We start from the raw sequence: 41,003 nt of genomic DNA on the forward strand, positions 1-41,003 counted from the left end.
GAGGGTGGGTTCCCCTTTGGTCCGGGACCGCATCGGCCACCCGAAGGGGGAGGTTGGGAACCAGAGGGTCAGGGCCCTGGCCAGGAACGCCGTGCGTGCTTTCCACCCCGAAGGCCAGTCCGGGTAAAGGCATCACCCAGGAGACAGGCGGTTTGGGCGGTAAGGGGGTACGCAGGCTTGGGAAAAGGCGGGGGAGGGTGCGCATGGCTAGGTTTCGGGGTCCGGGAAGCCCAGGCCCTGGGGCTTGACGGGGGCGAAGGTCTGAATAGGAAGGTGTAGGTCAACCATCTGGGTGCCCTGCCGGTGGGGGCCACCGCCCCGGCTTCCTGAGGAACGGCTCGGCGCCTGGAGACGATGTATTGAGGAAGCGGGAAGCCCTGGGCTAAGCGGCCCCCCTGGCTTCGCTTCTTTGCGCCGGGTAAATGACCTGGATGCTTTGCCAGGGCCGAGAGAGGGGATGTAGGGGCTTTGGCCCTAGACGGGAGGTAAGGAGGGCGTATAGCCTGGAGAACATGTACGAGGGGAAGATCCTCTACGAAGGCCTGACCTTTGATGACGTCCTCCTCCTGCCCGGGTACTCCGAGGTGTTGCCCCGGGAAGTTTCCGTAAGGACCAGGCTTACCCGGAAGCTCCACCTCAACATCCCCATCCTCTCCGCCGCCATGGACACGGTGACCGAGGCGGAGATGGCCATCGCCATGGCCCGGGAAGGGGGGCTTGGGGTGATCCACAAGAACCTGAGCATTGAGGCCCAAGCGGGAATGGTGCGCAAGGTAAAGCGCTCCGAGGCGGGGATGATCCAGGATCCCGTCACCCTGCCCCCCACCGCCACCCTCGAGGACGCCGAGCGCCTCATGCGGGAGTACCGGATTGGCGGGCTTCCCGTGGTGGACCTCTACGGGAAGCTCCTGGGCCTGGTGACCAACCGCGACCTGCGCTTTGAGAGGAACCTAAAACGCCCCGTCACCGAGGTCATGACCCCCTTGGAGCGCCTCATCACCGCCCCTCCGGGCACCACCCTGGAGGAGGCGGAGGAGATCCTGCGCAAGCACAAGGTGGAAAAGCTTCCCCTGGTGGACGAGGCGGGGAGGCTCAAGGGGCTTCTTACCCTAAAGGACATCGTGAAGCGCAAGCAGTACCCCAACGCCGCTAAGGATGCCTTGGGAAGGCTTCTGGTGGGGGCGGCGGTGGGGGCGAGCCGGGACCTTCCGGAAAGGGCGGCGGCCTTGGTGGAGGCGGGGGTGGACGTCCTGGTCCTGGACTCGGCCCATGGCCATTCCAAGGGGATCCTCGAGGCCCTCATCTACCTGAAGGAGACCTTCGGGGACAAGGTGGAGGTGATTGCGGGCAACGTGGCCACCCGGGAAGGGGCCCGGGCCCTGGCGGAGCGGGGAGCGGATGCGGTGAAGGTGGGCATCGGCCCCGGCTCCATCTGCACCACCCGGGTGGTGACCGGGGTGGGGGTGCCGCAGATCTCCGCCATCCTCGAGGCGGTGGCGGGAGTGGAGGACCTGGATGTGCCCATCATCGCCGATGGGGGGATCAAGTACACGGGGGATGTGGCCAAGGCCTTGGCCGCCGGGGCCCATTCGGTGATGCTGGGCAGCATGCTGGCGGGCACCGACGAGGCCCCGGGGGAGGAGGTGTTGAAGGATGGGCGCCGCTACAAGCTCTACCGGGGCATGGGTTCCTTGGGAGCCATGAAACAAGGCTCCGCTGACCGCTACTTCCAGGAGCCGGGCAGGGGAGGGGAGACCGAGGCCAAGAAGCTGGTGCCGGAAGGTATAGAGGGCATGGTGCCCTACAAAGGCCCCGTGGCCGACGTCCTCTACCAGATCGTGGGGGGCTTGAGGAGCGCCATGGGCTATGTGGGGGCCCCGGACATAGAAACCTTCCGGCAAAAAGCCCGCTTCGTGCGCATGACCATGGCGGGCCTCATAGAGAGCCACCCCCACGACGTGGTGGTCATCAAGGAGGCCCCCAACTATTCCCGCTAAGGCCATTCTGCCCTGGCAGGGGGCTCGGCAAAGCCCTCCTCCCAGGCGCGTGGGAGCCTCCGAGGGGCGGGGCACGGCGAACGGGCCCCCGCCAGGCTTAACCTGCGCGCTTGGGCCCGCTTTGGACTAGTCTCCGAAGAGTTTCGCAAAGGCCTCCCCGCCTCCCTTCTTGCGGGCCAGGCGGTAGGTGCCTTCTTTCTCCTCCAGCTTTCCTTCGGCCACCAGGGCCTTGAGGGTGTCCTCCAGCTCCTTTTTGGAGAAGGCTTCCCCCTCTTCGTCCAGGTAGCGCTGGATCTCCTTGAAGGTGGCAAAGCGCAAAGCCTCCACTGCCCGCATGACCCAAGCCTTGCGATCCATGCCACCATCCTATTCCCTTGGCCCGTGGCATCCTGAACGCGTGGACCCTTACCGGGAATACCAGGATTACGTGGTGGCCTCGAGGCTCCTTTTGGCCTTGGGCCACTCCCGGGAGGTTCTTTCCCTGGGCCAGTATGCCCGCCTAAGGCTTCGCCGGATGGAGCTGGCCCGGCAAGGCCGCTTGTCCCCGCTGGAAAGCCTGGACGAGCGCCTCCGCTACGGCTTCTGGAGCAACCCTTTGCGGCTTAGGGAGTTTCTTAGGCGCACCGCCCACGCTCCTTACTGGGCCTCCCCTCTGGCCTTTGAGGCCCTGCTGTTCCCCGAGGAACAGGCCCGCCTTGCCTACCCCGGGCAGGCGGGGGAGTACTACCTGGGCTGGCTTCGGCTACCCCACCTCCTCCTGGATCCCCTGGCCTTTGAGGAGGCGCTACGGGAACAAGAGGCCCGGGCCGAGGCCCTTCCCCTCTTCCTCAACGCCTTCCACCGGGTGCCTGGTCCCTGAGGCGGCAGGTTTAGGCCTCTTCCTCCAAAAGGGGCAGGCGTACCCGGAAGAGGGTGCGGCCGGGCTGGCTTTCCACGGTGATCTCCCCCCCGTGGGCCTTGGCGATGGCCTGGGCGATGGCCAGGCCCAGGCCCGTTCCACCCCCCGGCCCCCGGGCAAAGCGCTCAAAGAGGCGGGGAAGGAGTTCCTCGGGGATCCCGGGGCCATGGTCCTCCACCTCCAAAAGGGCGTCTTCCCCTTCCCGCCTAAGGCGCACCCGGACGCCTTCCCTTCCCGCGGCCCGGACCCCGTTGGCGATAAGGTTCCTCAGCATCTGCAAGAGCCGGTCCGGGTCCCCAAGGACCTCCAGGGCCTCCCCTTGGAAGGCCACCCCGTATTCCCGGGCGGCCTCCTCGGCTAGGGCTTGCAGGTCCACGATATGGGGGTTCAAGGCCCGTTCCGCTTCCCCCCGGGCCAGGGAGAGGAGGTCCTCCACCAGGCGGCGCATCCTCTCCGCGGTGGCCCGGGCGGTGCGGAGGGCTTCGGGGTCTTGGGGGTTTCGCCCTAGCCGGTCCAGGTGGCCCAGAAGCACGGTGAGGGGGGTTCTGAGCTCGTGGCTGGCCTCGGCCAGAAAGGCCCGTTCCTTTTCCTTGGCCTCCTTAAGGGCGAAGAGGAGGCCATTCACCGCCTCCACCATGCGGCCAAACTCGTCTTTAGGAAGGTTCAGGGGTACGGGGTCCAGGCGCTCGGGGTTACGCCGGGCGATCTCCCTGGCGGCCTCCTCCAGGGGCTTGGCGGTGAGCCGGGCGGTGAGGTAGACCAGGGCCATGCCCAAGGGGAAGAGGAGGAAGAAGGCCTCGAGGAGGGCCTGCCTCAGGGCCTTTTGCGCCAAGTCTATGGGGGCGGTGTCCTGGGTCAGGGCGAGAAGGCCCAAGGGGGTGCGCACCAAGGCGGCGGCAAAGCCCCTTTGCCAGGTGACCTTCGGGGCCTCGCCTACCCCCTTTAGGGCCTCCGGGGGGAGGCGGTGGGCCTCCTGGGTGAGGACCAGGGCCTCCCCGTCTTCCGCATACAGGTGAAGGTAGACTCCCCCGGTGGTGAGGAGGGCCCCCGTCTGGCCCTTGCGGTAGGCCTCCGCCGCCCGCTTGGCATCCTCCAGGAGGGTGGCCTCGAGGTGGCCTCTAAGGGCCCGCTCCACCCCCTGCCCCGCCAGGTACAGGGCCCCCACCAGGAAGAGGAGCCAGAGGAGGCTGAAGGAGAGGAAAAGCCGAAGCCGGAAGGACATGGGGCCGGGCTAGGCTTCCTCCTCGCCCTTTCCCGGGCGGACCGCATACCCCAGGCCCCGCACCGTGCGCAGGTAGCCGTAGGCCCCGGCTTCCCTTAGCTTGGCCCGGAGGTTGGCCACGTGCACATCCAGCACGTTGGAATCCCGGCCCAGGGGCTTACCCCAGATCTTTTCCTCGATCTCCTCCCGGGGGAAGACCCTCCCCGGGCGGCCCATGAGCAGGTGGAGAAGCTCAAACTCCTTGGGGGAAAGCCGCACCTCCCTTTCCCCAAAAAAGACCTGCCGCCTCTTGGGGTAAAGTTCTAACCGTCCCACGCTCAGGACCTCGCTTCCTTCCTTGTGCCTCAGCTGCACCTGGATGCGGGCCAGAAGCTCGGCGGGGTGGAAGGGCTTCACCAGGTAGTCGTCGGCCCCATCGGAAAGGAGGCCCACCTTGCGCTCCACGGCATCCTGGGCGGTGAGGACCAGGATGGGGGTGTCGTCGGTGGCCCGGATCCTCCGGGCCACCTCGGCCCCGTCCAGGTCGGGAAGCCCCAGGTCCAGGACCACCAGGTCGGGCTTCCTCTCCCGGTGCTTCACCAGGCCCTCCATGCCGCTTTTGGCCCACTCCACGGCAAAGCCCGCCTCCTTTAGCTCCAGCTCCACCAGGCGGGCCACCTCCGCATCGTCCTCAATGAGCAGGATGCGCTTCATGGCCACAGCCTTTCCGGAGGGGCGAGGCCATAGACCTCCTTGAGGAGCCTAAGCAGGCTCACCCGCTCCTTGTCTTGCAGGAGGACCACATCCCCGCGCTCGGCCACCCCGGGAAAGGTGCGGGGCTTCTCCCCTGGGAGCACCAAAAGGAGTTGCACCTCCTGGCCCAGCCGAGGGGGCACCGGGGCGGAGAGGGGGATCAGCCTCTTGCCCTCCACCCGCCAAGCCCCGTGCAGGATGCGCAGGTCCTGGGAGAAAAGCCTCAGCTCCGTGCCCGGGGGGAGGCCAGGCCCCAGGAGGGGAGGAAGGGCAGCCGAAACCGTCCCCAGGAAAAGGAGAAAGAGGATCAGGGGACGCATCGTCTCCCATTCTACGCCGGGGGCCCAGCCCTTTGTGGGAGAGAGCTTAAGGAGCCTGAAGGTTTTTCGGGGAGGAGGAAGCCGGCGGAAACCACGTACTTAAGGGCGTCCTCCACGCTGATCTCCAGGGGTATCACCTCTTCTGAGGGCACCAGGATCACCATGCCGCTGGCGGGCACGGGACTGGTGGGCACCAAGACGGCGGTGTACCCTTCCGGCAAGGGAGGAAGGCGGCCGTTCACGGCCTGCACCACAAAGCAAAGGGTGTATAGCCCTCGCCGGGGATACTCTATGACCGCCGCCCGGCTGAACTTCACCTCCTGGTGGCCGAAGAGGGTGTGGGTGATCTGCTGCACCGCCTTGTAAATGTCCCGCACGATGGGGAAGAGGAGAAGGGAGCGCTCTAGGGAAACGATGAGCCTTCGGCCCAGATAGTTTTCCGCCACGGTGCCCACCAGGTAGATGAGCACTCCAGCGAGAAGAAGGCCCACGAAGGGCAGGAAGGGCTGGTAGGCCCGGGGCACCTCCAGGTCCAAAAGGTGCAGGAAGCTTTGGATGTAGCCCCCGGAGTAGGTGTAGACCCAGGCCAGAAAGTACAGGGTGACCAGAAGGGGGAGGAGGGTGACCAGCCCGGTGAGGAACCTCTGGCGCAGGCGCATGCCCCTTAGTTTACGGGAAAGGGGGGAGGGGCCGGGCAGGGCCCCAGCCAGGCTTGGTGGCGGGGCTAGCGCCCGTCCCCGCGGCTTTGGGCCAGTTCCTTAAGGCCCTTTAGGTCCTTCAGGACAATCTTGCCATAGCCCGAGCGGATGTAGCCTTCCCGGGTGAGCTCCCCGATCACCTTGGTCACGGTTTCCCGCACGCTACCCACCGCGGCCGCCAGCTCGTCGTGGGTGGCGCGGAGGACCAGGCCTTCCGCTTCCTGGTGGGCCAAGGGGGTTTCCGCCAGCTCCAGAATAGCCGCGGCCATGCGGTTTTTCAGGCGCTGGGTGGCCAGGCGCTCTATGCGCCGGTAGGACTCAGAAAGGGCCTGGGCTAGGCTCAGGAGCACCTGGCGGACCTCCTCGAGGTGGGGCTCCTTGGGAAGGGGTTCGGCCACCACCTCCGTCACCGCCTCGGCGAAGTAGGTGCGTTCAAGGCCTGCCAAGGCCTCCTCCCCGAAATACCCCCCGGGGCGGACCAGGCGCAGGGTGAGGGCGTTGCCCTCCTCGTCCACCGCCTCGAGGCGCACAAGGCCCTCCAGGACCCTATACACCCGGTCCCGAGGCCCGGGAACCCCGGGGTACAGGATGACCTCGCCGGGCTTGAAGCTTACGGTTTCGCGGGCCTGGGTCATGGTTACCTCCTTGCCTCCAGGGTACCACCCGCGGAGGGTTTTGTAAACCCATAGGTTACAAAAATCCTTCCCGCCCTACCCCTTGTCCAGGGGCCTTTTGTGGGCTATGGGCAGAAGCCGGTCCGTGGAAATCCTGGGCTCCCTTCCCTCCTTCCTGGCCCTTTCCCTTTCCAGCTCGGCCCAGAAGAGGGCCATTTCCCAAAGGGCCTCAAGCCGCTCCTCCAGGGACAGACCTTGCCACTCCCCCCGGTCGTCCGGGGGGGTGTGCAGGGGAAACCTGCGGGCGAGGGGCCGGATTTTCATAGCTCCTCGAGGTCGCGTAGGTCTATGGGGCGGCCAAAGGCCCTCTTTAAGGCCTTAAAGTCCTCGGGATGGACCACGTACACCGCCACATCCCTAATCTGATGCACCGTGGCCCTGGCAAAGGCCTCGTCAAAGGAGGGGCTTTCCAGGATCACCAGGTCAATGCGGTTGGGGGCGTACCCCAGTTGGACCACCCCGGGAGTGGCCAGATCGGAGGGGGTTAGGCCCAGATCATCCCCGCCAAAGAAGGTCCGGATGGCGGCAAGGACCTTGTCCGCCTCCTGGGCGTCCACCCATAGGTCCAGGCCCTTGGTGAACCTGGGACGGCCGAAAAAGGCCAGGGCATACCCCCCGATGACCAAAAACCTGGCCCCGCTGGCGTGCAGGGTCCGGAGAAAATCCAGCATCTCCGGGGTCACCGCACGTTCTCCCGAAGCCACTCCAGGTAGGGCCCGTGCCCCTCGGCGATGGGCAGGGCCACCACCTCGGGCACGCTGTAGGGGTGGAGGGAAAGGACCCGCTCCTTAAGCCGGGGGAAGGCGAAGGTGGTGGTCTTCACCAGGAGTAGGACCTCCTTATCCTCCACCACCTCCCCCTGCCAGCGGTAGACCGAGGTGAGGCCGGGCACCAGGTTCACGCAGGCGGCCAGGCCCTCCTCCACCAGGGTGCGGGCCAGGGTGCGGCCCACCTCCTCGTTGGGGGCGGTGATCAGGACCACTTCCTCCATCACGGCTCCTCCTCCACGGCAAAGGCGCTGGCTACCTCGTCGTCCTCGGGAAGGTTCATGATCTTGACCCCGGCGGTGGCCCGGGAGTACTGGCGGATCTCGGCCACCGGGGTGCGGATGGCCAGGCCCTTCTTGGAAAGGACCAAGAGATCCTCCGTGCCCCGCACCTTGAGGAGGGCGGCCAGGCGCCCCACCTTAAGGGAGGTGGCGTAGGTGATGACCCCCATTCCCCCACGCCCCTGCAAGGGGTACTCGGCCAGGGGGGTGCGCTTGCCGTAGCCCCGGGTGCTCACCGCCAGGAGGTCCACCATCTCCCCGGGCTTCACCGTCACCAGGGAGACCACCCGGTCCCCGGGCTTTTTGAAGCGGATCCCCGTCACCCCCTGGCTGTCCCGGCCCGTGGCCCGGACCTCCTCCAGGGGGAAGCGGATGGCCTGCCCCTCCTCCGTGGCCAGGATGGCCTCGTCCTCGGGGTCGGAAAGGGCCACCCCAATAAGCCGGTCCCCCTCCAGGAGCCGGATGGCGATGAGCCCTGCCGCGCCCAGGTTCTGGTACTCCTTTAGGGCGGTGCGCTTCACCAGGCCCCTCTCCGTGGCGAAGACCAGGTGGCCCTCCCCGTCCAAGCCTCTTGCGGAAAGCAAGGCGGCCACCTCCTCCTCCTCGGCCAGGGGGAGGAGGGTCTTCACGTGCACCCCCCGGGCCTGGCGGCCCATCTCCGGAAGGTCGTAGACCTTCAGGCGGTAGACCCGGCCCCGGTTGGTGAAGAGGAGGAGGTCCTCATGGGCCTGGGCCACGAAGACCTGGATGGCCTCGTCCTCCTCCTTGGTTTTGCCAGCGATAAGCCCTTTCCCGCCCCGTCCCTGGGCCCGGTAGCTCTCCAGGGGAAGGCGCTTTAAGAAGCCCTGGGCGGTGAGGGTGATGACCATGGGCTCGTCCTCTATGAGGTCCTCGGGGTTGAAGCTTTCCTCAAACTCGGTGATCACCGTGCGCCGGGCATCCCCGTACTTCTCCTTGACCCTTAGGAGGTCCTTCTTGACCTCGGCCCAAAGCCGCCCCTCCTCCTCGAGGATGGCCCTAAGCCGGGCGATCTCCTCCATGAGCTCCCGGTACTCCTCCAAGAGCTTTTCCCGCTCCAGGGCCACCAGGCGTTGCAGGCGCATGTCCAGGATGGCCTGGGCCTGGACCTCGCTGAGGCCAAAGCGCTCCATAAGCCCTTTTCGGGCCTCGCCTGCGTCCTGGGAAGCCCGGATCAAGGCGATGACCTCGTCAATGTGGTCCAGGGCGATGAGGAGGCCCTCCAACACGTGGGCCCTTTCCTCGGCCTTCTTGAGCTCAAATAGGCTTTTGCGCCGGATCACCTCCTTGCGGTGGTCCAGGTAGTGGCGCATGAGATCCAGGAGGGAGAGGACCTTGGGCTCCCCGTCCACGATGGCCAGGAGGTTCACCGTGAAGGAGGCTTGCAAGGCGGTGTGCTTGTAGAGCTGGTTCAGCACCACCTGGGGGCTTGCTCCCCGCTTGAGCTCTATGGCGATGCGCAGGCCCTGGCGGTCGGACTCGTCCCGGAGGGCCACGATGTCCTCCAGCTTCTTGGCCTTCACCAAGGCGGCGATCTGGGCGATGAGGCTGGCTTTGTTGACCTGGTAGGGAATCTCGGTGACCACCAGCATGGGCTTCTGGCCCTTCTCCTCAATGCGCACCTTGGCCCGTATTTTGAGGCTCCCCCGGCCCGTGGCGTAAGCCTCCTGGATGCCCTTGCGGGAGAGCTTGCCTCCGGTGGGGAAGTCGGGGCCGGGGAGGTGGCGCATGACCTCCTCGAGGGTGATCCCCGGGTTCTCGATCATGGCCACCAGGGCGTCCACCACCTCGCTGAGGTTGTGGGGGGGGAGGCTGGTGGCCATGCCCACGGCGATGCCGCTGGCCCCGTTCACCAGGAGGTTGGGGATGGCGGCGGGGAGGACCTCGGGCTCCTTGAGGGAGCCGTCGTAGTTGGGGCGGAAATCCACGGTTTCCTTGTCAATGTCCAAAAGCATCTCCGCCCCTAAGGGGGAAAGCCGGGCTTCCGTGTAGCGCTGGGCCGCAGGCGGGTCCCCGTCTATGGAGCCGAAGTTTCCTTGGCCGTCCACCAGGGGGTAGCGCAGGTTCCAGGGCTGGGCCAGGCGGGCCAGGGCATCGTAGATGGCGGCGTCCCCGTGGGGATGGTACTTACCCATGACCTCGCCCACGATCTTGGCGCTTTTCACGTGCTTGCGGCCCGGAAGCACCCCCTCCTGGTAGGCGCCGAAAAGGATTCGTCTCTGGACCGGCTTAAGCCCGTCCCGCACGTCGGGCAGGGCCCGGTCCACGATGACGGACATGGCGTAGTTGATGAAGCTCTGCTTGAGTTCTTCTGTGATTTCTACAGGAATGACCGTCTCGGGCATAGTCTTCCTCTCGGGCCAAAGCCTTTTTTCATTATATCAGATGGGCCGGTCCATAGGGCCGGCCCTCCGGAGAAGGGCTTCTAGGCCTGGCCCACCTCGGTCAGCCTGGCGGGGCTACCTCCAGGACCTCCGCCAAGTACACCAGGGCCAGTTTGTAGGAGAGGGGCCCGAACCCCGAGATGATGCCCCGGCAGGCAGGGGCGGTCACGGAGTGCTGGCGGTAGGGCTCGCGGGCATGGAGGTTGGAAAGGTGGACCTCCACCACGGGGAGGGGCTGGGCCCGGATGGCGTCCAGGAGGGCGTAGGAGTAGTGGGTGAGGGCCCCAGGGTTCAGGACGATGGCCAAAAACCCTTCCCGGTGGGCCTGCTGCACCCACTCTATCAGCTGTCCCTCGTAGTTGCTTTGGCGGAAGGCCACCCCCAGGCCCAGCTCCGCCCCCCAGGCCTCGCAGAGGGTTTCCAGTTCCTCCAGGGTGGTGCGCCCGTAGACCTCGGGCTCCCGCTGGCCCAGAAGGTTCAGGTTGGGTCCGTTTAGGATCAGCACCATAGGGGCTCCTTTTGCCCTAGGATACCCCTTGTGCGCCGCCTTTGGCCTATTGGAGTAGCGCTCTTGGTGTCCCTTGGAGGCTTAGCCCAAAGCCCCCGGGGTCTGGTCCATACCGTGGCTCCCGGGGAAACCCTCTTTCAGATCGCCCGGCGTTATGGCACCACGGTGGAGGAGCTGGCCCGGCTCAACGGGCTAAGGGACCCCAACCGCATCCAGGTGGGCCAGGCGCTCCTGGTGCGGTCCAGGGGGGAGGTGGCCTTGCCCAAGGGAAGGCTGGTCTACTTCCCCCCGGTCCAGGGGCGGGCCTTTGGCCTTCGGGTGGAGGGGTACGCCCAGGGGTGGGTGGGGTTTTTGGGGGAGCGGTACCCCTTGGTGCCCGGGGAGACGGGCCTATGGACCCTTTTGCCGGTGGGGGCTTTGGTGGAGGCCAAGGCGCATCCTTTGCGCCTGGGCCTCGAGGGGGAGGAAATCCCCCTTGCCCTTCAGGTGGCTCCGGGAGGCTACGGCCAGGAAACCCTGGTTCTGAGCCCTTCCCTGGAGGGCCTGCTCCGGGACCCCAGCCTGAGGGCGGAGCGGGAAAAGGTGGTGGGGGTCTGCCCCAAAGAGGGAGTCCTGACCTTTTCCCGGTTCCTAAGGCCCCTGGAGGGGCGGATCACCAGTCCCTTCGGTACCAGAAGGCGCTACGGCAACCTTTTCACCTCCTACCACGAGGGCCTGGACTTCGCTGCCCCCCCAGGGACCCCCGTGCGGGCGGTGGCCGAGGGGGTGGTGGTCCTTTCCGAGAGGCTGAAGGTGCGGGGGGAGGCGGTGATCCTTAGCCACGGCATGGGCCTTTGCACCGGGTACTGGCACCTTGCGCAAAGGCGGGTGAGGGTGGGGGAGAGGGTCAAAGGGGGCCAGGTGCTGGGGCTTTTGGGGAATACGGGGCTTTCCACAGGGCCCCACCTGCACCTGGAGGTGCGCCTTTGGGGGATTCCCGTGGACCCCCTGCCCTTTTTCCAGGGCCTCCCCCTACCCTAGCTGCAGGAGGGAAAGGACCTCCACGTGGTGGGTGAAGGGGAAGAAGTCGTAGGGGCGGGCAAAGGCTAGGGCGTATCCTCCCTTCTGAAGCGCCCCCACGTCCCGGGCCCAGGTGGCGGGGTCGCAGGCCACGTAGAGGATCTCCTTGGGCCGGCTTTCCAGCAGGTAGGCCCGCACCTCAGGGGAAAGCCCCGCCCTGGGAGGGTCCAGCACCACCAGGTCAAAACGGCCCAGCCGGCGGGCTTCCTTGGCATCCCCGCGGTGGAAGCGCACGTTTTCCAGGCCAAGCCGCCTCCTGTCCGCCTCTCCCCGGCGCACCGCCTCCTTGCTGATCTCCACCGCCACCACCTCCCCGTAGCGGGGGGCCAGGAGGAAGGAGATGAGGCCGCTTCCCGCATAGAGCTCCAGGGCTCGTTCCCCTCCCGAAACCAGGCCCTGGGCCTCCTCTAAAAGCTCCCCCATGGCCAAGGGGTTCACCTGGCTGAAGCTTTCCACGCTCACCGTGGCCGTGAGGGGGCCAAACTTTTCCAGGAGGGTTCTTTCCCCATGTAGGGGCTGGACCCTCCCCCGGAAACGCCCTTTGGGGGAGGGTTCGGCCCAGACCACCCCGGCAAAGCCTTCCGCCACCAGGGCCTTGGCGGGGCGCCTTAGGCTTTCCGGGCTTCCCCCGATGAGGCCAAGGAGCACCCGGCCCTCCAGCAGGCTTCCCCTTAGGGCCACCTCCTCCACGGGCAAGGGCCAGGTCTTCAGGAGGGAGAAGGCCCAGGCCAGGGGTTCGGAAAGCAGGGGATCCTCCTCCAGCCGGAAGAGCTCCTGGCCCTCCGGCAAGCGGTAGGCCAGGCCCCCTAGGGGATGGCGGGCGTACTGGGCGGCGGTGCGGTAGCCCAGGGGCCTGGGGGAGGGGCGGATGGGGGCCAGGGGAAAGGAGAGCTTGGCGATGCGCATGAGGGCGTCCTGCACCAGGCCTTCCTTCAGGGGGAGCTGGCTTTCGTAGGCCAGGGGGAGGTCGGCGGAAGGGGGGAGGGGGTGGGGGTAGCGGTCGGGGCGGGGGGTGAGCACCTCCACCTCTTCCAGGAATAGGGTTCCCTTGCGGCGCACGGGCCTTCCTCGCACCACCTCCCCCGGTAAACCTCCCTTGATGAGGATGGCTCCCTCCTCGGTGCGGGCCAGGCCGTAGCCTCCCGGTACCAGCTTCTCCACGGTGAGAACCTTCACCTTTCCACCCTACACCAAGCCCCTTGGCGCTAAGATGAAGGGGTGATTCGGGTACTGTTAGCGGACGACCATGCCCTCTTTCGCCAAGGGCTTAAAAGCCTTCTGGAGGCGGAAGGGGATTTCCGGGTAGTGGGGGAGGCCAAGGACGGCTGGGAAGCCTTACGGCATGCCCTCGAGGCCAAGCCGGACGTGATCCTCATGGACATCCAGATGCCCAACCTGGACGGGGTGCAGGCCACCCAGGCCATCCTCAAGGAGTGGCCTGAGGCCAAGGTGATCATCCTCACCATGTACCGCCAGGACGCCTACGTGTTTGAGGCGGTGAAGGCGGGGGCCAGGGGCTACCTCCTAAAGGACACCGACGCCAGCGAGCTCATTGAGGCCATCCGCCGGGTGCACGCCGGGGAGGTGCTCTTGGATGCCGAGCTGGCTGGGCGCATCATCCAGGACTTCCGGGCCAAGAAGGAGTCCAGCCTTCCCCTGCACGCGGAGCTTTCCGAGCGGGAGATCCAGATCCTCAAGCTGGTGGCCCAGGGGTACACCAACCTGGAGATCGCCGCCGAGCTACAGCTTTCCGAGAAGACGGTGCGGAACCGGCTTTCCGAGATCTTCCAGAAGCTTCACCTGAACAACCGCACCCAGGCGGCCCTGTACGCCATACGCGAAGGCCTGGCCGGGCCTGAGCCCCAGGAGTAGTGGACCCGGTGCCGCTTCTTATGGAGCTTGCTCCCTTGGTGGGGGAGGGGGTGAGGGGCGATTTTGTGGCCGCCCATCTTCCCCGGGCCCGGCGGGACGGCCTGGGGAATGTGTGGACCGGGGAAGGCCGGGTGCTTCTCCTCGCCCACCTGGACACGGTTTTGCCCCCAGAGCCCCCCAGGCGGGTAGGGGAGAGGCTCTACGGCCCCGGGGTAGGGGATAACTCCAGCGGGGTGGCCGTCCTCCTTTCCCTTCCCGAGATCCCGGGGGTGGTCCGGGGCTTCACCGTGGGGGAGGAGGGTTTAGGGAACCTTAGGGGGGCCCGGGCCCTGGTGGAGACCCTGGCGCCCGAGATGGTGGTGGCGGTGGATGGGTATCTGCCGGGGGTGGTGGACCGGGGCCTAGGCTCGGTGCGCTTCCGGGCTACCTTCCGGGGCCGGGGTGGCCACGCCTGGGGGGACAGGGGGATGCCCAATCCCGTGTTTGCCCTGGCGGAGGGGCTTTCCCGGCTGCACGCCCTTTTCAAGGAGGTGGGGAGCGAGGCCAGCCTTAACGCCAGCCGCCTCCAGGGGGGCCTGGCGGTGAACGCCATCCCCCAGGAGGCCTCCGTGCTCCTAGAGATCCGGGCCCTGGAAGGGGAGCATCTCCACCGGCTTTATGGGGAGGCCCAGCGGGTTCTCTGGGAGGTGGCGGGCCGCCATCGGGTGGAGTTAGGCTTGGAGGTTTTGGGGGAAAGGCCAGCGGGAAGCACGGCCACCCCAGAGCTCCTGCGGGCGGCGGAAGCCGCCTTGGCCCGCATTGGGGAAAAGCCCCAGTTCCAGCCGGGTTCCACCGACGCCAGCGCCGCCATCGAGCGGGGCATCCCCGCCTTGGCCCTGGGGGTGTACCGGGGGGGCGGGGCCCATACCCCGGAGGAATGGGTGCTCCCCCAAAGCCTCCGGGAGGGGCGGGAGGTGCTCCTCGCCTTTCTCAGGGCCCTTGGCGTAGGATAGGGCGTATGCGTGTGGGCATCCTGAAGGGCTTCCTCTCCCGGCGGTACCTGGGCTTTTGGGAGGCGTATCTAGAGGCCTTGGGGGTGGAGGTGGTACGGGCGGAAGCTCCCCCTGCCCGCCACCAGCCCTACTGCCTTCCCGTGCAGGAGCTTTTGGCCCAGGTGGAGGCCCTGAAGGCCCAAGGGGTGGACTACCTGCTCCTCCCCGACCTGCAAGGGGGGGTGGAGTCGGAGAAGGGCGGGGGGCAGTGCCCCTGGCTTTTGGACCTGGAGGCCACCCTCCTCCGCTACTTCCCGGGGCTTCCCCCGGTGCTCAAGGTCCCCGCAGAGCTCTCCCAACGGGTCTTGGGCCGGGCGGGGGAGGTGGGCCACCTCCTCACCCAGAACCCCATGCTGGTGGGCCGGGCCCTGGACCGGGTGCGGGGGTTTTTGAAGCCCCCTCCTCCCCTCAAGACCCCTCTGGGGAGCGTGGGGGTGGTGGCCCAGCCCTACCTTTTGGAAGACGAGGGCTTCCGCAAGGCAGTGGAGGAGGCCTTGGCTCGGGAGGGGCTCATCCCCTACTTCCCCGATCTCCCCCCGGAGAAGCTGAGGGAGGAGGGGGAGAGGCTTCTTCCCGTGGACCTTCCCACGGACCGGGAACTTTTGGGCATGGTCCACTACCTTCACCGCCTGGGCCGGGTGAAGGCCCTTTTGCTGGTGGTTTCCTATGCCTGCCCTCCCATCCCTGGGCTTTTGCGCAAGGCCGCCCGCAGGCTTCTCAAGCCCCACCGCCTCCTCACCTTGGGGGAGGATTGGACAGAGGCCTTGCGCTCCTTGCGGAGGGAGATCCAGGAGGGCTAGGGTGTGGTCTACATCTCCTTCGCCCACCGGATCTAGGGTAAACTCAGGCGTATGACCAGTTGGTCAGTCGCTCCCTTGCGCCGCCTGGGGGCCTACCTGGCCCCCTATCGCGGGCGGTATGCCCTGGGGGTCTTGTTGGGCCTCCTCTCCATTTTCTTTTTCGTGCTAAGCCCTTACTTCCTGCGCCTGGCGGTGGACGCCGTGGGGGAGGGGGGACCCTATGGGCGGTATGCCCTCCTACTGGTCCTCTCGGCGGGGGTTAGCGCCCTGCTTGCCTACTTCATGCGCCGGCTGGCGGTGGTGGCGAGCCGGTTGGTGGAGTACGACTTGAGGAAGGACCTATTCCATCACCTTCTCCGCCTGGACCGGGACTTCTACCAGAGGACCCGGGTGGGGGACCTGATGAACCGCCTGAACACCGACCTGTCCGCGGTGCGGGAGATGGTGGGCCCGGGCATCATGATGGGGAGCCGCCTTTCCTTTCTGGTCCTCCTGGCCTTCGTCTCCATGTACTGGGTGAACCTCAGGCTGGCCCTTTACCTCACCCTGATCCTTCCCGCCATCGCTTTGGTCATGGCCTTCCTCCTCCGTTTGGTGGACCGCCGCTACCGGGAGGCCCAGGAGGCCTTTGACCGGATCAGCACCCTGGCCCAGGAGGCCTTCAGCGGCATCCGGGTGGTGAAGGGGTACGCCTTGGAAGGGCGCATGCTTAGCCGATTCCAGGAGCTAAACCGCGTCTATATGGGCAAAAGCCTGGCCCTGGCCAAGGTGGAGGGGCCCATGCACGCCCTCTTGGGCTTCTTGATGGGGTTTGCTTTCCTCACCGTGCTCTGGGTGGGCGGGGGGATGGTGGTCCGGGGCGAGCTCACCGTGGGCCAACTGGTGCAGTTCAACGCCTATCTGGCCCAGCTCACCTGGCCTATTCTGGGCCTGGGCTGGGTGATGGCCATGTACCAGCGGGGTTTTACCAGCCTGAGGAGGCTTTTGGAGCTTTTGGACCAGGAGCCCGCTGTCCGCGACCAGGACCCCCTACCCCTTGCCGTGGCCGATCTTTCCGGGGAGGTGCGCCTCGAGGGTGTGGGGCTTTTCCGGGAGGGGCGCTGGCTTCTTAAGGACCTTACCCTCACCGTACCCGAGGGCATGACCCTGGGGATCACCGGGCGCACGGGGTCGGGGAAAAGCCTCTTGGCGGCCCTCATACCCCGGCTCCTGGATCCCACGGAGGGGCGGGTGTACGTGGGGGGGTATGACGTGCGGAGGATTCCCCTGGCCACCCTGCGCCAGGCGGTGGGGGTGGTGCCCCAGGAGCCCTTCCTCTTCAGCGAAACCCTTTTGGAGAACATCGCCTTCGGCCGGGAAACCCCGGATCGGGAGCGGGTGGAGTGGGCGGCCAGGCTCGCCGGCATCCACGAGGAGATCCTCTCCTTCCCCAAGGGCTACGAGACGGTTCTGGGGGAGCGGGGGGTGACGCTTTCGGGAGGCCAGAGGCAGCGGGTGGCCCTGGCCAGGGCCTTGGCCAAAAGGCCCAAAATCCTGGTATTGGACGATGCCTTAAGCGCCGTGGACACGGAGACCGAGGCCCGGATCCTTCAGGGCCTGAAGGGCGTCTTGGGCCGCCAGACCACCTTCCTCATCTCCCACCGCACCGCCACCTTGCGCCATGCGGACTGGATCATCGTAATGGACGAGGGGAGGATCGTGGAGGAGGGGACCCATGAGAGCCTCCTCGAGGCCGGGGGCCTCTACGCCGAGCTGGACCGCATCCAGCGCATGGAAGGGGAGGTGGAAGGGTGACCCACGAAGACGCCTACACCAAGGCCTTTGATCGGGTTCTCTTCGCCCGCATCCTCCGCTACGTCCACCCCTATAGGGGGCAGGTGGCCCTGGCCCTGCTCTTCCTCCTCCTCACCACCCTCACCGCGGCCCTCACGCCCCTTTTCTTCAAGTGGGCCATAGATGGGGCCCTGGTGCCCAAGGAGGCCAAACCCCTGGAGGAACGCCTGGCCCTGCTCCTTTGGGTGAGCCTGGGCTTTCTCCTGGTGCGGGGGGTGAACTTCGCCGCCACCTACGGGCAGACCTACCTGATCCAGTGGGTGGGGCAGAGGGTGCTCTTGGATTTGCGAAGCGCCCTTTTCGCCAAGCTCATGCGGCTCCACCCGGGCTTTTACGACAAAAATCCCGTGGGCCGCCTCATGACCCGCATCACCTCCGATGTGGACGCCATCAACCAGTTCATCACCGGGGGGCTCGTGGGGGTCATCGCCGACTTCTTCACCATCCTGGGCCTCTTGGCCTTCATGATGGTCCTAAGCCCCAAGCTCACCCTGGTGGTCCTCCTGGTGGTGCCCGTGCTCCTTTGGGTCACCGCCTGGGTGCGGAACGGCATGCGCACCGCCTACCGGGAGATGCGCCTGCGCCTGGCCCGCCTCAATGCGGCCTTGCAGGAAAACCTTTCCGGGGTGGAGACGGTCCAACTTTTCGTGAAGGAGAGGGAGCGGGAGGGCAAGTTTGACCGCCTAGGCCGGGACCTCCTCGAGGCCTGGGTGGAGATCGTGCGTTGGTTTGCCCTCTTCTTTCCCGTGGTGGGCTTTTTGGGGGATCTGGCGGTGGCGGGCCTCCTCTTCTATGGGGGGGGACAGGTGGTCCAGGGCATGGCTTCCTTGGGGCTTCTGGTGGCCTTTGTGGACTACACCCGCCAGCTTTTCCAGCCCCTACAGGACCTTTCCGACAAGTTCAACCTCTTCCAGGGGGCCATGGCCAGCGCCGAGCGCATCTTCGGGGTTTTGGATACGGAGGAGGAGTTAAAGGATCCCCCAAACCCCAAGCCCATGGGGCGTTTCCGGGGCGAGGTGGCCTTCCGGGACGTCTGGCTGGCCTACGTCCCTAAGGGCGTAGAGCCCTCGGAAAGGGACTGGGTCCTAAAAGGGGTTTCCTTCCGCATCGCTCCGGGGGAGAAGGTGGCCCTGGTGGGGGCCACGGGGGCGGGTAAGACCAGCGTGGTGAGCCTCATCGCCCGCTTCTACGATCCCCAAAGGGGCCAGGTGCTCATAGACGGGGAGGATGTGCGCCACTACCGTCAGGAAGACCTAAGGCGGCATGTGGGCATCGTCCTTCAGGACCCCTTTCTTTTCTCGGGCACCATTCTGGATAACCTGCGCCTTTTTGATGAGGCCATCCCCGAGGAAAAGGTGGTGCAGGTGGCCCGCTTTTTGGGGGTGCACGAGGCCATTTTGCGCCTGCCCCAGGGGTACCACACCCGGGTGGGGGAGAGGGGAGCGGGGCTATCCACGGGGGAGAAGCAGCTTCTGGCCCTGGTGCGGGCCCTTCTGGCCAGCCCCGACATCCTCCTTATCCTGGATGAGGCCACGGCCAACGTGGACTCGGAGACGGAAAGGCGCCTCCAGGAGGCCCTCTATAGGGCCATGGAGGGAAGGACCTCCCTCATCATCGCCCACCGCCTTTCCACCATCCGCCGGGTGGACCGCATCCTGGTCTTCAAAAAAGGGCGGCTGGTGGAGGAGGGTACCCATGAGGAGCTCCTCCAGAGGGGAGGGTATTATGCCACCCTCTACCGGCTCCAGTACGCGGAGGGCTAGGCCATGGTCTACCGGGAGGCCACGGAGTGGCTTTTCGCCCAGCGCCGCCAAGGGGAGCGGGGCCTGGGCCGGGTAAAGGCCCTCCTGGAGCGCCTGGGGCATCCGGAGGAGGCCTTTTCGGCGGTGCACGTGTTGGGCACCAACGGCAAGGGAAGCGTGGTGGCCTATCTGGAGGCCGCCTTCCGCGCCATGGGGCTGGCCTATGGGGCCTATACCAGCCCCCACCTCCAGGACTTCCGGGAGCGGATCCGCACCCACCTGGGCCGGATCCCCGAGGAGGAGGTGGTGGAGTTCGTGGCCTGGGCCATGGGGGAGGCCTGGCCCGAGCCCCCGGGGTTCTTTGACCTGGCCACCGCCATGGCCTTCCACCACTTCCAAAGGAAAGGGGTGGCCTTGGCCGCGGTGGAGGCGGGGGTGGGGGGGGAGAAGGACGCCACCAACATCCTCCCCCGGGTGGCCCTCACCGTGCTCACCAACGTGGGAGAGGACCACCTGGAGGCCTTGGGGGGGAGCCTCGAGGCCGTGGCCCGGGAAAAGGCAGGGGCCTTCCGCCAAGGGGTTCCGGTGGTCACGGGGGCCAGGGGGATAGGGCTGCGGGTGGCCGAGGAGGTGGCCCGCACCCGGGGAAGCCCCCTGTACGTCCTTAACCCCTCGGACCCCCTCTTCGCCCTTCCCGCCCCGCCCGCCTTGAAGGGGGCTTTCCAGGAGGAAAACGCCCGTTTGGCGGCAGCAGCCCTAAGGCTTTTGGCCTTCCCCGAGGAGGCCATCGCCCAAGCCCTTCGGGAGGCCCGGCATCCAGGCCGTTTGGAGCGCTTCTTGGTGGAGGGGGTGGAGGTCTTTTTGGACGGGGCCCATAACCCTCCGGCGGCCTTGGCCCTAAGCCGGGAGTTTCCCGCCTACCACTTGGTCTTCGGTGCCTTTCCCCGGAAGGACGTGCAGGGGGTCTTGGCCCACCTCCTTCCCCGGGCCAAAAGCGTCCGCTACACCCGGGCCGGGGAGGGGGCCTTGGGGCGGGAGCTGGGGGAGCCCTTCTTTGAGGACCCGGGGGAGGCTTTGGCCCAGGCCCTGGGAAGGGCTAGGGCGGATGGTCTCCCCGTCTTGGCCACGGGCTCCCTTTACCTGGTGGGGGCCTTGCGGGCCCGGCTACTCCCGGGCTTCGGCCAAAACCTTCCCTGAGGGGTCCGTGAACACCACCCGGCTCACCCTTTCCAGTCCCAAGAGCACGTAGGGGCTGGTGAGGGCCTGGGTGACGATGGCCCCGGGCCTGGGGCTTTGTAGGCTTAGGACCACCCGGGCGGTGCCGGCGGCATAGGTGACCCCCACCACCTCGAGGCCATACCCCCCCGTGGGCTTAAGCCCCCAGAAGAAGGCGGCCACGCTTTGGCTGCGGAAGTCCACGCTGGGGGCGGGCGGGCGGGGGATGCGGTTGCCCACCACCAGGTTCCAGACCTCGGCGAAGCGGGTGGGGTTGTTGGCCAGGAAGGCCCGGGGCTCGGTTTCCCCGTAGGCGGCGTTGACGCCGCGGTCCAGGATGCGGTAGGCGGGTGGGGGCGGGGTCACCACCTCCACTTTAAGCCCGTACTGCACCTGCAGGGCCCCGATCCGGTAACCGTCGGGGAGGGGATCCAAGGCCAGGGGCCTTAAGACGGGCTCGGCAAGCTCAAAGACCACCACCTGCCTTCCCCCCCGGCGGGCCAGGACCTCCCGCAGGAGGACTTGGGTTTCCCCTCCGGTGAAGGCGTAGAGGTCCGGGGTCTTGTAGCCCGTGGGTTGGACCAGGGTGCGCTTCTCCCCTTCCCTCAGGCTTCCCGTAAGCTGCACCCAGCCCACCCCGTCATAGAGCCAACTGGAGCGCAAGGTGGCCTGGGTCCGGACCTCGAGGAGGCTTCCCTGAACCCCCCGCACCGCCTCGGCCAGGGGCCTAAGGGCGGGGCCCACCTCCCTTAGCACCGGGTTTCCCTCTACCCATAGCGTTCCCGGAACTGCCCAAAGGCTTTCCCCGGTGGCCTTTTCCAGGCGCAGGACCCGGGTGCCCAGCTTTACTTCCCGGGGCTCCCCGTAGAAGTAGGTCCAGCGCTCCGTGGCCTCGGGGAAGAGGAGCTGGGCCTCGGCCACCCGGTAACCCGTGCCTTCCAAAAGCTCGCAGGCGCTCAGGAGGGGGAGGAGCAACAGGGGAAAGAAGAGGCCTTTTCTCATGGTTCCATGATACCCCTTTGGGGCTTGCCCCCTCCTTAAGCCCACCTTTAACCTTCACCGGCTCCTGGGGTCCAGGGCGTCCCTGAGGGCGTCCCCCATAAGGTTAAAGGCCAGGACCAGGCCCACGATGGCCAGGCCTGGGAAGGTGGCTACGTGAGGGGCGACCGCCAGGTACTCCCTTCCCCGGGCTAGCATCAGCCCCCATTCGGGCTCCGGTGGCCTGGCCCCTAGGCCCAAGAATCCTAATCCGGCGGCGAAGAGGATGGCAATGGCCATCTGTAGACTGGATTGAATGAGAATCGGACCGAGGGCATTGGGGAGGATGTGGCGGAGAAGAACCCGTGTATGGCTGGCGCCAAGGGCCCTGGCGGCTTCCACGTAGTCCAGAGCCTTTAAGGAGAGGACCAGCCCGCGCACCAGCCGGGCATAGATGGGAACTGCAGCGATGCCCACGGCGATCATGGCGTTTTCTAACCCTGGCCCCAAGATGGCCACGAGGACGATGGCCAAGAGGATCCCGGGAAAGGCCAGCATCACGTCCACCAGGCGCTGGATCAAGAGGTCCACCCGCCCTCCGAAATAGGCCGACAGAGCCCCCAAGGGGACTCCCAAAATGAGACCGATGCCCACCGCCACGAGGCCAATGGTCAGGGAGATGGGGATGCCGTAAAGGATGCGGGAGAGGAGGTCCCGCCCTTGCTCATCTGTGCCGAGGAGATAGAGGCGCACGGGACCATCCACTCCGAAGAGGTGCCGGTTGCCGGAGATTCCCAGCCACCGCCACTCCTCTCCGCGCACCCAAAGCCGAACCGGGTACTTTTCCTCCCAGTCCACCCGTACCCCTTCCAGGGGGTGCCGGAAGACGGGGCTAACATAGAGGCCCAACTCCCCTCCTGGCCCCCGTAGGCTCAGCCCGGCCAGGGGAGGCACATAGGTGGAGCGGAGGTCCTGGGTATAGGGAGAGTAGGGGGCTAGGAGGGGAACGAAGAGGGCTCCCAAAAGGTAGAGGCCCAGAAGGAACATGCCGGCTTGAGCCAAGCGGTTGCGGCGAAAGCGGCGCCAAGGTCTAGTCATAGCGCACCCTCGGATCGATCCAGGCGTAGAGGAGGTCCACCAGGAGGTTTACCAGGATGAAGGTGGTGGCCACCAGAAGGACCGCGCCTTGCACCACCGGATAATCCCGGGCCAGGATGGAGCCCACCAGCAGCTGACCCAAGCCCGGCCAGGCGAAGATGGTCTCTGTGATCACGGCTCCGGCCAGCAGGCTTCCAAACTCCAGCCCCGCCACGGTGACCACAGGGATCAAGGCGTTTCGCAGGGCGTGTTTAAAGACAACCACCCGCTCAGCCAGCCCCTTGGCCCGGGCGGTGCGGATATAGTCTTGGGAGAGCACTTCCAGAAGGGCGCCCCGGGTCATGCGGGCTAGTAAGGCGGTGGCGTTTACCCCTAGGGTGATGGCCGGAAGGACCAAGTGGGCCAGGGTGCCCTTGCCCGCCACGGGAAACCAGCCAAGCTGTACGGAGAAGATGAGGATGGCAAGGAGGCCAAACCAGAAGACGGGCATGGAGACCCCGATGAGGGCCAAGACCATGACCCCAAGGTCCAGCCCGCTTCCGGGCCGTAGGGCGGCCAGTATTCCCAAAGGGATTCCCGTGAGAAGGGCTACAAGGATGGCGGCGCTGGCCAGTTCCACCGTGTTGGGGAAATAGGTCTTGATCTCCTCCAGGACGGGTCTTCGGCTTCTAGCGGACTCCCCCAGGTCCCCCTGGAGGAGGGCTCCTAGGTAGATGAGGAACTGTTCGGGAAGGGGCCTGTCCAGGCCATAGCGGGCGCGGATGGCCTCGAGGGTCTCAGGGGTAGCAAACTCCCCCGCCAGGAGTACTGCCGGGTCCCCTGGGGCCAGGCGCACCATGAGGAAGACCAGGAGCACGACCCCGAACAGGGTGGGTACAGCGATGAGAAGGCGCCTTAAGGCGTAGGCTAGCATCTTGCCTCAATAAGGCCCCGTGGGGAGAACCCCACGGGGGTAGGTAAGGCTCCTTTAGCGGAATCTGGCTTTGTACGCTAGGTAACGCTCTGTGGGGTGGACGAGGAAGCCCTGGACCTCCTGGCGGATGGCCGTAACCTGGACCTCGGAGTGAAGGAAGAGCCAGGGGGCGTCCTGCCAGATCCGGGTCATGGCCTCCCGGTAGAGCTGCTGCCGGCCTTGGGGCAGGGTGGAGATGCGTGCCTGGGCCAGCAGCTGATCCACCTGCGGGTTGCGGTAGAAGGCCCGGTTGAAACCGGGGGCCCATTGGCTGGAATGGAAGAGGGGGTAGAGGCCGTAGTCCGCGTCTCCCGTGACCGTTCCCCACCCCAGCATGGCCATTTGGATTCGGTTTTCCTTCAGCGGGCGCTGGGTTTCCTGGAGGTAGGCTCCCCACTCCAGGGTCTGGATGGAGGCTTCCACCCCTATCCGCCTAAGCTGGCCCTGAATGGCCTCGCACACCTGGATGTCCTGGAAGTAGCGGCCCGTGGGGCAGTGAAGGGTAATCCTAAGGGGCGTGGCCACGCCAGCTTGGCGCAGGAGTTCCTGGGCCCGTTGGGGGTTGTACTCGTATCGGCCAACGGGGCTGTAACCGAAGATTCCGGGGGCAATGGGAGCGTCGGATATACGACCGATTCCACCCAGGACGAACTGGAGGATCTCTTCCTTGTTCACCGCATGGTTCAGGGCTTGGCGTACCCTGGCATCGTTGAAGGGGGGGCGCTGGGTGTTGAAGTAAATGTAGATGGTGCGGAGGCTAGGGGTGCGCACCACTTCGATGGCCCGGTTGGCCTGGAGGCGGGCAATATCCTGGGGGGGGATGCGCACGGCCACATGGGCTTGGCCCGTCTCCACCAAGGCCACCCGGGTAGTGCCTTCAGGGACGGGGATAAAGCGCACTTGGGGGATGGGAGGTTTCTCGCCCCAGTAGGCCTCGTTGCGCACCAGGTCCACGAACTGTCCCTTTTGCCAGGCCTGGAAGCGGTAGGGCCCGGTGCCCACGGGGTTATCCCGGTACTGGGCTCCGAGGCGCTGGATGGCGGTGGGGCTCTGGATGGCGGTAGAGCTATGGGTCAGGTGGGCCAGGATGGGAGCAAAGGGGTTTTTAAGGCGGAGGCGCACGGTGTGGGAGTCCACCACCTCCACCCGCTCCAACTCGGAGAGGAGAAAGGCAAAGGGGCTCGCCAACTCCCGGGAGACGAGGCGCTCCAGGTTGAACTTCACCGCTTCCGCGTTGAAGGGGGTGCCGTCGTGGAAGGTTATGCCCCGTTTGAGGCGGATAACCAGGGTACGCCCTCCATCAGAAAAGCTGTGCCCTTCGGCCAAAAGGGGTACGATCCGCCCCTCCGGGGTGAGCTCGAAGAGGGTTTCGCTGATGTGGGTAACCACTGTGGCCGAGGGGGAGTCCTGGGCCAAGGGAGCATCCAGGGTGATGGGGTCGGTACCTTGGGCTACCACCAGGCGCTGGGCTAAGGCGCCCGTTAACGCCAGCAAAGCTAAAGCCAAAAGGCTTTTTCTCATAAAGGCCTCCTTTCCGAGGGCTATTTGCCCTAAGACCACAAGGAGTATAGTCCCCTGGGCTGGTTGGCGCAAGCCCAGGGTATACCTGAAAAGGGGCCAGGGATCCTCTGCCCCCTACACCCCTTTCCCTTATCCCTCCCCCAGGTAGGCCTTCTGCACCTCAGGATTCTGGGCCAGGTCGCGGGCCGGGCCTTCCAGGGTGATCTCCCCGGTGGCCAAAACATAGCCCCGGTGGGCGATCTGCAAGGCCAGGCGGGCGTTTTGCTCCACCAACAAGATGGTACGCCCTTCCCGGTTGAGCCTTTGGATGATCTCAAAGATGAAGTCCACCAGCACCGGGGCCAGGCCCATGGAGGGTTCGTCCATGAGGAGGATCCGGGGGTTTTGCATCAGGGCCCGGCCGATGGCCAGCATCTGTTGCTCCCCGCCGGAGAGGGTGCCCCCCTTCTGCCCCCGGCGCTCGTAGAGCCGGGGAAAGAGGGCGAACACCTCCTCCTTGCGCCCTTGCACCACCTTGCGGTCCTTTTCCAGATAGGCCCCGATCTCCAGGTTCTCCTCCACGGTGAGCCGGGGGAAGATCCGGCGGCCTTCGGGCACGTGCCCCACGCCCAGGGCCACGATCTGGTGGGCGGGGAGGCGGTGGATGGGTCTCCCCTGGAAGAGGACCTCCCCCTGTCGGGGTTTGACCAGGCCGCTGATGGTGCGCAAGGTGGTGCTCTTGCCGGCTCCGTTGGAGCCAATCAGGGTCACGATCTCCCCTTCTTCCACCCTCAGGGAGATGCCTTTGAGGGCGTGGATGTGGCCGTAGTAGGTATGGACGTCCTTGAGTTCCAGGAGGCTCATGCGGCACCTCCCGCGGCCCCCTTGCCCAGGTAGGCCTCGATGACCCGGGGGTTGGTGCGCACCTCTTCCGGGGAGCCCTCGGCGATCTTGGACCCGTATTCCAGCACGGCGATGCGGTCGGAAATGCGCATAACCAGGCGCATGTCGTGCTCAATGAGGACGATGGTGATGCCAAGCTCCTCCCGGAGGCGCTGGATGAAGGCCTGAAGCTCCTCGGTTTCCCGGGGGTTCATGCCCGCCGCAGGCTCGTCCAGGAGGAGGAGCCTGGGCCTTAGGGCCAAGGCGCGGGCGATCTCCAGCTTGCGTTGCTCCCCGTAGGGCAGGTTCTTGGCCAGCTCGTCCTTGCGCTGGGAAAGCCCCACGTACTCCAGAAGCCTTTTGGCCTCCTCTTCGGCCCGCCTCTCCTCCCGCCGGGCCAGGGGGGTGCGGAAGAGGGCGTGGAAGTAGGGCACGCGGATGTGGATGTGCATGCCCACCAGGAGGTTTTCCAGCACGGTCATGGCCCCGAAGAGGCGGATGTTTTGGAAGGTGCGCCCCACCCCTTCCTTGGCGATGCGGTCGGGGGGTAGGCCGGTCACATCCTTGCCAAAGAGGAGGATCTTTCCCTCATCGGGAGGGTAGATGCCGGTGAGGAGGTTGAAGAAGGTGGTCTTGCCCGCCCCGTTGGGGCCGATGACGGAGAAGATCTCCCCTTGGTTTACGGAAAGGCTCACGTTGTTCACCGCCACCAGACCGCCGAAGCGCTTGGTGGCCTGGGTGACCTCGAGGGCCTTCATGCTTCCTCCATCTCCGCCTTGTGGCGCTTCTCGGGGATGAGGCCTTGAGGACGGAAGATCATCATCAGGACCAGGATAAGGCCGAAGACTAGCCTTTCGTACTTGGCAGGGTCCACCTGGCTCGGGATCTGGGGCAGGCTGGTGCGCACGAACTCGCTAAAGGTTTTGAGCACGTCCAGGTTGAGGATGGTGAGGGCTGCGGCCCCCAGGATGGCCCCGGGGATGGAGCCCATGCCCCCCAGGATCACCATGCCCAGGATGGTGATGGAGGCCAGAAGGGTGAAGGACTCGGGGGAGACGAAGGTGCGCTGGGCGGCGAAGATCACCCCCATGACCCCGGAGAAGGCGGCCCCGGTCATGAAGGCCAGGAGCTTGGTGGGCAAGAGGGGAATCCCCATGGAGCGGGCGGCCACCTCATCCTCGCGGATGGCCACCCAGGCCCGGCCAAAGCGGGAGTTGGCCAGGTTCACGTTGGCCAGCACCACCAGGCCGATCATGAGGAGGACCAAGAGGTAGAAGAAGAGCTGGTAGTCCGTGGTCTGGTCCAGCCTTACCCCCAGGCTTCCCATCAGCTCCCGGAACCACTCAATGGGGGGGCGTTGCACGGGGGTAATGCCCTGGGGTCCGTTGGTGAAGTTGATGGGGTGGTCCAGGTTGTTGGCCAGGATCCGCACCACCTCCCCCAGGCCCAGGGTCACGATGGCCAGGTAGTCCCCGCGCAGTCTAAGGGCAGGAAGGCCGATGAGAAGGCCGGTCAGGGCCGTGGTCACGATGGCGATCCCCATGAACAGATACATGTACTCCCCAGGAAGGGGGAAGTTGCCCTGCATGAAGTTCTTGGCCTGTTCGCTGCCAAAGATGGCCCAGGTGTAGGCCCCTACCGCGAAGAAGGCGGCGTAGCCCAGGTCCAGAAGCCCCGCCATCCCCACCACCACGTTGAGGCCTAGGGCCATGGCCGCATAGATGCCGATCTGGATGCCCAGCTCAAAGATGAAGGTGTTGGCGAAGCCGGCCATGGGCACGCTGAGGAGGAGGATGGCCAGGCCCAAGAGGACCCGGATCCCGCCCGGGATACGGGGTAGGGTGGTGAGGGCCACCAGGATCCCCACCAGGCCGATGAGGCCCAGGGTGTTCCCCGAGCGCACCAGGCCCAGGGTAAAGGCCAGGGTGAGAAGGGCTAGGTTCAGGGTGCGCCAGGTGGGGGAAAGCCTAAGGAAGGCGGTGGCGCCCAGGGCCAGAAGGCCCAAGAGGTTGCTGAGAGCCCCTGGGGCCAGAAAGACCAGGCCCAGATAGGCCAGGCTAAGGAGAAGGGAGAGGGCGCTCATACTTTCTCCCGGACCACCTGCCCCAAGAGGCCTTGGGGCCGAACCAAGAGGATGAAGATCAGGATGAGGAAGGCCACCACGTCCTTGTACTCCGTGCCGAAGTTACCGTTCGTCAGGATGGGCAGGTAGGTGCCAAAAAAGTTTTCCAGCTGGCCCAGGACCAGCCCGCCCAGCATGGCCCCGGGGATGTTGCCAATCCCCCCTAGGACCGCCGCGGTGAAGGCCTTGATGCCGGGAAGGAAGCCCACGTAAGGGGTGATGGTGGTGTACTGCAGGGCGAAGAGCACCCCCGCCACCCCGCCCAAAGAACCTCCGATGAGAAAGGTGCGGGAGATGATGCGGTCCGGGTCTATGCCCATGAGGCTTGCGGTGTGGAGGTCCTGGGCCACGGCGCGGATGGCCACCCCCAGTTTGGTGCGGTTCACCAGGTAGGTGAGGCCCACCAGCATGAGGATGGACACCCCCATGAGGATAAAGGACTTGGTCTGGGCAAAGATGGCCCCGCCGAAGAGCTCCACGGAGCCCTCGAGGTCCTCCACGGTGCGCATGCGCAGGAAGAACTCGTTGTGCCAAAGGCCTTCCACCAGGCGCACCAGGTCCTGGAGGATGAAGGAAACCCCGATGGCGGTGATGAGGGGGACCAGGCGGTTGGTGGTGCCCCGGGCCCGCAAGGGGCGGTAGGCGAAGCGTTCCACCAAGATGGCGGTGATCCCGGCCACCACCCCGCCCAGGAGCACGGCTATGAGGAGCAGGAGGAAACCGTTGCCCACGTGGGGCGCCAGATAGCGGAAGACCTCCACCCCCACCACCGCCCCGATCATGAAGATCTCGGAGTGGGCGAAGTTGATGAGTTCCAAGACGCCGTAGACCATGGTGTACCCCAAGGCCACCATGGCGTAGACGAAGCCCAGGATGAGCCCGTCAAAGATCACCTGGGGCAGTAGGGCTAGGATTTGCTCCAGCAAGGTGCCTCCTTTCTCCGGGCCAAGGGGGTGGCCTTAAGGCCACCCCCTTGGGTTGGCATCCCCGTTTACCTGGCGCCTGGGGCGGCCATCTCAATGACCCGGATCAGCTTGTTGTCGTCCCACTTGCCGGTGGAGGCCACCTGCATGATGAAGTACTTGGCCTTCTTGTTGTCGCCCTTGTCGTCAAACTCAATGGTGCCGGTGAGGCCTTCCATCTTCACCTGGCGCACCGCCTGGGCCACCTGCTCCCGGGTGGGCTTCTTGCCGCCCGCAGCCTTGATGGCAGCTTCCAGCCCGGCCAGGATCACGTTGGCGGAGTCGTAGGCGTAGATGCCAAAGCCCTCCAGGTCCTTGCCGAACTTCTGCTTGAAGCGCTGGGCCACCGCCTTGGCCTTGGGGAAGGCGGAAACGGGGCCGGCCACCGTGGTGTAGAAGGTGCCGGCGGCGTTCTCCTTACCCGCCAGGCGCACGAACTCGCTGGAGTCAAGCCCGTCCCCGCCCATGAGCCGGGTTTTGAGGCCCCGCTCGCGCAGCTGCTTCACAAAGGGGCCAATCTGGCTGTAGATGCCCCCGAAGTAGATGAGCTCGGGCACGGGCCGGGCCCCACGGATCTGGTTGATGATGGGCACGAAGTTGGAGGTCTCCTCGGTGCCCACGAAGGCCACGGCCTTGCCGCCCAGGGCCTCGAGGCGCTTCTTGAACTCCTCCGCCAGGCCCTGGCCGTAAGCGGTCTTGTCGTGGATGATGAAGACGTTTTTCACCTTCAGGTTGTTGAAGGCGTACTCCGCCCCCACCGGACCCTGGACGTCGTCCCGCCCACAGATACGGTTCACGTTGGGGAGCTTGCGGTCCGTGACCCGGGGGTTGGTGTTGGCGGGGGAGACCATGACCAGGTTCACCCGGGCGTACACCTCGCTGGAGGGGATGGCCACGCCGGAGTTCAGGTGGCCCACCACGCCCAGGATGTCGGGATCGTTGATGATGCGGTTGGCGTTGGCCACGCCCACGTCGGGGTTGGCCTGGTCGTCGTAGGGGACCAGGACCAGGTCAAAGCCCAAGGCTTTGAACTTGGCCTTGGCCTCCTCAATGGCCAGCTCCGCCCCCAGCTTGATCTGTTCGCCCAGGGCGGCCTGGGGGCCGGAAAGGGGAGACTGGGTGGCGATCTTGATGACGTTGGCCTGGCCCAGGGCCATGCCCAGGGCGGCCACACCTGCTACCAGCAAGCCGATTTTCCTCATACGCACCTCCTTAAGAGCACGCGTTCGCGTTGCGGCCCCATTCTAAGGGGGGGGTACCGGTTCTTGTCAATGCCCCCTCGTAAGTTTATGCCTGACCCACGGGTCAGCCCCTCCCCCTCCCAGGGGGAGGGGCCTAATACCCACCCTTAGTACGTGGCCAGGTACTGGTCCAGCTCCCACTGGTGGACCGTGACCCGGTAGTCGTCCCACTCCATCTGCTTGGCCTGGAGGAAGTGGGTGTAGATGTGTTCCCCCAAAGCCTCCTGGATCACGGGGTCCTTCCTCAGGGCCTCGAGGGCCTCCCTTAGGGTTCCGGGAAGCTCGCGGATCTTGTGCTTGCGCCTCTCCCGCACGCTCATCTGGTAGATGTTGCGCTGGATGGGGGGTGGGGGGAGGAGCTTGCGCTCCATCCCGTCTATGGCGGCAGCGGCCATGACCGCCAGGGCCAGGTAGGGGTTGGCGGAGGGGTCGGGCATCCTGAGCTCCGCCCGGGTGCCCACGCCCCGGCGGGCGGGCACGCGGATCATGGCCGAGCGGTTGGCCGCCGACCAGGCGATGTTGGTGGGGGCCTCGTACCCGGGGGTGAGGCGCTTGTAGGAGTTCACCAGGGGGTTGGTGATGGCCACCATGCCCTCGGCGTGCTCCAGAAGCCCGGCGATGAAGTGGAGGGCGGTCTGGGAAAGCTGGTACTCGGCCTTGGGGTCATAGAAGGCGTTTTCCCCCCCTTTGAAGAGGGAGAGGTGGGTGTGCATGCCGCTGCCGTTAATCCCCCGGATGGGCTTGGGCAGGAAGGTGGCGTGGAGGCCGTGGTTTAGGGCTATCCGCTTCACCACCCACTTGAAGGTGGCGATGTTGTCGGCGGTGGTGAGGGCCTCGGCGTACTTGAAGTCAATCTCGTGCTGGCCGGGGGCCACCTCGTGGTGGGAGGCCTCAATCTCAAAGCCCATGGCCACCAGGACGTTCACCATGTCCCGCCGGGCTTCCTCGCCCTTGTCAATGGGGGCTAGGTCAAAGTAGCCCGCCCGGTCGTGGGTTTCCACCGTGGGCAGGCCGTCAGGGGTGCGCAGGAAGAGGAAGAACTCCGGCTCGGGGCCCACATACATGTTGTCAAAGCCCAGCTTTTGCAGCCGTTCCACCTGGCGCTTCAACACGTACCGCGGGTCTCCCTCAAAGGGGCGGCCGTCGGGGTAGGCCACGTCGCAGATGAGCCGGGCCACCCGGCCGCGGGCGGGGTCTTCCAGGCTGTCGGGCAGGATGACGAAGGTGTTGTAGTCGGGCTTGAGGAGCATGTCCGATTCCTCAATCCGGGTGAAGCCCTCAATGGAGGAGCCGTCAAACATGATCTCCCCGTCCAGGGCCTTCTCAAACTGGGACTCGGGGACCTCCACGTTCTTGACCACCCCCAGGATGTCGGTGATCTGGAGCCTCAGGAACTTCACCTTCTCCGCCTTGAGCGCTTTGAGGATTTCTGCCTTGGTGTACGCCATTTCTTGCCTCCTTGACCTGCCGAGGCCGGGTTTGCCGCTCTTCTCCCCAGCAGATTGTGCGAAGTGTACAGCCATCTTGTGCATGTTGTCAAGGGTTGTGGTGTCACCGCGAAAGTCTGTGGGGGCCTTGGGTCCTTGACCGTCCCCTGACCGGGCTTTGGGTAGACTAAGGCCTGGAGGTCGGGTATGTATAAACGGCGTGAAGTATTGAAGGCGGGAGCGGCTTTAGGCTTGGCGGGCTTGGGCCTGGGGCGGGCCCAGGGAGGGTTTACCCTCACCCTGGTGCACACCAACGACACCCATGCCCACCTGGAGCCCATGGAGCTTACCCTTTCCGGCAAGAAGGTGCAGGTGGGGGGGGTGGCCCAGCGCATCGCCTTCTTTGACCGCCTAAGGGCGGCTCGGAAGAACCTCCTTTTCCTGGATGCGGGGGATGTCTTCCAAGGCACCCTCTATTTCAACCAGTACCGGGGCCTGGCGGACCGGTATTTCATGCACCGGGCCCTCTACCGGGTGATGGCCCTGGGTAACCACGAGTTTGACCTGGGGCCTGGCCCCTTGGCGGAGTTCTTGCGGGGAGCCCGGTTCAAGGTGGTCTCCGCCAACGTGGGGGTGGAGCGGGAGCCCCGGCTAAAGGGGTTGTTTGCCCCCTATGCCGTGGTCCTGGTGGGGGGGGAGAAGGTGGGGGTGGTCGGCCTCACCACTCCCGCTACCCGGGAGATCGCCAACCCCGGGCCCACCGTGGACTTCCTGGACCCCTATGAGTCCGCCCAGAAGGCGGTGTACGAGCTTTTGCAAAAGGGGGTCAACAAGATCGTGGTCCTTTCCCACCTGGGCTACGGGGAAGACCTGAAGCTGGCCCGGAGGCTTGTGGGGGTGCAGGTGATCGTGGGCGGGCACTCCCACACCCTTTTGGGTAGCTTCCCCCACAAGGAGCTCGCCCCGGCGGGGCCCTACCCCACGGTGGTGAAGAACCCTGAGGGCAAGGACGTGCTGGTGGTCCAGGCCTGGGAGTGGGGCAAGGTGGTGGGCCTGTTGGAGGTGACCTTTGACGCCAAGGGGGAGGTTCTGGCCTACAAGGGGGAACCCTTCCTCATGACCCCCGAGGTGGCCCCGGAAGACTTCTTCGCCAAGGAGGCCCTCTTGGCCTACGCCCAGCCCGTCCTAGCCCTGATGGGGCAGGTGATCGCCCAGGCCAAGGTGGACCTCATCGGGGAAAGGGCCATCGTGCGGAGGCGGGAGAGCAACCTGGGGAACCTGATCGCCGACGGCATGGTGTGGAAGACGCGGAATGCGGGGGTGCAGATCGCCCTGCAAAACGGCGGGGGGATCCGGGCTTCCATTCCCAAGGGTCCCATCACCGTGGGAAAGGTCTACGAGGTCCTGCCCTTCGGCAATACCCTGGTGGTGATGGATCTAAAGGGCAAGGAGATCAAGGCGGCGTTGGAGAACGGGGTTTCCCAGTGGGAGCAGACGGCAGGCCGCTTCCTCCAGGTTTCCGGCCTGCGCTACGCCTTTGACCTCTCCCGCCCCGTGGGCGACCGGGTGGTGCGGGTGGAGGTGAAGACGGAGAAGGGGTATGGGCCCCTGGACCTCGAGGCCACCTACCGGGTGGTGGTGAACAACTTCATCGCGGCTGGTGGGGACGGCTTCACCGTGCTCAAGGAGGCCCAAGGCTATAGGGTGGACACGGGCTTCAGCGACGCGGAAAGCTTCATGGATTACTTGCGGGAACTCAAGGAGGTGGAGGCGGGCATAGAGGGCCGGATTGAGGTCCTAAACGAGCCCAAGGGGGAAAGGCCGGCCTACTGGCCCTTTGCGGTTCCGGTGACGGTGTAAGGGTTTTCCTGGCCATAAGGGGCCTGAGGGGTTTCCTCAGGCCCCCAGAGCCTTGTCCCAGCTAGACGGCAACCAGAACCCAGACGGGGTCGCCCACCCGTACCCAGCCCCCCTCGAGGACCCGGGCATAGAGGCCCCGGCCCCCATAGAGGAGCTTGGGAAGCCGGAGATCAAACTGGGAAAGGCTGGAGCAGACCGTACACACATAGGAGAACGCCAAAAGGGCCTCCCCCACCCTCAGCCGGGCGCCTGGGGGAAGGGCATGGGGATCCAGGTCCAGGAGGAGGTTCTCCCCTAAGGCCCCAAAGGGGAGCTCAATCCCCGCTTCCCGAGCCCTCTCGTAGGCGGGAAGCCCCGCCACCAACACCGCCCGCTCGGGGTCTTTGCCCGCGTGCCGGTCCCCTTTGGCGCCGAAACCGGCAAGGAGCTCCAAGCTTTCCACCTGGGGCTTGGGTAAACCCGAGCCCAGGCCCAGGTGGAGGGAGATTACCTTTCCCGTCATGGCAACTTTAGCCCTTGCCTAAGTTTCAAGACCTCTTCTGGGGTGAGTCCCTTGGCCCGGGCAGCCTTAACCTCATCCGGGGTGTAGGCTTTGAAGTCCTTGGGGGCTCCCCATTCCGCCAGGTGGTTCAGCACCAGGGCAATCTCCTCGTCGGAAAGCCAGCCAAACCCCGGCATAAGGCCGCCATACTCCTTGCCCCCTATGCGGATGGTCCCTTGCACCCCGTACAGTACGGCTAGAAGAAGGTAGCTTCGGCCCCCCTCCGCCCCTAGGAGGCTCTCCATGTGCCCCTTGAGGGGAGGGAAGTTGGGTGGATTGCCCTCCCCTTGGGGTCCGTGGCACCCAGCGCAGTTGGCGTAGACCTGGGCCCCGGTCTTGGGGGCAGGGGAGGCTTGGACCTGGGGCGGAGCCGGTGGGGGTTCGGTGCCCAGGTAGGTGGCCAGGTAGTCCAGGATGGCGCCCCTCTCTTCGGAGGTGAGCCTTAGGCCCTGGAGCACCATCTCGTCTATGATCCCATCCCAGCGGTCCCGGGAAAGCCTTTCCCGGGCAACGAAACCGATGTCGTGGCAGGTTTGGCATTTGGCCAGGACCAGGTCCTTCCCCGGTCCTTCCGGTAGGGTGTACTGCCCAAACGCCAGGTAGCCCAAAAGCCCTAAGGCCAATGCCATCCAAGGAAGAAAGCCCTTTTCTAGCCTTCGCATATTACCCCCGGTGGGTACATCTTCCAGGCCTAAAGAGCCCCTGGCCAGAGGCCAGGGGCCAAGGCATATCAGGCCACGGTGAACTTCACCCGCATCACACCGCTATACTCGTAGCCCCGCTCGTTCCAGGCGATGTTGCCATCCAGGGGCTGGCTGCGGCCGGCGGCGTCCCAAGCCCGGGCCATGATCTCGTGCTGCCCAGGGCGCAGGTAGAGGGTGGCCCGCCAGCGGACCCAGGCAAAGGTTTTCCCCTGGGTGGCCAGCTGCGCCTGGTGCCAGGTGCGCCCTCCGTTGGTGGAAACCTCCACGCTCACGATGGGGACAATCCCGTCGTTGAAGGCCACCCCCTCCACCCGCACGTAAGGGCCTTCCACCGTCTGGCCCTCGAGGGGGGCAAAGATGAAGCTATTCAGGGTGACCAGCCAGTTGGAGCGGGAGTTTTGGAGATTGTAGGGGTAGCGCTGGCCGGGTTCCTGGGGCAGGAAGGGGAGGTGGGTGTTGGGGATTACGGGTACCCGGTAGCGGGGCACCTGCTCGGCGGTGGTGTTCTCCCCCTCGGTGAACTCGATCTTCTCCACCCACTTCACATTGTTCACCCCAAAGTAGCCCGGGAAGACCAGGCGCACGGGCCCTCCGTGCACCGCCGGCAGGGGTTCCCCATTCATGGAGAGGGCCAGGAGGGCGTGTTCCAGGGCGTGGATGGGCACGCTGCGCACGAACTCGGGGGCATTGCCTTGGCGGCTGGCGTGGGCGGTGATGAAGAGGGCCTTCTCGCTTGGCTTCACCCCTTTGGCCGCCAGGAAATCCTTTAGGCGCACGCCGCGGAAGGTGACGTTGCCCACCCCACCCCGTTGCCAGGGGTTGCCGGAGGGGCGGGGGTTATAGAGGGTGCGCCCGTTGCCCGAGCACTGGAGGACCATGGTGACCTCGGCCTGGGGTAGGGCGAAGAGCTCGCTCACCTCAAAGCTGAAGGGTTTGTCCACCAGCCCCCCTACCTCCACCTTCCAGCCCTGGGCGCTGGCCCCCTCCACCGTGTTATAGCCGGGAAGGTCCACGTTGTTGCGGATGTAGAGGATCTCCTTGGGCGTTTTTTCCGGTTGGCTGACCAAGAGGTCATAAGGGGTTTCCATGACCACCGGGCGCTGGGAAAGGACGATGAGCTTGGGGTGTTTCCCCTTAACCAGTTGGTCCGCGGTGGGGGCTTGTTGGGCCCAGCCACGCCCGCCTGCAGCCAAAAGGGCTGCGCCCATACCCATGAGCTTCAAAGTGGTGCGCCGGTTAAGGTTCTGCATAACCTGACCCCCCTTTAGGACTTTTGTCCCTCGGGTTTTTATGCTAACCAGCACACCCTACCGATGTCAAGTTAGGGTAGGCTGCCATCTAGCCCTTGGGCATGGGACGAGGGAAAAAGGTATGTACCGGGGTATAGGAAGCTTATGATGGGGGTTATGCTGAAGGGCGAGGGTCCAGGCCCCCTTCCCCCCCTTCTCCAACAATATGTGGAGCTAAGGGACCGGTACCCCGAATACCTCCTCCTCTTCCAGGTGGGGGATTTCTACGAGTGCTTCGGAGAGGATGCCGAAAGGCTGGCCCGGGCCTTGGGCCTGGCCCTGACCCACAAGTCCAGCAAGGACTTCACCACCCCCATGGCGGGGATTCCCATCCGGGCCTTTGACGCCTATGCGGAAAGGCTCCTTAGGATGGGTTTCCGCCTAGCCGTGGCCGACCAGGTGGAGCCCGCGGAGGAGGCGGAGGGCCTGGTAAGGCGGGAGGTGACCCAGCTCCTCACCCCGGGCACCTTGGTGCAGGAGGCCCTTCTGCCTAAGGAGGCCAACTACCTGGCGGCCGTGGCCACAGGGGACGGGTTTGGGGTGGCCTTTTTGGACGTGTCCACGGGGGAGTTTAAGGGGACGGTTCTTAAGAGCAAAAGCGCCCTCTACGACGAGCTCTTTCGCCACCGGCCCGCGGAGGTGCTTTTGGCGCCGGAGTTACGGGAGAACGGGGCGTTTGTGGAGGAGTTTCGGAAGCGTTTTCCGGTGATGCTCTCGGAGGCCCCCTTCGATCCCGTGGGCGAGGGGCCCTTGGCCCTGCGCCGGGTCCAGGGGGCGCTCCTTTGGTACGCCCGCTGGACGCAAGGGGAAGGGTTCTCCCCCAGGCCCTTTCGCCTCTATGACCCTGGGGCCTTCATGCGCTTGCCGGAGGCTACCTTAAGGGCCCTCGAGGTCTTTGAGCCCATCCGGGGGCAGGACACCCTTTTTGGCGTGTTGGACGAGACCCGCACCGCCTTTGGCCGCAGGCTTCTCCAAAGCTGGCTGCGCCACCCCTTGGTGGAGAGGGGGGCCATAGAGGCCCGCCTGGACCGGGTGGAGCGGTTCGTGCGGGAAGGGGCCTTGCGGGAAGGGATAAGGAGGCTCCTCTTTCGCATGGCGGACCTGGAGCGGCTCGCCACCCGGCTGGAGCTGGGGCGGGCAAGCCCCCGGGACCTGGGGTCTTTGCGGCGCAGCCTGGAGATCCTTCCGGAGATCGCCGCCCTTCTTGGGGAGGAGGTGGTCTTGCCGGACCTGACGCCCCTTCTGGAGGAGCTCAAGGCCGCCTTGGTGGAGGATCCTCCCCTAAAGCTTTCCGAGGGGGGGCTTATCCGCGAGGGCTATGATCCCCACCTGGACGCCCTGCGCCAGGCCCAGCGGGAGGGGGTGGCCTATTTTCTGGAGCTGGAGGAGAGGGAGAAGGCGAGAACCGGTATTCCCACCCTTAAGGTGGGGTACAACGCGGTCTTCGGATACTACCTGGAGGTGACCCGGCCCTATTACGAACGGGTTCCCCCCGAGTACAAGGCCATCCAGACCCTCAAGGACCGGCAGCGCTACACCCTGCCGGAGATCAAGGAGCGGGAAAGGGAGCTTTACCGCCTCGAGGCCCAGATCCGCCGCCGGGAGGAGGAAGCCTTTCTGGAGCTTAGGGAAAAGGCCAAGGGGGAGGCCGAGGCCCTCAGGGAAGCGGCCCGGGTCCTGGCGGAGCTGGACGTCTACGCCGCCTTGGCGGAGGTGGCGGTACGCCAGGGCTACACCCGGCCCCGTTTTGCGGAGCATCTGCGCATCCGGGGGGGGCGGCACCCGGTGGTGGAAAGGCGCACGGGCTTTGTTCCCAACGACCTGGAGATGGCCCACGAACTGGTCCTGGTCACCGGGCCCAACATGGCGGGGAAGAGCACCTACCTGCGCCAGACGGCCCTCATCGCCCTTCTGGCCCAGATCGGCAGCTTTGTGCCCGCAGAGGAGGCCACCCTTCCCCTCTTTGACCGCATCCTCACCCGCATCGGGGCCTCCGACGACCTGGCGGGAGGCCGGAGCACCTTCATGGTGGAGATGGAGGAGGTGGCCTTAATCCTAAAGGAGGCTACGGAAAACAGCCTGGTCCTCCTGGACGAGGTGGGGAGGGGGACGAGCTCCTTGGACGGGGTGGCCATCGCCACCGCCGTGGCCGAGGCCCTGCACGCAAGGCGCTGCTACACCCTTTTCGCCACCCATTACTTTGAGCTCACCGCCTTGCCCCTGCCCCGGCTGAAGAACCTGCACGTGGCCGCCAAGGAGGAGGAAGGGGGCTTGGTCTTTTACCACCAGGTCCTCCCCGGCCCCGCCTCCAAGAGCTACGGGGTGGAGGTGGCCCGCATGGCGGGGCTCCCTCGGGAGGTGGTGGAAAGGGCCAAGGCCCTCCTCCTGGCCATGGCCGCCCGGAGGGAGGGGGTGGCCGAGGCGGTGTTGGAAAGGCTTTTGGCCCTGGACCCCAATAGCCTCACCCCCCTCGAGGCCCTCCGCCTTCTCCATGAGCTAAAGGCCTTGGCCCTGGGCACCCCTTTGGATACCATGAAGGGGTGATCCGCATCCTTCCCGAGGAGCTCCGGGGGCTTCTGGCCTGGGGCGAGGTGGTCTTTTCCCTTAGGGATGCGGTGCGGGAACTCTTGGAAAACGCCCTGGACGCGGGGGCCAGAAGGGTGCGGGTGGAGCTTTTTGGCGGAGGGGAAAGGATCGTGGTGGAGGATGACGGGGAGGGCATTCCCTTCGCCGAGCTTCCCCTGGCGGTGGAGCCCTTTGCCACCAGCAAGCTCAAGGACCCGGAGAGGATCACCACCTTGGGCTTCCGCGGCCAGGCCCTTTATGCCCTAAGGCAGGCGGCCCTCCTGCGCATCCGTTCCCGGCCCCGCCTCCAGGTGGGTGGGGGGCTGCTCCTGGCCCAGGGGGACCGGGTGGAGCTTAAGGAGGCGCCTGCCCCCCCGGGGACCCGGGTGGAGGTGGTGGGCCTTTCGGGGAGGGGCTCGGAGCAGGAGGTGGGGGAGCTTTTAAGGCGCTACCTCCTTCACTATCCTTGGCTTTCCCTGGCCTTCTTCGCCGAGGGGGAGGCCCGGCTCCTCTTCCCCGGGGCGGGGCTTAAGGAGGCGGCCCGGCTGGCCTTTGGCCGGGTTTTGGCGGAAAGGCTTCTCCACTTGGAGGGAGAGGCTGGCAGCCTTCGTCTGGAAGGGCTTCTTTCCGGGCCCCAGGCCTCCCGCACCCGGCCCGACCTTCTCTTTCTTGCCATCAACGGCCGCCCCGTGGCCTGGCCCCAAAGGCTCCTGAAGGTGGTGCGCCGGGCCTACCGGGAGCTTTTGCCGGAGGGGCATTTCCCCGTGGGGGTCTTGAACCTCACCCTGCCCCTAGGGGCCTTCCGCCTGCGGTTGGATGCCCGGAAGGAGGAGGTGGAGGTTTCCCAGGAGGTGGAGGCCTTCTTGGAGGAAAGCCTACGCCAGGCCTTCCAAAGCCAAAACCTGGCCCGAAGCCTTCCCGAGCCCAGGCCCCTTGGGCCCCTGAGTCCGCCCACGCCCTCAGGGCTTCCCCGCCTCCGCTACCTGGGGCAGTTTAGGGAGAGCTACCTTCTGGCGGAGGCGGGGGATACCCTCTACGTGGTGGACCAGCATGCCGCCCATGAGCGGGTGATTTACGAGGAGTTTCAAAGGCGTCTTAGGGAAGAAGGGCTAAAGGAGCTTCCCTACCCGGTGCTGGTGGAGCTTTCCCCAGCCGAGGAGGCCCTTTTAGAGGAAAGAGGGGAGGCCTTGATGGCTTTCTTTGCCTTTCAGGCCTTTGGTCCTGGGAGGGTGCGGCTCCTTATGGCTCCTTCCTTCCTCCACCCCTACCCCCTTCTCCTGGCCGAGGCCTTCAAGGAGGTCTTGGGGGGGGAGGGGAGGAGCCTAAGGGAACTCTTAGCCCGCTTGGCCTGCCTGCCGGCGGTGAAGGCGGGGCATCCCCTATCCCAGGCGGAGGGCCAGGCCCTTTTGGACGCCCTCTTAGGGTGCGAAACCCCCTGGGTCTGCCCCCATGGCCGCCCCACCCTTTTGGCCCTTAGGGAGGAGGACCTCATCCGGCGCTTTGGCCGCCGCCAGGGGGCGAGGGCAGGAGAAGGATCCCGTCCTCGTCTGCTAGAAGAAAGCTTCCCGGAAAAACCGTGGCCCAAGGGAGGCTAAGGGGTATATCCACTTCTCCCAGCCCCTCCTTGGCGCTTTTCCTGGGGGTGGCCGCCAGGGCCAGGATGCCCAGGGGCACCTCCCGGAGCTCCTCCACATCCCGCACCGCCCCGTGCACCACCACCCCGGCCCAACCCCTTTGCCAGGCTAGCCGGGCCAGGTTGCCGCCCAAAAGGGCGGTTTTCAAGGAGCCTCCCCCATCCACCACCAGCACCTGGCCGGCTCCTTCCTCCGCCAACATCCTGCGCACCAAGGCGTTGTCCTGGAACACCTTGAGGGTGCGTACCCGCCCTTGAAAGCGGGCCCTTCCGCCAAAGCTCTTGAAGACCATGGGCAGGGTTTCCGCCTCGAGGTGGGCGTCCGCAAGGTCGGTGGTCCGCCAGTCCATGGGGATATAGTAGCCCCTATGGAAGAGGCGCGGCTCCTCATCACCTGCCCGGACCGGCCCGGCATCGTGGCTGCCGTGTCCGGGTTCCTCTACGCCCACGGGGCCAACATCACGGATCTGCAGCAGTATTCCACCGACCCGGAAGGCGGCACCTTCTTCATGCGCCTGGCCTTCACCACCCCCCACCTGGACCTCTCCCGCCCCGCTTTGGAACGGGCCTTCCAGGACGTGGTGGCCAGCCGCTTTCAGATGGAGTGGCGCTTGGCCTACGCTTCGGAAAGGAAACGGGTGGCCATCTTGGTTTCCCGGCCCGCCCACGCCCTTTTGGAACTCCTTTGGCGCTACCGGGTAGGGGAGCTTTCCATGGACCTCCGGATGGTGGTCTCCAACCATCCCCATCACCAGGAGGAGGTGGAGCGCTTCGGTATCCCTTACCACCATGTGCCCGTGGAAAAGGGGCGGAAGGAGGAAGCCGAGGAGAGGATCCTGGCCCTCCTCGAGGAGGAAGGGGTAGAGCTTGTGGTCCTGGCCCGCTACATGCAGATCCTCTCCCCCCGGTTTGTGGCCCGCTACCCCATGGGCATCATCAACATCCACCATTCCTTCCTGCCGGCCTTTGCCGGGGCCGACCCCTACCGCCAGGCCCACGAGCGGGGGGTTAAGCTCATCGGGGCCACGGCCCACTACGTCACCGAGGAGCTGGATCAAGGGCCCATCATTGAGCAGGACGTGGTGCGGGTATCCCACCGCCACACGGTGGCGGAGATGCGCCGGCTGGGACAGGAGCTGGAACGCACGGTCTTGGCCCGGGCGGTGCGCTGGCACCTGGAAGACCGCATCCTGGTCCA

39 protein-coding genes are annotated in these 41,003 nt (G+C 65.7%); 13 read left to right on the forward strand and 26 right to left on the reverse strand.

The genetic code is table 11. The features are described from left to right. Positions 1-512: 512 nt before the first annotated feature. On the forward strand, positions 513-1,997 hold the full coding sequence (gene guaB, locus Q0693_RS00390; protein WP_298628131.1) for an IMP dehydrogenase: 1,485 nt from the start codon (positions 513-515) through the stop codon (positions 1,995-1,997). A gap of 126 nt (positions 1,998-2,123) precedes the next feature. On the opposite strand, the gene Q0693_RS00395 is transcribed toward guaB, so the two are convergent. Next, positions 2,124-2,354: a hypothetical protein gene (locus Q0693_RS00395; RefSeq protein ID WP_243030625.1), complete on the reverse strand. Its 231-nt coding sequence runs from the start codon at positions 2,352-2,354 to the stop codon at positions 2,124-2,126. A 40-nt stretch (positions 2,355-2,394) separates the two neighbouring features. On the opposite strand from Q0693_RS00395, the gene Q0693_RS00400 reads away from it, so the two are divergent. Beyond that, on the forward strand, positions 2,395-2,856 hold the full coding sequence (locus Q0693_RS00400) for a hypothetical protein (protein WP_298628135.1): 462 nt from the start codon (positions 2,395-2,397) through the stop codon (positions 2,854-2,856). Between the two features lie 10 nt (positions 2,857-2,866). Here the strand turns inward: Q0693_RS00400 and Q0693_RS00405 are convergent, their stop codons facing one another. The 10 genes from Q0693_RS00405 to aroQ form a co-directional block, all read right to left on the reverse strand. Next, positions 2,867-4,117 (reverse strand): HAMP domain-containing sensor histidine kinase, encoded by a 1,251-nt coding sequence (locus Q0693_RS00405; protein ID WP_298628138.1) that lies wholly within the window; start codon positions 4,115-4,117, stop codon positions 2,867-2,869. A 9-nt stretch (positions 4,118-4,126) separates the two neighbouring features. Then, a complete protein-coding gene (locus tag Q0693_RS00410) occupies positions 4,127-4,810 on the reverse strand; it encodes a response regulator transcription factor (RefSeq protein WP_243030630.1) in 684 nt (227 codons plus the stop codon). Then, positions 4,807-5,169: a hypothetical protein gene (locus Q0693_RS00415; protein ID WP_298628142.1), complete on the reverse strand. Its 363-nt coding sequence runs from the start codon at positions 5,167-5,169 to the stop codon at positions 4,807-4,809. The genes Q0693_RS00410 and Q0693_RS00415 overlap by 4 nt, the downstream gene beginning before the upstream one ends. 11 nt (positions 5,170-5,180) lie before the next feature. Further along, positions 5,181-5,828, reverse strand: a complete 648-nt coding sequence (locus Q0693_RS00420; RefSeq protein WP_298628145.1) for a DUF502 domain-containing protein — start codon at positions 5,826-5,828, stop codon at positions 5,181-5,183. A 65-nt stretch (positions 5,829-5,893) separates the two neighbouring features. Next, entirely contained in the window at positions 5,894-6,502 is a 609-nt protein-coding gene (locus Q0693_RS00425; RefSeq protein WP_243028964.1) for a helix-turn-helix domain-containing protein, read from the reverse strand. Positions 6,503-6,577: 75 nt separating this feature from the next. Then, the gene (locus tag Q0693_RS00430) at positions 6,578-6,805 is read right to left on the reverse strand and encodes a hypothetical protein (protein ID WP_243030634.1); all 228 of its coding nucleotides are present in this window, start codon (positions 6,803-6,805) and stop codon (positions 6,578-6,580) included. Beyond that, positions 6,802-7,224, reverse strand: coding sequence for a nucleotidyltransferase (locus Q0693_RS00435; RefSeq protein ID WP_243030635.1), 423 nt, complete (start codon positions 7,222-7,224; stop codon positions 6,802-6,804). The genes Q0693_RS00430 and Q0693_RS00435 overlap by 4 nt, the downstream gene beginning before the upstream one ends. After that, entirely contained in the window at positions 7,221-7,532 is a 312-nt protein-coding gene (cutA, locus tag Q0693_RS00440) for a divalent-cation tolerance protein CutA (RefSeq protein WP_298628153.1), read from the reverse strand. Before cutA ends, Q0693_RS00435 begins: the two co-directional genes overlap by 4 nt. Next, a complete protein-coding gene (gene gyrA / locus Q0693_RS00445) occupies positions 7,532-9,952 on the reverse strand; it encodes a DNA gyrase subunit A (protein ID WP_243030639.1) in 2,421 nt (806 codons plus the stop codon). The genes cutA and gyrA overlap by 1 nt, the downstream gene beginning before the upstream one ends. A 100-nt stretch (positions 9,953-10,052) precedes the next feature. Then, positions 10,053-10,499 carry a type II 3-dehydroquinate dehydratase gene (aroQ, locus tag Q0693_RS00450; protein WP_298628156.1) on the reverse strand — a complete coding sequence of 149 codons (447 nt, stop codon included), beginning with the start codon at positions 10,497-10,499 and terminating at the stop codon, positions 10,053-10,055. A 30-nt stretch (positions 10,500-10,529) separates the two neighbouring features. Here aroQ and Q0693_RS00455 point away from each other — a divergent pair, with 30 nt between their 5' ends. Then, positions 10,530-11,519: a M23 family metallopeptidase gene (locus tag Q0693_RS00455; RefSeq protein ID WP_298628159.1), complete on the forward strand. Its 990-nt coding sequence runs from the start codon at positions 10,530-10,532 to the stop codon at positions 11,517-11,519. Here the strand turns inward: Q0693_RS00455 and Q0693_RS00460 are convergent. Then, complete coding sequence (locus Q0693_RS00460; RefSeq protein ID WP_298628162.1) at positions 11,511-12,734, reverse strand: methyltransferase domain-containing protein; 1,224 nt, start codon at positions 12,732-12,734, stop codon at positions 11,511-11,513. The two genes, Q0693_RS00455 and Q0693_RS00460, sit on opposite strands and share 9 nt — an antisense overlap. A 42-nt stretch (positions 12,735-12,776) precedes the next feature. On the opposite strand from Q0693_RS00460, the gene Q0693_RS00465 reads away from it, so the two are divergent. The 6 genes from Q0693_RS00465 to Q0693_RS00490 are packed head-to-tail and all read left to right on the forward strand — an operon-like array spanning position 12,777 to position 20,033. Next, positions 12,777-13,430 (forward strand): response regulator transcription factor, encoded by a 654-nt coding sequence (locus Q0693_RS00465; protein ID WP_114311887.1) that lies wholly within the window; start codon positions 12,777-12,779, stop codon positions 13,428-13,430. Continuing rightward, on the forward strand, positions 13,430-14,422 hold the full coding sequence (locus Q0693_RS00470; protein WP_298628176.1) for a M20/M25/M40 family metallo-hydrolase: 993 nt from the start codon (positions 13,430-13,432) through the stop codon (positions 14,420-14,422). The genes Q0693_RS00465 and Q0693_RS00470 overlap by 1 nt, the downstream gene beginning before the upstream one ends. Positions 14,423-14,427: 5 nt before the next feature. Then, positions 14,428-15,261: an acyl-CoA dehydratase activase-related protein gene (locus Q0693_RS00475; protein WP_243030647.1), complete on the forward strand. Its 834-nt coding sequence runs from the start codon at positions 14,428-14,430 to the stop codon at positions 15,259-15,261. A 51-nt stretch (positions 15,262-15,312) separates the two neighbouring features. Then, on the forward strand, positions 15,313-17,055 hold the full coding sequence (locus Q0693_RS00480) for an ABC transporter ATP-binding protein (protein WP_298628180.1): 1,743 nt from the start codon (positions 15,313-15,315) through the stop codon (positions 17,053-17,055). Beyond that, on the forward strand, positions 17,052-18,857 hold the full coding sequence (locus Q0693_RS00485; RefSeq protein WP_298628183.1) for an ABC transporter ATP-binding protein: 1,806 nt from the start codon (positions 17,052-17,054) through the stop codon (positions 18,855-18,857). Before Q0693_RS00480 ends, Q0693_RS00485 begins: the two co-directional genes overlap by 4 nt. Positions 18,858-18,860: 3 nt before the next feature. Next, positions 18,861-20,033 carry a Mur ligase family protein gene (locus tag Q0693_RS00490; protein WP_298628186.1) on the forward strand — a complete coding sequence of 391 codons (1,173 nt, stop codon included), beginning with the start codon at positions 18,861-18,863 and terminating at the stop codon, positions 20,031-20,033. Here the strand turns inward: Q0693_RS00490 and Q0693_RS00495 are convergent. The 10 genes from Q0693_RS00495 to glnA form a co-directional block, all read right to left on the reverse strand. Beyond that, a complete protein-coding gene (locus tag Q0693_RS00495) occupies positions 20,001-21,053 on the reverse strand; it encodes a protease complex subunit PrcB family protein (RefSeq protein ID WP_298628189.1) in 1,053 nt (350 codons plus the stop codon). The genes Q0693_RS00490 and Q0693_RS00495 overlap by 33 nt on opposite strands. A gap of 54 nt (positions 21,054-21,107) precedes the next feature. After that, the gene (locus Q0693_RS00500) at positions 21,108-22,127 is read right to left on the reverse strand and encodes an ABC transporter permease (RefSeq protein ID WP_243030655.1); all 1,020 of its coding nucleotides are present in this window, start codon (positions 22,125-22,127) and stop codon (positions 21,108-21,110) included. Continuing rightward, positions 22,120-23,040, reverse strand: a complete 921-nt coding sequence (gene nikB / locus Q0693_RS00505) for a nickel ABC transporter permease (protein WP_243030657.1) — start codon at positions 23,038-23,040, stop codon at positions 22,120-22,122. The genes Q0693_RS00500 and nikB overlap by 8 nt, the downstream gene beginning before the upstream one ends. A gap of 54 nt (positions 23,041-23,094) precedes the next feature. Continuing rightward, positions 23,095-24,600: a glutathione ABC transporter substrate-binding protein gene (locus tag Q0693_RS00510; protein ID WP_298628196.1), complete on the reverse strand. Its 1,506-nt coding sequence runs from the start codon at positions 24,598-24,600 to the stop codon at positions 23,095-23,097. A gap of 129 nt (positions 24,601-24,729) precedes the next feature. Continuing rightward, positions 24,730-25,443, reverse strand: coding sequence for an ABC transporter ATP-binding protein (locus Q0693_RS00515; protein ID WP_243030661.1), 714 nt, complete (start codon positions 25,441-25,443; stop codon positions 24,730-24,732). Continuing rightward, the gene (locus Q0693_RS00520) at positions 25,440-26,219 is read right to left on the reverse strand and encodes an ABC transporter ATP-binding protein (RefSeq protein ID WP_243030662.1); all 780 of its coding nucleotides are present in this window, start codon (positions 26,217-26,219) and stop codon (positions 25,440-25,442) included. Before Q0693_RS00520 ends, Q0693_RS00515 begins: the two co-directional genes overlap by 4 nt. Further along, positions 26,216-27,544: a branched-chain amino acid ABC transporter permease gene (locus tag Q0693_RS00525; protein ID WP_298628203.1), complete on the reverse strand. Its 1,329-nt coding sequence runs from the start codon at positions 27,542-27,544 to the stop codon at positions 26,216-26,218. The genes Q0693_RS00520 and Q0693_RS00525 overlap by 4 nt, the downstream gene beginning before the upstream one ends. Continuing rightward, positions 27,541-28,509, reverse strand: coding sequence for a branched-chain amino acid ABC transporter permease (locus Q0693_RS00530; RefSeq protein WP_298628205.1), 969 nt, complete (start codon positions 28,507-28,509; stop codon positions 27,541-27,543). The genes Q0693_RS00525 and Q0693_RS00530 overlap by 4 nt, the downstream gene beginning before the upstream one ends. A gap of 65 nt (positions 28,510-28,574) precedes the next feature. Beyond that, complete coding sequence (locus Q0693_RS00535; RefSeq protein WP_243030666.1) at positions 28,575-29,747, reverse strand: branched-chain amino acid ABC transporter substrate-binding protein; 1,173 nt, start codon at positions 29,745-29,747, stop codon at positions 28,575-28,577. A gap of 146 nt (positions 29,748-29,893) precedes the next feature. Continuing rightward, entirely contained in the window at positions 29,894-31,234 is a 1,341-nt protein-coding gene (glnA, locus tag Q0693_RS00540) for a type I glutamate--ammonia ligase (protein ID WP_298628208.1), read from the reverse strand. A gap of 186 nt (positions 31,235-31,420) precedes the next feature. On the opposite strand from glnA, the gene Q0693_RS00545 reads away from it, so the two are divergent. Beyond that, complete coding sequence (locus Q0693_RS00545) at positions 31,421-33,073, forward strand: 5'-nucleotidase C-terminal domain-containing protein (protein WP_298628211.1); 1,653 nt, start codon at positions 31,421-31,423, stop codon at positions 33,071-33,073. A 61-nt stretch (positions 33,074-33,134) separates the two neighbouring features. Here Q0693_RS00545 and Q0693_RS00550 read toward each other — a convergent pair whose 3' ends face one another. From Q0693_RS00550 to Q0693_RS00560, 3 genes are all read right to left on the reverse strand, one after another. Then, positions 33,135-33,575 carry an MOSC domain-containing protein gene (locus Q0693_RS00550; protein ID WP_243030671.1) on the reverse strand — a complete coding sequence of 147 codons (441 nt, stop codon included), beginning with the start codon at positions 33,573-33,575 and terminating at the stop codon, positions 33,135-33,137. Next, entirely contained in the window at positions 33,572-34,276 is a 705-nt protein-coding gene (locus tag Q0693_RS00555) for a c-type cytochrome (protein WP_298628215.1), read from the reverse strand. Before Q0693_RS00555 ends, Q0693_RS00550 begins: the two co-directional genes overlap by 4 nt. Before the next feature lie 68 nt (positions 34,277-34,344). After that, positions 34,345-35,568 (reverse strand): sulfite oxidase, encoded by a 1,224-nt coding sequence (locus Q0693_RS00560; protein ID WP_298628217.1) that lies wholly within the window; start codon positions 35,566-35,568, stop codon positions 34,345-34,347. Between the two features lie 147 nt (positions 35,569-35,715). Between Q0693_RS00560 and mutS the strand changes: the two genes are divergently transcribed. Both mutS and mutL read left to right on the forward strand, forming a co-directional pair. Continuing rightward, the gene (mutS, locus tag Q0693_RS00565) at positions 35,716-38,151 is read left to right on the forward strand and encodes a DNA mismatch repair protein MutS (protein ID WP_298628225.1); all 2,436 of its coding nucleotides are present in this window, start codon (positions 35,716-35,718) and stop codon (positions 38,149-38,151) included. Next, positions 38,148-39,767, forward strand: coding sequence for a DNA mismatch repair endonuclease MutL (gene mutL, locus Q0693_RS00570; RefSeq protein WP_243030675.1), 1,620 nt, complete (start codon positions 38,148-38,150; stop codon positions 39,765-39,767). The genes mutS and mutL overlap by 4 nt, the downstream gene beginning before the upstream one ends. On the opposite strand, the gene rraA is transcribed toward mutL, so the two are convergent. Beyond that, the gene (gene rraA, locus Q0693_RS00575) at positions 39,661-40,155 is read right to left on the reverse strand and encodes a ribonuclease E activity regulator RraA (RefSeq protein WP_243030677.1); all 495 of its coding nucleotides are present in this window, start codon (positions 40,153-40,155) and stop codon (positions 39,661-39,663) included. The two genes, mutL and rraA, sit on opposite strands and share 107 nt — an antisense overlap. Before the next feature lie 18 nt (positions 40,156-40,173). Here rraA and purU point away from each other — a divergent pair. Next, positions 40,174-41,003, forward strand: an 830-nt coding sequence (purU, locus tag Q0693_RS00580) for a formyltetrahydrofolate deformylase (protein WP_298628222.1), incomplete at its 3' end; no start/stop codon positions are given.

Origin of the sequence: uncultured Thermus sp. (assembly GCF_938010445.1) — a bacterium.
Taxonomy (GTDB): domain Bacteria; phylum Deinococcota; class Deinococci; order Deinococcales; family Thermaceae; genus Thermus; species Thermus altitudinis.

Coding starts and splice junctions, on each gene's coding strand:
- Q0693_RS00525 (WP_298628203.1), bottom strand. CDS start 27,544: ATGAGCGCCCTCTCCCTTCTCCTTAGCCTGGCCTATCTGGGCCTGGTC.
- Q0693_RS00425 (WP_243028964.1), bottom strand. CDS start 6,502: ATGACCCAGGCCCGCGAAACCGTAAGCTTCAAGCCCGGCGAGGTCATC.
- Q0693_RS00560 (WP_298628217.1), bottom strand. CDS start 35,568: ATGCAGAACCTTAACCGGCGCACCACTTTGAAGCTCATGGGTATGGGC.
- Q0693_RS00545 (WP_298628211.1), top strand. CDS start 31,421: ATGTATAAACGGCGTGAAGTATTGAAGGCGGGAGCGGCTTTAGGCTTG.
- guaB (WP_298628131.1), top strand. CDS start 513: ATGTACGAGGGGAAGATCCTCTACGAAGGCCTGACCTTTGATGACGTC.
- Q0693_RS00395 (WP_243030625.1), bottom strand. CDS start 2,354: ATGGATCGCAAGGCTTGGGTCATGCGGGCAGTGGAGGCTTTGCGCTTT.
- glnA (WP_298628208.1), bottom strand. CDS start 31,234: ATGGCGTACACCAAGGCAGAAATCCTCAAAGCGCTCAAGGCGGAGAAG.
- Q0693_RS00405 (WP_298628138.1), bottom strand. CDS start 4,117: ATGTCCTTCCGGCTTCGGCTTTTCCTCTCCTTCAGCCTCCTCTGGCTC.
- Q0693_RS00430 (WP_243030634.1), bottom strand. CDS start 6,805: ATGAAAATCCGGCCCCTCGCCCGCAGGTTTCCCCTGCACACCCCCCCG.
- Q0693_RS00490 (WP_298628186.1), top strand. CDS start 18,861: ATGGTCTACCGGGAGGCCACGGAGTGGCTTTTCGCCCAGCGCCGCCAA.
- cutA (WP_298628153.1), bottom strand. CDS start 7,532: ATGGAGGAAGTGGTCCTGATCACCGCCCCCAACGAGGAGGTGGGCCGC.
- Q0693_RS00500 (WP_243030655.1), bottom strand. CDS start 22,127: ATGACTAGACCTTGGCGCCGCTTTCGCCGCAACCGCTTGGCTCAAGCC.
- mutS (WP_298628225.1), top strand. CDS start 35,716: ATGGGGGTTATGCTGAAGGGCGAGGGTCCAGGCCCCCTTCCCCCCCTT.
- Q0693_RS00515 (WP_243030661.1), bottom strand. CDS start 25,443: ATGAGCCTCCTGGAACTCAAGGACGTCCATACCTACTACGGCCACATC.
- Q0693_RS00410 (WP_243030630.1), bottom strand. CDS start 4,810: ATGAAGCGCATCCTGCTCATTGAGGACGATGCGGAGGTGGCCCGCCTG.
- Q0693_RS00475 (WP_243030647.1), top strand. CDS start 14,428: ATGCGTGTGGGCATCCTGAAGGGCTTCCTCTCCCGGCGGTACCTGGGC.
- Q0693_RS00480 (WP_298628180.1), top strand. CDS start 15,313: ATGACCAGTTGGTCAGTCGCTCCCTTGCGCCGCCTGGGGGCCTACCTG.
- aroQ (WP_298628156.1), bottom strand. CDS start 10,499: ATGGTGCTGATCCTAAACGGACCCAACCTGAACCTTCTGGGCCAGCGG.
- gyrA (WP_243030639.1), bottom strand. CDS start 9,952: ATGCCCGAGACGGTCATTCCTGTAGAAATCACAGAAGAACTCAAGCAG.
- Q0693_RS00420 (WP_298628145.1), bottom strand. CDS start 5,828: ATGCGCCTGCGCCAGAGGTTCCTCACCGGGCTGGTCACCCTCCTCCCC.
- Q0693_RS00520 (WP_243030662.1), bottom strand. CDS start 26,219: ATGAAGGCCCTCGAGGTCACCCAGGCCACCAAGCGCTTCGGCGGTCTG.
- Q0693_RS00535 (WP_243030666.1), bottom strand. CDS start 29,747: ATGAGGAAAATCGGCTTGCTGGTAGCAGGTGTGGCCGCCCTGGGCATG.
- Q0693_RS00510 (WP_298628196.1), bottom strand. CDS start 24,600: ATGAGAAAAAGCCTTTTGGCTTTAGCTTTGCTGGCGTTAACGGGCGCC.
- Q0693_RS00415 (WP_298628142.1), bottom strand. CDS start 5,169: ATGCGTCCCCTGATCCTCTTTCTCCTTTTCCTGGGGACGGTTTCGGCT.
- Q0693_RS00550 (WP_243030671.1), bottom strand. CDS start 33,575: ATGACGGGAAAGGTAATCTCCCTCCACCTGGGCCTGGGCTCGGGTTTA.
- nikB (WP_243030657.1), bottom strand. CDS start 23,040: ATGCTAGCCTACGCCTTAAGGCGCCTTCTCATCGCTGTACCCACCCTG.
- Q0693_RS00555 (WP_298628215.1), bottom strand. CDS start 34,276: ATGCGAAGGCTAGAAAAGGGCTTTCTTCCTTGGATGGCATTGGCCTTA.
- Q0693_RS00495 (WP_298628189.1), bottom strand. CDS start 21,053: ATGAGAAAAGGCCTCTTCTTTCCCCTGTTGCTCCTCCCCCTCCTGAGC.
- rraA (WP_243030677.1), bottom strand. CDS start 40,155: ATGGACTGGCGGACCACCGACCTTGCGGACGCCCACCTCGAGGCGGAA.